Source organism: Vibrio sp. 1288 (assembly GCF_033344475.1).
In genome coordinates this window covers 1-57,671 of record NZ_JAWPOX010000023.1, presented here as the reverse complement: position 1 = coordinate 57,671, position 57,671 = coordinate 1, and the positions used below count along the sequence as shown (strand labels likewise).

At 45.4% G+C, this 57,671-nt stretch carries 41 protein-coding genes (1 of these 41 running past the window's edge); 21 read left to right on the top strand and 20 right to left on the bottom strand.

All coding sequences use genetic code 11. The features are described 5' to 3' along the window. From rsmC to R8O11_RS16815, 12 genes are all read left to right on the top strand, one after another. Window positions 1-716: the 3' portion of a 16S rRNA (guanine(1207)-N(2))-methyltransferase RsmC gene (gene rsmC / locus R8O11_RS16870; RefSeq protein ID WP_132936916.1), read on the top strand. It extends 310 nt beyond the left edge of the window; the window shows 716 of its 1,026 coding nt (coding positions 311-1,026); its start codon lies off the left edge, out of view; its stop codon occupies window positions 714-716. A 226-nt stretch (window positions 717-942) separates the two neighbouring features. Then, on the top strand, window positions 943-4,329 hold the full coding sequence (locus R8O11_RS16865; protein WP_258509700.1) for a response regulator: 3,387 nt from the start codon (window positions 943-945) through the stop codon (window positions 4,327-4,329). Between the two features lie 782 nt (window positions 4,330-5,111). Further along, window positions 5,112-6,794, top strand: coding sequence for an ABC transporter substrate-binding protein (locus tag R8O11_RS16860; RefSeq protein WP_005380037.1), 1,683 nt, complete (start codon window positions 5,112-5,114; stop codon window positions 6,792-6,794). 170 nt (window positions 6,795-6,964) lie between these two features. Next, window positions 6,965-7,951, top strand: coding sequence for an ABC transporter permease (locus R8O11_RS16855; RefSeq protein WP_005380038.1), 987 nt, complete (start codon window positions 6,965-6,967; stop codon window positions 7,949-7,951). Between the two features lie 2 nt (window positions 7,952-7,953). Next, on the top strand, window positions 7,954-8,979 hold the full coding sequence (locus R8O11_RS16850) for an ABC transporter permease (protein ID WP_042521355.1): 1,026 nt from the start codon (window positions 7,954-7,956) through the stop codon (window positions 8,977-8,979). Between the two features lie 2 nt (window positions 8,980-8,981). After that, the gene (locus tag R8O11_RS16845) at window positions 8,982-9,965 is read left to right on the top strand and encodes an ABC transporter ATP-binding protein (protein ID WP_318194287.1); all 984 of its coding nucleotides are present in this window, start codon (window positions 8,982-8,984) and stop codon (window positions 9,963-9,965) included. 47 nt (window positions 9,966-10,012) lie between these two features. Then, window positions 10,013-11,008, top strand: a complete 996-nt coding sequence (locus tag R8O11_RS16840; protein WP_005380041.1) for an ABC transporter ATP-binding protein — start codon at window positions 10,013-10,015, stop codon at window positions 11,006-11,008. Between the two features lie 63 nt (window positions 11,009-11,071). Beyond that, a complete protein-coding gene (locus R8O11_RS16835) occupies window positions 11,072-12,811 on the top strand; it encodes a glycoside hydrolase family 9 protein (RefSeq protein WP_054579086.1) in 1,740 nt (579 codons plus the stop codon). Window positions 12,812-12,813: 2 nt separating this feature from the next. Further along, window positions 12,814-13,704 (top strand): N-acetylglucosamine kinase, encoded by an 891-nt coding sequence (locus R8O11_RS16830; protein WP_318194286.1) that lies wholly within the window; start codon window positions 12,814-12,816, stop codon window positions 13,702-13,704. A gap of 8 nt (window positions 13,705-13,712) precedes the next feature. Beyond that, a complete protein-coding gene (locus tag R8O11_RS16825; RefSeq protein WP_025768196.1) occupies window positions 13,713-15,632 on the top strand; it encodes a beta-N-acetylhexosaminidase in 1,920 nt (639 codons plus the stop codon). 84 nt (window positions 15,633-15,716) lie between these two features. Beyond that, window positions 15,717-18,125, top strand: coding sequence for a GH36-type glycosyl hydrolase domain-containing protein (locus R8O11_RS16820; RefSeq protein WP_025768195.1), 2,409 nt, complete (start codon window positions 15,717-15,719; stop codon window positions 18,123-18,125). A 125-nt stretch (window positions 18,126-18,250) separates the two neighbouring features. After that, window positions 18,251-19,663 carry a phosphoglucomutase/phosphomannomutase family protein gene (locus R8O11_RS16815; protein ID WP_025768194.1) on the top strand — a complete coding sequence of 471 codons (1,413 nt, stop codon included), beginning with the start codon at window positions 18,251-18,253 and terminating at the stop codon, window positions 19,661-19,663. Window positions 19,664-19,820: 157 nt separating this feature from the next. Here R8O11_RS16815 and R8O11_RS16810 read toward each other — a convergent pair whose 3' ends face one another. From R8O11_RS16810 to hrpB, 10 genes are all read right to left on the bottom strand, one after another. Beyond that, window positions 19,821-20,852: an ABC transporter ATP-binding protein gene (locus R8O11_RS16810; RefSeq protein WP_005380055.1), complete on the bottom strand. Its 1,032-nt coding sequence runs from the start codon at window positions 20,850-20,852 to the stop codon at window positions 19,821-19,823. Next, window positions 20,852-22,477, bottom strand: a complete 1,626-nt coding sequence (locus tag R8O11_RS16805; RefSeq protein ID WP_169628514.1) for an ABC transporter permease — start codon at window positions 22,475-22,477, stop codon at window positions 20,852-20,854. The genes R8O11_RS16810 and R8O11_RS16805 overlap by 1 nt, the downstream gene beginning before the upstream one ends. A 99-nt stretch (window positions 22,478-22,576) precedes the next feature. After that, the gene (locus R8O11_RS16800; RefSeq protein ID WP_005386566.1) at window positions 22,577-23,590 is read right to left on the bottom strand and encodes a Fe(3+) ABC transporter substrate-binding protein; all 1,014 of its coding nucleotides are present in this window, start codon (window positions 23,588-23,590) and stop codon (window positions 22,577-22,579) included. A gap of 152 nt (window positions 23,591-23,742) precedes the next feature. Then, window positions 23,743-24,972 (bottom strand): ammonium transporter, encoded by a 1,230-nt coding sequence (locus R8O11_RS16795; protein ID WP_047102648.1) that lies wholly within the window; start codon window positions 24,970-24,972, stop codon window positions 23,743-23,745. 27 nt (window positions 24,973-24,999) lie between these two features. Next, window positions 25,000-25,338, bottom strand: coding sequence for a P-II family nitrogen regulator (locus R8O11_RS16790; protein ID WP_005386570.1), 339 nt, complete (start codon window positions 25,336-25,338; stop codon window positions 25,000-25,002). Window positions 25,339-25,526: 188 nt separating this feature from the next. Next, entirely contained in the window at window positions 25,527-25,895 is a 369-nt protein-coding gene (locus R8O11_RS16785) for a YacL family protein (protein WP_017635908.1), read from the bottom strand. Window positions 25,896-25,994: 99 nt separating this feature from the next. Then, window positions 25,995-28,592 (bottom strand): bifunctional aconitate hydratase 2/2-methylisocitrate dehydratase, encoded by a 2,598-nt coding sequence (gene acnB, locus R8O11_RS16780; RefSeq protein WP_086047030.1) that lies wholly within the window; start codon window positions 28,590-28,592, stop codon window positions 25,995-25,997. A 268-nt stretch (window positions 28,593-28,860) separates the two neighbouring features. After that, window positions 28,861-31,191: a patatin-like phospholipase family protein gene (locus tag R8O11_RS16775; protein WP_005380018.1), complete on the bottom strand. Its 2,331-nt coding sequence runs from the start codon at window positions 31,189-31,191 to the stop codon at window positions 28,861-28,863. A 122-nt stretch (window positions 31,192-31,313) separates the two neighbouring features. Then, a complete protein-coding gene (gene mrcB / locus R8O11_RS16770; RefSeq protein ID WP_053306758.1) occupies window positions 31,314-33,686 on the bottom strand; it encodes a penicillin-binding protein 1B in 2,373 nt (790 codons plus the stop codon). Beyond that, entirely contained in the window at window positions 33,679-36,147 is a 2,469-nt protein-coding gene (gene hrpB, locus R8O11_RS16765; RefSeq protein WP_213885643.1) for an ATP-dependent helicase HrpB, read from the bottom strand. Before hrpB ends, mrcB begins: the two co-directional genes overlap by 8 nt. A 66-nt stretch (window positions 36,148-36,213) precedes the next feature. Here hrpB and sfsA point away from each other — a divergent pair, with 66 nt between their 5' ends. The 7 genes from sfsA to panC all read left to right on the top strand — a co-directional run bounded on the left by sfsA (window position 36,214) and on the right by panC (window position 42,160). Next, the gene (gene sfsA, locus R8O11_RS16760; protein WP_005380023.1) at window positions 36,214-36,930 is read left to right on the top strand and encodes a DNA/RNA nuclease SfsA; all 717 of its coding nucleotides are present in this window, start codon (window positions 36,214-36,216) and stop codon (window positions 36,928-36,930) included. A gap of 136 nt (window positions 36,931-37,066) precedes the next feature. After that, window positions 37,067-37,513: an RNA polymerase-binding protein DksA gene (gene dksA / locus R8O11_RS16755; RefSeq protein ID WP_005386584.1), complete on the top strand. Its 447-nt coding sequence runs from the start codon at window positions 37,067-37,069 to the stop codon at window positions 37,511-37,513. Window positions 37,514-37,608: 95 nt separating this feature from the next. Next, on the top strand, window positions 37,609-38,472 hold the full coding sequence (gene gluQRS, locus R8O11_RS16750; RefSeq protein ID WP_005386586.1) for a tRNA glutamyl-Q(34) synthetase GluQRS: 864 nt from the start codon (window positions 37,609-37,611) through the stop codon (window positions 38,470-38,472). 102 nt (window positions 38,473-38,574) lie between these two features. Continuing rightward, on the top strand, window positions 38,575-39,942 hold the full coding sequence (pcnB, locus tag R8O11_RS16745) for a polynucleotide adenylyltransferase PcnB (protein ID WP_005386589.1): 1,368 nt from the start codon (window positions 38,575-38,577) through the stop codon (window positions 39,940-39,942). Next, complete coding sequence (gene folK, locus R8O11_RS16740) at window positions 39,939-40,424, top strand: 2-amino-4-hydroxy-6-hydroxymethyldihydropteridine diphosphokinase (RefSeq protein WP_213872707.1); 486 nt, start codon at window positions 39,939-39,941, stop codon at window positions 40,422-40,424. Before pcnB ends, folK begins: the two co-directional genes overlap by 4 nt. Before the next feature lie 24 nt (window positions 40,425-40,448). Continuing rightward, window positions 40,449-41,243 carry a 3-methyl-2-oxobutanoate hydroxymethyltransferase gene (gene panB / locus R8O11_RS16735; protein ID WP_005386592.1) on the top strand — a complete coding sequence of 265 codons (795 nt, stop codon included), beginning with the start codon at window positions 40,449-40,451 and terminating at the stop codon, window positions 41,241-41,243. Between the two features lie 11 nt (window positions 41,244-41,254). Next, a complete protein-coding gene (panC, locus tag R8O11_RS16730) occupies window positions 41,255-42,160 on the top strand; it encodes a pantoate--beta-alanine ligase (protein WP_005380005.1) in 906 nt (301 codons plus the stop codon). Window positions 42,161-42,212: 52 nt separating this feature from the next. Here panC and R8O11_RS16725 read toward each other — a convergent pair whose 3' ends face one another. From R8O11_RS16725 to R8O11_RS16710, 4 genes are all read right to left on the bottom strand, one after another. Next, window positions 42,213-43,142, bottom strand: coding sequence for a Kdo(2)-lipid IV(A) acyltransferase (locus R8O11_RS16725; protein ID WP_064368757.1), 930 nt, complete (start codon window positions 43,140-43,142; stop codon window positions 42,213-42,215). Between the two features lie 127 nt (window positions 43,143-43,269). Further along, window positions 43,270-44,040, bottom strand: a complete 771-nt coding sequence (locus tag R8O11_RS16720) for an ABC transporter permease (RefSeq protein ID WP_064368758.1) — start codon at window positions 44,038-44,040, stop codon at window positions 43,270-43,272. Next, window positions 44,041-44,958, bottom strand: coding sequence for an ABC transporter ATP-binding protein (locus tag R8O11_RS16715; protein ID WP_213872708.1), 918 nt, complete (start codon window positions 44,956-44,958; stop codon window positions 44,041-44,043). Between the two features lie 250 nt (window positions 44,959-45,208). Continuing rightward, complete coding sequence (locus tag R8O11_RS16710) at window positions 45,209-46,879, bottom strand: SulP family inorganic anion transporter (RefSeq protein ID WP_318194285.1); 1,671 nt, start codon at window positions 46,877-46,879, stop codon at window positions 45,209-45,211. A gap of 281 nt (window positions 46,880-47,160) precedes the next feature. Between R8O11_RS16710 and can the strand changes: the two genes are divergently transcribed. Continuing rightward, entirely contained in the window at window positions 47,161-47,829 is a 669-nt protein-coding gene (can, locus tag R8O11_RS16705) for a carbonate dehydratase (RefSeq protein WP_005379996.1), read from the top strand. A gap of 78 nt (window positions 47,830-47,907) precedes the next feature. Here the strand turns inward: can and hpt are convergent, their stop codons facing one another. Beyond that, window positions 47,908-48,438, bottom strand: a complete 531-nt coding sequence (hpt, locus tag R8O11_RS16700; RefSeq protein ID WP_005379995.1) for a hypoxanthine phosphoribosyltransferase — start codon at window positions 48,436-48,438, stop codon at window positions 47,908-47,910. 319 nt (window positions 48,439-48,757) lie between these two features. On the opposite strand from hpt, the gene opaR reads away from it, so the two are divergent. Beyond that, window positions 48,758-49,372 (top strand): transcriptional regulator OpaR, encoded by a 615-nt coding sequence (gene opaR / locus R8O11_RS16695; RefSeq protein ID WP_005379994.1) that lies wholly within the window; start codon window positions 48,758-48,760, stop codon window positions 49,370-49,372. A gap of 138 nt (window positions 49,373-49,510) precedes the next feature. Here the strand turns inward: opaR and lpdA are convergent, their stop codons facing one another. The 5 genes from lpdA to ampD form a co-directional block, all read right to left on the bottom strand. Beyond that, window positions 49,511-50,938 (bottom strand): dihydrolipoyl dehydrogenase, encoded by a 1,428-nt coding sequence (gene lpdA / locus R8O11_RS16690; RefSeq protein WP_005379993.1) that lies wholly within the window; start codon window positions 50,936-50,938, stop codon window positions 49,511-49,513. Between the two features lie 267 nt (window positions 50,939-51,205). Further along, entirely contained in the window at window positions 51,206-53,104 is a 1,899-nt protein-coding gene (gene aceF, locus R8O11_RS16685) for a pyruvate dehydrogenase complex dihydrolipoyllysine-residue acetyltransferase (RefSeq protein WP_005386611.1), read from the bottom strand. 19 nt (window positions 53,105-53,123) lie between these two features. Next, on the bottom strand, window positions 53,124-55,787 hold the full coding sequence (gene aceE / locus R8O11_RS16680) for a pyruvate dehydrogenase (acetyl-transferring), homodimeric type (RefSeq protein ID WP_005386612.1): 2,664 nt from the start codon (window positions 55,785-55,787) through the stop codon (window positions 53,124-53,126). A 48-nt stretch (window positions 55,788-55,835) separates the two neighbouring features. After that, window positions 55,836-56,603, bottom strand: coding sequence for a pyruvate dehydrogenase complex transcriptional repressor PdhR (gene pdhR, locus R8O11_RS16675; RefSeq protein WP_005379989.1), 768 nt, complete (start codon window positions 56,601-56,603; stop codon window positions 55,836-55,838). Window positions 56,604-57,008: 405 nt separating this feature from the next. Beyond that, window positions 57,009-57,560, bottom strand: coding sequence for a 1,6-anhydro-N-acetylmuramyl-L-alanine amidase AmpD (ampD, locus tag R8O11_RS16670; protein ID WP_042521337.1), 552 nt, complete (start codon window positions 57,558-57,560; stop codon window positions 57,009-57,011). Between the last annotated feature and the right edge of the window lie 111 nt (window positions 57,561-57,671).

Below are 57,671 nucleotides of genomic sequence, written 5' to 3'. Positions count from 1 at the left end.
TTAACACCGAAATCGTCATCGTTGGTGAAAACCGCTCCGGCATCAAGAGCATCGAGAAGATGTTCCAAGAATACGGCCCTGTGAACAAGTACGACTCTGCTCGTCGCTGCTCATTTTACTGGGGTAATTGCCTCAATGAACCAAAACCTTTCAACCAAGCAGATTGGTTTAAGTCTTACACTGTTACACTCGGTGAGCAGTCGCTAGCGGTTAAGAGCCTACCTGGCGTATTCAGCCATGGCGAGTTCGACTTAGGTAGCCGATTGCTGCTTGAAACCTTACCTAAGCTGTCGGGCAAAGTGCTCGACTTTGGTTGTGGTGCAGGTGTGCTCGGTGCGTTTATGGCGAAAGCGAATCCAGAGATCGCGATTGAGATGTGTGACATTAATGCTTATGCGATCACTTCTAGCCAAGCCACATTAGAAGCGAATGGTTTATCCGGACGCGTATTTGCATCAGATATATACTCGGATACCGCAAAAGACTACCGCTTTATCGTCAGCAACCCGCCATTCCACAGTGGTTTAGACACAAATTACAACGCAGCGGAAACCTTGTTGGGCCAGGCACCACAATATCTAACCAAAGACGGTGAAATGGTGATTGTCGCGAATAGCTTCTTAAAATACCCACCAATTATCGAGCGGGCGTTTAATAATTGCGAGACGCTAAATAAGACCAATAAATTTTCTATCTACTACGCGAAAAAATCATAACTTCCCCCCGCGCAGGCACAAACCTGCGCGATTTTTTCTCATAAATTCAACACTCATAAGAAAAACTGCGTCACCCTGCACGCTTTACAACTAACTTTCTTGTCAAAGAAAAAAAACTCGTTAATTTTGTTAATTCTATCTAGTTGAACATCTTATCCGTTTTTAACGAGAACCTCGGCAGCGAAGTATGTTTTAGAACTGCCCATTATGAGTTGTAATCTTATCCATGTTTAAATTCTACAAAAAACAGAAATTTAAGCGCCTTCAGAGTACACTGATGACCGCATTTCTGGTGCTCAGTATCACACCTCTTACCATTACTGCGATCTTTTTCTTGCAGTCCCACAGTAAAGATCTGCAAGAACAAAGCACCTCGCACTTACTGTCTGTTCGAGATACAAAACAGCAGCAAATCATCGACTACTTTGAGGCACGAGAAACCGAAGTCATGGGCTTTGTGCGCTCAGAGTTGGCTTACGCCAGTGGTGGCCGATTCTACGGTCTCGTCAATGCTTTTAGTCGTTTAGGCAATGATATTGAAGAGTCTCGTAAAAACGCCCAACAGCGCTACATCGAGGGCAGCGGAGACCAAATCAAAACCTCAACGTTACCCGAGTCATCCAACTATGTAGGAAGTGAACGTTACCGGCTTTTGCATAAACGCTATCATTGGGCCTACTTGGAGCTCCTCAAGCGCTCTGATTTTAATGACATTTTGCTGGTCGACATCAATGGTAACGTCACCTACTCGATCAACAAAGACGATAACTACGGAACGAACTTGTTATCAGGCCCCTACAAAGACTCGGCACTTGGCAAAACTTTCAAGCGTCTCGCCGATGATGTGACTGAACGTCGAAAAGTAAACGAAGACTACACTCCTGTGATTGTGTCTGACTTCGAGCTGGAAGGGGGTAAATCAGTCGCTTGGCTAGGTGCACCAATTGTTCAGCAAGGTTATCTACACAGCTATGCCATGTTCCGCTTGCCAAATAATGGCATCACTAAGTTAGCCGCAGACGCTAATCGAGAGTCATCCATTAACACCCTGCTGGTTGGAAATGATCACCAACCTCGCACAATTAACACGAAACAAGACGACATTAAGAACAGTTTAGAAGTGATCGATAAAGCACTCTCTGGTGCGTTTGGTGTCGGCACTTACACGAACGGCTTAGGTGAAGAAATCATCGCGGCTTATGCACCGATTGAAACTCGTGGTGTGATTTGGGCGCTCGTCGTACAGTTACCAGAAAACGAAGCTTTCGCTCGTATCCATCAACTCGAAAAACTATTCGTTATCGCTATGTTGATCGCCATTATCCTTGTGGTGATCGCTTCTCACTATTTATCAAACTTTATCACTTCTCCGTTGCTGAAATTGACTTGGGTTGCCGAAAAGGTCTCTGCAGGGGATCTTGATGACACGTCTTTTAATACGGTTCGTAAAGATGAAATTGGTCGGCTTGCGTTAAGCTTTGAACGAATGCAACGCTCTATTCGAGAGAAGATTCAAACCATTAAGAAGCAAAATGAAGAACTAGAAAGCAACATACAGATCATTCAAAAACAGAATGAAGAACTGCAATTGGCCGATAAATTAAAAGATGAATTCTTAGCCACGACTTCTCATGAACTTCGTACACCGTTACACGGCATGGTCGGGATTGCTGAAACCTTAGCGTCCGGCGCCAATGGTACGATCCCCGCTAGCCAGAAATATCAGCTTGATATCATCATTAAAAGTGGTCAGCGTCTCGCTAATCTAGTCGATGACTTGTTGGATTATCATAAAATGCGTTATGGAAGCATGGATATCCAGAAATCAGCAGTGAGTTTGGGCAGTGCAACACGATTGGTTTTAGAGCTTTCTAGCCATTTACTCGGAAGTAAAACCATCCGCATCATCAACCAAGTCCCAGCGGATTTAAAAGCAGTATCAGCTGACCCGCAACGCCTTGAACAAGTGCTATATAACCTGATTGGCAATGCGATTAAATACACCTCAGAAGGTAAAATTGTTATCTCCGCTAATGTGGTAGATGATCATGTACGCGTACAAGTCGTGGATACTGGACAAGGAATTCCCGCAGAACAACTTGAGCATATTTTTGAACCACTTATCCAAGCAGGGCAAGACGCGAGCCGTTATCGTCAAGGTGCAGGGCTTGGGCTCTCCATTAGCCGGCAATTGATCGAATTAATGGGAGGCTCGTTATACGTCAGTAGCCAACCAATGGTCGGAACTACCTTCAGTTTCACTTTACCGCTCGCCAGTGAAGAAGAAATCCAAGCAACCCAGACTCTAGCTGCGCACGGGCACTTCCAAATTCCTGAAGTTAATGTAGAGAACAGCGAAGACTTATCACTTCCAGAGAACCCAGACGGCCCGTTACTGTATGTTGCTGACGATGAACCAGTAAACTTACGCGTGCTTGAAAGCTTTTTACGTTTAGAGGGCTATCGTGTGCGTACCGTCTCCGATGGGCCAGAAACGTTAGCGCTCGTCGAGCAAGAGAAGCCGGAACTTCTGTTATTGGATATCATGATGCCAGGCATGAGCGGCTACCAAGTTTGTAGTGAACTACGTGAAACCTATGATCATGCCGAGTTGCCAATCATTATGCTCACCGCACTCAGTCAAACAGAAGATCGTGTAAGAGGTTTTGAAGCAGGAGCCAACGACTATTTATCGAAACCATTTAATAAACAAGAGTTGGCGGCACGTATCCAAGCGCATTTAACGGCAAGTAAAGCAGAAATGCGCCATATGGAAAACAAAGTGCTAGAGTCTGAACTTAGACAGCGAGCAGTCGTTGAAGCAAGCTTACTTGAGACTCAAGGTCGTTTGTTGGAACAGCTAGAATCGGCTCCTGAAGCTATCATCTGTCTACGTGAAGACAAGCGTATTCGCTTTGCTAACGAAGCTGCTTGTAAGCTATTCAAGCGCAGCTTAGAACAGCTAAAGCGCTCATCTGCTGATGAGCTGATTGCCCCTAAATATCTAACCGTCAAACAACCTCATTACTGTGGCAAGATTGATATCTATATTGAAGATATTCGTCAGAACATCGAAGCAGACATTCTTAAGCTCCCTGAAGGTTCAGGGTTAGATATCATGTACATCTTTAATGTCGGCGGTGGAGCCAGTGCCGCTCGCATACATAATCTAGAAACCGCCGTAGAAGTGCTTTCAAGTTATGCATTTGATGGTGACAAAGACCAATTGCAAAAGCTAAAAGAGCTTGGCGGAGAATTTACGCGCCTTGCAGACAAAGCACTCGGTAATAAAAAGGACAAGCAAGAACTTATGCGGGAAGTTCTAGTCGACGCAATGACACATGCTTTAGAGTATTGGGAATCTGTAACGGGTGAAAGTAAATTCGCATTTGCAGAGCAAAGTGGCTTGTGGCGCGTTTATCTAGACCGAAGTACTTTACAAACACGCACCTTAGATAAATACATGCGTATAGAAACATTACCCAAAACACCACGTTGGAGAACGGTGCTAAGCTCGATAGAGTTCATTCTCGAACACTGCAAAGAACAGAGCCCCGAGAGAGCATACATAGAAGCACAACGAGATAAACTACAGCGACTATTGACCAGCTAATATTTATCAAAAAAACTAGCCCAGCGTGCATGCTGGGCTTTTTTGTTATTCGAGTATTCCCTTCCTTGAGATAAAAGAGACCGCCTCTTCCTACCCCATTAACATATTTCCAATAACGAACATTCGGTTAGACAACGCTATCTATTGTTGGTCTTCAAAACGTACGACCTTATCCATTTAACTTGTCTTAACTAGGTAAGTTCGAGCAACCGAAAAAACTTCATTCATACAATAAAAAAAGGACAACAAACGGAAGAAAACTGTCGATAAAAAAGGCCATTTTTCAGATAACAAGCGGATTTTGACGAACTATTGATAGAGATTGCGAACTTAATCACAACAGAACGGCAGATTAATTTTTAGCTGATTAATTAACACCATTTCTGCATGTGAGCGAGATCTCCGAACCTAGAAAACAAGCAGGAAACGTATATTTAAAAAGGACCAGCAGGTTAGTAATCACCAACACTTATTATTAACAAGGATATAAACTGCGACGCATATCAACGTTTATTTTTTGGCCCAATGCTGGTTAAAATTAGCCAAAATAACGTTTATAACGGAGAGCTCAGAGATTTTAACGTTTTTAACGGGAATCAAGTTTGATTATTTTATGGATAAGGTGTTTTCTTACTCCTGCCTAAGGCCTACAGGCCACTCTTGGCGAAACTCAATGTTGTAATGAGTAAGGCATGTACAAGAGGTAGGTCTTAGAGAGTGTTTATCAATTGATGACATTCAATTCCATTTAGTGAAATGAAAGCAAATAGTAAGGAACAGCTATGCTTGCCAATATTAAAAAAACAGCACTAGCAACAGCAATTATTGCAACGGCTACTACAGGTTTTGCATCGGTAGCTACTGCGGCTGAACGCAGTGAACTGACTATCCACCCTAAAGAGTTTACAACTTTCGTTCGTAACTTTAACCCTTTCTTGGGTGCAACTAACCTGCACACAACAACCGACTTTATTTACGAGCCGCTCGTTGTTTTTAACGAAATGCACGGTAACACGCCTGTATTTCGTCTAGCAGAAAACTTTACCATGGCTGATGACCTGATGAGCGTAACCTTCGATATCCGTAAGGGCGTAAAATGGTCTGATGGCAAAGCGTTTACCGCTGATGATGTTGTTTATTCTTTCAACCTAGTTAAAGAGAAGCCAGAGCTAGACCAATCTGGTATCAACTCTTGGGTGACTGGCGTAGAAAAAGTTAACGACTACCAAGTTAAATTCCGTCTAAGCGAAGCAAACTCAAACGTTCCTTACGAAATTGCGAAAGTACCAGTCGTACCTAAGCACGTATGGAGCAAAGTAAAAGATCCAGCAACATTCACAAACGAAAATCCAGTAGGCAGTGGTCCATTTACTGAAATCGACACTTTCACACCGCAGCTATATATCCAGTGTGAGAACCCGAATTATTGGGATGCTGACAACCTAGATGTAGATTGTCTGCGTGTGCCACAAATCGCGAACAACGACCAATTCTTGGGCAAAATCGTTAACGGCGAAATGGACTGGACGTCTTCATTCGTACCAGACATCGACCGTACGTACGCTGCAGCAAGTCCGAATCACCACTACTGGTACCCACCAGCGGGTACTCAAGCATTTGTAGTGAACTTCAAAAACCCAGACGCTGCGAAAAACGAAGCACTAACTAACGTTGACTTCCGTCGTGCGTTCTCTATGGCGCTAGACCGTCAAACTATCATTGATATCGCTTTCTACGGCGGCGGTACAGTGAACGACTTCGCATCTGGCCTTGGCTACGCATTCGAAGCTTGGTCTGATGAAGAGACGCACAACAAGTACAAGGGCTACAACACATACAACGCGGAAGGTGCGAAAAAGCTTCTAGCTAAAGCTGGCTTCAAAGATGTAAACAAAGATGGCTTTGTGGATACACCATCTGGCAAGTCTTTCGAGCTCCTAATTCAATCACCAAACGGTTGGACTGACTTCAACAACACAGTACAACTAGCCGTTGAGCAACTAGCAGAAGTGGGCATTAAAGCTCGTGCTCGTACACCAGACTTCTCGGTATACAACCAAGCAATGCTAGAAGGTACTTACGACGTTGCTTACACCAACTACTTCCACGGTGCAGATCCACACTTGTACTGGGATAGTGGCTACAACTCGAAGCTACAAGCTGGTGACGGCATGCCTCGCTTTGCAATGCACTTCTACAAGAACGATAAGCTAGACGGTCTTCTTAACAGCTTCTACAAGACAGCAGATAAGCAAGAACAACTAGAGATCGCTCATGGCATTCAGAAGATCATTGCTCAGGACCAAGTAACTATTCCTGTGCTATCTGGCGCGTACATGTACCAATACAACACAACTCGCTTCACTGGTTGGTGGAACGAAGAAAACCCTAAGGGCCGTCCAAACATTTGGGCAGGTATCCCAGAGCGTCTACTTCACGTACTGGACCTAAAACCAGTTAAATAAGTAGAAGTTCATTTCAAGCGGCATACATCCCGTGTGCCGCCTATAAAAATCCCTTGTTAACGAAACCAATATGTGGCGCTCGTCGTCAGGGGATTTTTCGCTCTAAATTTCGCTAGGAGCGACCTGAAACCAGAAACAGGGAAAAAATCTGGGTGAGTAAGGTGTGAGTTATGGGTTATTTTTTAAGACGTTTGTCGTTCTATCTTGTCGCGCTCTTAGTTGCAGCGACGTTAAACTTTATTATTCCGCGAGCAATGCCTGGTGACCCAGTTACCATGATGTTTGCTAATGCTTCAGTACAGGTGACTCCAGAACGAATCGCAGCAATGAAAGAACTGCTCGGTTTCGTTGATGGGCCAATTTACATTCAGTACTTCTCGTACATTAAAAACATTCTAAGTTGGGAATTGGGCACCTCAATCCAGTTCTACCCACTTTCAGTTAATTCTTTACTAGGTAGTGCATTTGGCTGGTCACTATTTCTAGCTGGTACTGCGGTTGTACTTTCTTTCTCCATCGCTTCTGTCCTTGGTATTTTTGCCGCCTGGAAGCGCGGTAGTAAGTACGATGCATTCGTAACGCCTGGCACATTGATCATTCAAGCTATTCCACAAATGGTTATCGCAATGTTAGCGCTGTTTACCTTTGCGATTGGCCTGAAATGGTTCCCATCTGGCTATGCTTACACGCCAGGTACTATTCCTGATTGGACAAGCTGGGAGTTCATCAAGAACGTGGGTTACCACGCTGTACTACCTCTATTCTGTGCAACCATCGTTCAAATTGGTGGCTTCCTAGTTAACATGCGTAACAACATGATCAACCTTCTCGCCGAAGACTATATCACGATGGCTAAAGGTAAAGGGCTGAGTGAAAACCGCGTCGTCTTTAATTACGCCGCACGTAACGCACTACTTCCAAGTGTTACCGCACTGTCTATGTCTTTGGGTATGGCCATTGGTGGTCAATTGATCATCGAGATGATTTTCAACTACCCAGGTTTAGGCACCGTGCTACTTAACGCAATTCACGCTCGTGACTACCAAGTACTTCAAGGTCAGTTAATTATCATGACGATGTTCATGCTGTGCTTCAACTTAATGGCTGACATGCTGTACATGATTCTAGACCCTCGCCTACGTACGGGAGGCAAATAATCATGAAAGAACTATTCAAACTTATTTTAGGTAACGCATTCGCTCGAATCGGTCTTGGTATTGTTACCGTATTCGTATTCGTTGCGATCGCCGCTCCTTTACTTACAAAGCATGCGCCAGACAAGCGAACCGGTAACCCACACGAATACCCAAGCTTTGTTGTAAAACAGGCACAAAACAATCCTGATGGTTGGGTCGCTAAAAACCTAGCAGACGATCGTCGTACGATGATTATGTCTAAAAAGGCCGACCACGTATTAGGTACTAGCCGAATGGGTCGCGATATCTGGTCGCAAGTGGCTTACGGTGCACGAGTATCACTGGGTGTAGGCTTTGGCGCTGGCATCATAGTGTGCTTCTTAGCAACAGTCATTGGTATATCGGCAGGTTACTTCGGCGGCAAAGTGGATGACGTATTGAGTGCCGCGATGAACATCATGTTAGTAATTCCGCAGTATCCATTGCTATTCGTGTTGGCGGCCTTTATCGGTGAAGCAGGCCCACTCACCATTGCCTTGATTATCGCTGGTACTTCTTGGGCATGGGGTGCACGTGTTGTCCGCTCTCAAACTATGGCACTACGCGAGAAAGAGTTCGTTAAAGCTGCCGAAGTATTGGGAGAGTCTTCATTCCGTATCATCTTCGTTGAGATTTTACCAAACCTTATCCCGATTGTCGGTGCGAGCTTCATTGGCTCAGTAATGCTGGCGATCAACACTGAAGCGGTCATTTCGTTCCTAGGTTTGGGTGATGCCAACACGATCAGTTGGGGCATCATGCTTTACAACGTGCAAACCTCATCAGCCATGCTGATTGGCGCATGGTGGGAAGTACTAGCACCTTGTATTGCCCTAACACTACTGGTTACTGGTCTTGCTCTGTTGAACTTTGCCGTTGACGAAATTGCGAACCCTCAACTTCGTTCTCACAAAGGCATGAAACGCTGGAAAAAACTAGCAGCAAAAGACAAGAAAGAGCGTGAGCCTGAACTGGCACCACAAAATGCACTATGGAGCGGAGATAAATAATCATGACTGCACCACTAATTTCCATCCGTAACCTATGCGTAGACTACATCACAGACGCGGGCGATGTCCGCGCCTGTAACAACGTGAGCTTCGACATTGCACCAGGTGAAGTATTCGGTCTGGCTGGTGAATCTGGCTGTGGCAAATCCACTGTTGCCTTCTCACTAATGCGCCTTCATAAGCCGCCAGCGTTTATCACAGGTGGTGAGGTTATCTTCAACGGTGAAGATATCCTTCAGTACAGCGATGATCGCATGCAAGCGTTTCGCTGGAGTGAAATGTCGATGGTATTCCAGAGTGCGATGAACGCTTTGAACCCTGTTCTAACCATGGAAGAGCAGTTCTGTGACGTCATCATGCGTCATACCAATATGACTCGCGCTCAAGCAAAAACACGCGCTGAAGGTCTGCTGGAAATCGTTGATATCCACCCTAGCCGATTGAGTGATTACCCGCACCAGTTCTCTGGTGGTATGCGTCAACGTCTAGTAATCGCAATCGCTTTGGCTCTGAACCCAAAAATGATCATCATGGACGAACCGACTACCGCATTGGATGTAGTGGTTCAACGTGAAATTCTACAAAAAATTTACGCGCTTAAAGAAGAGTTTGGTTTCTCAATTCTGTTCATCACACATGACTTGTCATTGATGGTCGAGTTCTCGGATCGTATCGGCATCATGTACTCAGGTGAGTTGATTGAAGTCGCGCCTTCTAAGCAAATACTGGAAAGTCCTTACCACCCTTACACCAAAGGTTTGGGTAGCTCTTTCCCTCCACTAACTGGACCAAAGACCAAATTGACTGGTATTCCAGGTAACCCTTTGAACTTGCTAGAAGTACCACAGGGCTGCCGCTTCCAAGCTCGTTGCGACCGCGTACATGAAGCATGTACACGTGTACCAACCCAATTACGTCCAATTGAACCAGGTCGCCTCTCAAATTGCCATTTGTACGGCGACACCATTGCTCAAGCTAAGGTTTAACAACAAAAAAACGCTAGCTAAGAACAAAAATTACACTGGAGAGAATTATGAGCAAACAATTCGGCGAACTGCTGATTGAGGGTAAAAATGTCGTTAAGGACTTCCCTTTAAACAGTAACTCAATCAAACAATCTAAGATGCGCGCAATCAACGACGTCTCTTTCAAAATGTACAAGAGCCGCGGCTTGTCAGTGGTAGGTGAATCTGGTTCAGGTAAGTCTACTACTGCAAAAATGATTGCAAAAATGTACGCACCAACCGATGGCATCATTGAATACAAAGGTCGTGATATCCAAGATATCACCTCTCGTCACGATTTAATGACCTACCGTGAAGGTGTACAAATGGTGTGGCAAGACCCGTTTGGCTCGCTAAACCCAACGCACAATATCTTCCACCATATTGCGCGCCCGCTGCTGATTCATAAGAAAGTAGCACCGGGCAACAAGAAAGAACTGGAAGAGCGTGTGTACGACCTACTTGAACAAGTTGGTCTTATTCCACCAAAAGAAACGGCGCAAAAGTTCCCGCACCAGCTATCTGGCGGTCAGCGTCAACGTGTAAACCTAGCTCGTAACATCGCAGTTGGTGCAGAAGTGGTATTGGCGGATGAGCCAACATCGATGCTCGATGTATCAATCCGTGCCGGTGTTCTGAACTTGATGGAAGAGATGAAGTTCGAGAAACAAATGTCTCTGCTTTACATCACTCACGACATCGCAACAGCGCGTTACATTGCTGAAGATCTCGCGGTCATGTACGTAGGTCACATGGTTGAATGGGGCGATACTGAAGAAATCATTCACGATCCTCAACACCCATATACGCAACTGTTGGTATCTGCGGTTCCAGATCCATCGAAGTCTATTCACGAGAAACTGAAAGGCAACAAAGGGGAAATCCCACTTTGGACACCAGAATCTGTCGGCTGTCCATTTGCTGGACGTTGTGTACACGCTACCGACAAATGTCGCGAACGACTACCGGGCGTCACTCAACTGTCCGACAACCACTTTGTCCGCTGTTACTTATTTGAAGATTAATCATAACGAGGGTCAGGTTCAGCCTGGCCCATTCCTGTTTTTATCGTTTCCCGGAGACATTGAATGCTGCTACTGACTAACCACATTGGTTATGAACGTCTGGGCCCAAAGAAAGCCATTATCCAGACCGAACAACCACACTTGTCTTCTTACACTGCTCAATTGATTTGTGCCACTAGCGAGCAAACCGTGGCAACTTTTGCGGTTGAAGAACAAGGTAAAGTGGCGAACTGGCATCAGGGCTATTTCTACCTCATCGACTTTTCCTCTTTCACAACGTCAGGTGACTATTTCTTGCAAGTAGAAGATACGCGCTCTTCCTCTTTCATCGTTGGCGAACACATTCTGTTGGATCAAACTTTGTCAGATGTGATCCACTACTTCAAATCGCAACGTTGCGGCGGGATCTTCGATCAACAAGATCGACAACTTCCAGTACTAAACTCCAATAAAAAGGTTGATGTACACGGCGGCTGGTACGACGCATCAGGAGACGTTAGCAAGTATTTAAGTCACCTTTCATACGCGAATTATTTGAATCCTCAACAAACCCCAATGGTGGTTTGGAACATCCTAAAAGGGGTTTCATTGCTTGAAGGAAGCGAAGACATTGCAGCTTTCACACGTACACGTCTGATTGAAGAAGCCCTGTTCGGTGCAGACTTTCTTGTGCGTATGCAAAACGAAAAAGGCTTTTTCTACATGACGGTCTTTGACAAGTGGAGCAAAGATACTGCGCAACGCGAGATTTGCGCGTACGAAACTCAACTTGGTCACAAATTTGACGACTATCAAGCAGGCTTTCGACAAGGTGGCGGTGTCGCCATTGCAGCGCTAGCGGCAGCGTCGCGTTTAAGTGTTCACGGTGAATACGATCAACAAAAATACCGCAACGCTGCCGAAAATGGTTACTGGCACTTAAAAGAGCACAATACGCAGTACCTCAATGATGGGGAAGAAAACATTATCGACGAATACTGTGCGCTACTGGCTTGTGTAGAACTGTTTAAAGCAACCAAAGAAACTCGCTACTTGGAAGAGAGCCGTTTGTGGGCGCAACGTTTAGTTGCACGCCAAATGAGCGACGAGCAGATTCAACACTTTTGGTCAGCAAACCAAGACGGCAGCCGTCCATATTTTCACGCAGCCGAAGCTGGTCTACCAGTTATTGCCCTATGCGAATATCTATCAATTGAAGACGACTCAGCACGAGCGGAATCGGTAAAACGTATCGTCAACCTAGCGTGTGAGTTTGAGATCACAATATCGAATAAAGTGATCAACCCATTCGGTTACCCTCGCCAATATGTTAAAGGCGTAAATGAGTCAAAACGCGAGGCATTTTTTGTCGCACACAACAATGAATCCGGCTATTGGTGGCAAGGCGAGAATGCTCGACTGGGCTCACTCGCGACCATGGCGTACCTTGCTCAACCGCATATAGCGTCGCAAGAAGTACAGCAACAACTTTCTGTGTTTGCTCAAGATGCATTGAACTGGGTTGTAGGCTTAAACCCATACGACATGTGCATGCTAGATGGCCATGGTCGTAACAACCCTGATTACCTCCCTCAATATGGTTTCTTCAACGCAAAAGGTGGCGTGTGTAACGGAATCACTGGCGGCTTTGAAGACGAGGAAGACATTGCATTTAATCCACCAGCACAAAAAGAAGACGTGTTACAAAACTGGCGCTGGGGCGAACAATGGATCCCGCATGGCGCTTGGTACTTACTCGCGATAATCAGTCAAGCTCAGCATGTTTCTCAGTTGGCAACCTCTAAAAATATGAAGGAAGAATAATCATGGGAATGTATTTTGTCGGTATCGATGGTGGCGGCACGTCATGTCGAGCCAGGATTAAAGATTCACAAGGTAATTTTCTTGGCGAGGCCAAAAGCGGCAGTGCCAACATCATGCTAGGTGCTGAAATAGCAATGGCTTCGATTCTTGAATCCATCACTTCGGCTACCGAGCAAGGCGGTCTGACACAACAAGATTTCGCGTCGATGCACGTCGGCTTAGCCCTTGCTGGCGCAGAGCACAAAGCATCTTGGCAAGCCTTCATGTCTCTTCCTCATCCATTTGCCAGTATAACTCTAAATACCGATGCTTACGGTGCGTGCGTTGGTGCGCACAATGGCGAAGATGGCGCAATCATGATTGCGGGAACCGGTTCTTGTGGCATCTACCTTAACGGATTGGAGCAACACGTTGTCGGTGGTCGTGAGTTCCCTATTTCGGATCAAGGTGGCGGCGCAGTGATGGGGCTACGCCTAGTTCAGCAAGTTTTGTTAGCTGAAGATGGCATCAGAGAAAAAACGCCCCTAGCACAACATGTTATGACGCATTTCGAAAATGAGGTAGACAACGTGGTGGCGTGGTCAAAACAGGCGCTTCCTCGTGATTATGGGCAGTTTTCTCCGGCTATTTTCCAACATGCGGAACAAGGCGATGCACTGGCCATTGAAATACTGAAGCAAACCGCAGCGGATATAGAAATGTTTCTCGTGGCATTAAACAAGCGCGGCGCAACACGTATTTGTTTAATGGGTAGCATTGCTGAACGCATTTTACGTTGGCTCTCACCACCAGTTCAGCAATGGATTGTTGAGCCACAGTTTGACGCGATTGAAGGCGCAATTATGTTTGCTGGCAAACCAGAACATAACCTTTACTCGCTCAGTGCGGCGTAGGAGTAGATATGGAATATCGTGTTGATCTCGTGGTCCTTTCTGAGCAGAAACAAAACTGCCGCTTTGGCCTCACCTTTCATAACTTGAGCGACCAAGACCTAAACAGCTGGAGCTTAACTTTCGCTTTCGATCGTTACATTCTTCCAGACAGCGTTTCAAATGGTCAACTGACTCAAATTGGTAGTTTTTGCACACTTAAGCCAGAAGGGCTGGTACTGGCTGCCAACCATCACTATTACTGTGAATTCAGTATTGGTTCGAACCCATTCCGTTATTACTCGGATGGCTTTAACGAAGCGATGATCAACTTTGTCGTTGATGGAAACCCACAGCGCGCACAAGTGGATGTCACGCCTATCGTATTAGCTTCACCATACCGTGAACGCAGTGAGATTCCGGCAAGTTTAACCCATGCACAGCCCTTGCTGCCAAAACCAAACCATATTGAGGTCAGCGATCACTATTTTAGCTTTGATCATCATGCTGGCGTCGCGGTTTATTCAAGCCTGGCCAATTCAGCTAAAGAATGGCTACTTGAAGAGCTTAAGCGCATTCACCAATTTGAGTTCGCATCAGACAATGGCAGTCAGATCATCTTCAAAGGCAACCCAACCTTGGATGAAGGCGCTTACAAACTGAAAGTAGCCGAAGAGTCAATCAAAATTGAAGCAGGATCTTCGTCTGGTTTTACCCATGCTTGTGCAACGTTATTACAACTAATCAAAGTTGGCGATCAACCTAACTCAATGGAAGTAGTTTGTTGTTCAATCAAGGACAGGCCACGTTTTCGTTACCGCGGTATGATGCTGGATTGTGCTCGTCATTTTCACTCCGTTGAGCAAGTCAAACGCTTGATCAACCAACTGGCTCATTACAAGTTCAATACGTTCCATTGGCATCTCACCGACGATGAGGGTTGGCGAATTGAAATCAAATCACTGCCTCAACTGACCGATATTGGTGCTTGGCGCGGATTGGATGAGATCAATGAACCACAGTACACGCACTTTGATGAACGTTACGGCGGCTTCTACACACAAGAAGACATCAAAGACGTTATCGAATTTGCATCGCAACGAGGCATCACCATCATTCCTGAAATTGATGTACCTGGTCATTGCCGAGCCGCCATCAAGTCGTTACCACACCTATTGGTAGAAGCGGAAGATACCACCGAATACCGCAGTATTCAGCATTACAACGACAACGTCATTAACCCTGCTCTGCCGGGGAGTTATGAATTTATCGACAAAGTGCTAGAAGAGGTCTCTGCGCTTTTTCCTGCGCCTTACGTTCATATTGGTGCCGACGAAGTACCTAACGGCGTATGGTCAAAAAGCCCAGCATGCCAAGCACTAATGGAACAACTGGGTTACAGCGACTACAAAGATTTGCAAGGACACTTCTTGCGTTATGCCGAAGACAAACTTCGTAAATTGGGCAAACGCATGCTGGGCTGGGAAGAAGCTCAACACGGCGACAAAGTCAGTAAAGATACGGTGATCTACTCATGGCTAAGCGAAGAAGCGGCCTTGAACTGTGCTCGCCAAGGCTTTGATGTGGTGCTGCAACCAGCACAAACCACTTACCTAGATATGACCCAAGACTACGCACCTGAAGAACCGGGCGTGGACTGGGCAAACCCATTGCCACTAGAAAAAGCTTACAACTACGAGCCGCTCGCTGAAGTGCCTGCCGACGACCCAATACGTAAGCGCATTTGGGGCATTCAAACAGCATTATGGTGCGAAATTATCAATAACCAACCTCGCATGGACTACATGATCTTCCCTCGTTTAACTGCAATGGCAGAAGCATGTTGGACAGACAAACAACACCGAGATTGGACCGACTATTTATCACGCTTGAAAGGCCATCTACCTCTGCTTGATTTGCAGGGAGTGAATTACCGTAAACCGTGGAAGTAATACAAAACTGATGTCGAAACATCACGCTTGAAGAGTTTTTAAATTTTGGCTGCTGATGCAGCTTCGTAAAAAGGAAAGACACAAATGAAATACGGCTATTTCGATAACGAGAATCGCGAATACGTCATCACTCGCCCTGACGTACCAGCACCATGGACCAACTACCTAGGTACTGAGAAGTTCTGTACGGTTATCTCGCACAACGCGGGTGGCTACTCGTTCTACAACTCTCCAGAATACAACCGTGTTACTAAATTCCGTCCAAATGCGACATTCGATCGCCCAGGACACTACGTTTACTTGCGTGATGATGAGACAGGTGATTACTGGTCAATCTCTTGGCAACCAGTTGCGAAGAGCCTAGACGAAGCAAACTACGAAGTTCGTCACGGCTTGTCTTACTCTAAATTTAAGTGTGAGTACAACGGTATTGAAGCTGAAAAGACGCTATTCGTACCAAAAGGCGAAGACGCTGAAATCTGGGATGTAGTGATTAAAAACACCTCTGACAAACCACGTACGATCAGTGCATTCTCATTTGTTGAGTTCTCATTCAGCCACATTCAATCTGATAACCAAAACCATCAGATGTCTCTGTACTCGGCAGGTACGGCTTACAACGAAGGCGTGATAGAGTACGACCTGTACTACAACACCAACGATTTCGAAGGCTTCTACTACCTAGCTTCAACATTTGACCCAGATTCATACGACGGCCAACGTGACAGCTTCCTAGGCCTATACCGTGACGAAGCAAACCCGTTAGCGGTAGAACAAGGTAAGTGTTTCAATACAGCACAAACGTGTTACAACCACTGTGGCTCTTTGCATAAGCAATTTACTATTCAGCCGGGTGAAGAAGTTCGCTTTGCTTACATTCTAGGTATCGGTAAAGGCAACGGTGAGCGTCTACGTGCTAAGTACCAAGACCTTGCAGAAGTCGACAACGCATTTGCGGGTATCAAAACACACTGGGATGAGCGCTGTGGCAAGTTCCAAGTGAAATCACCAAACGAAGGTCTAGATACCATGATCAACGCTTGGACGTTATACCAAGCGGAAACGTGTGTGGTGTGGTCTCGCTTTGCTTCATTCATCGAGGTGGGAGGCCGTACTGGTCTTGGTTACCGCGATACAGCGCAAGATGCAATCTCAGTTCCTCACGCTAACCCAGCAATGACGCGCAAACGTATCGTTGACCTACTGCGCGGCCAAGTAAAAGCGGGCTACGGTCTACACCTATTCGATCCAGATTGGTTTGATCCAGAAAAAGCGGATGTTAAACCATCTAAATCTCCAACCGTAGTTCCAACACCTTCTGATGAAGACAAAATTCACGGCATCGAAGACACTTGTTCTGATGATCACCTATGGCTAGTTCCAACCATCTGTAAGTACGTGATGGAAACCGGTGAGCACAGCTTCTTCGACGAAGTGATCCCTTACGCCGACGGTGGCGATGCAACGGTTTATGACCACATGAAAGCCGCGCTAGACTTCTCGGCTGAATACGTAGGTCAAACCGGTATCTGTAAAGGTCTGCGTGCAGACTGGAACGACTGTCTGAACCTAGGTGGCGGCGAATCGTCAATGGTGTCGTTCCTACATTTCTGGGCACTGCAGGAGTTCATCGACCTAGCTAAATACCTAGGGAAAGAAGCCGACGTTGAAAAATACACGGTGATGGCAGCAAACGTTCGTGAAGCGTGTGAAACCCACCTTTGGGACGAAGAAGGCGGCTGGTATATCCGTGGTCTAACGAAAAACGGCGAAAAGATCGGTACAGCGCAACAAAAAGAAGGTCGTGTACACCTAGAGTCAAACACACTTGCGGTACTTTCTGGTGCGGTATCTCAAGAGCGCGGCGAAAAAGCGATGGACGCTGTCGATGAGAACCTGTTCTCTGAATACGGCCTTCACCTAAACTCACCATCTTTTGCAACACCGAATGATGATATCGGCTTCGTAACTCGTGTTTACCAAGGCGTAAAAGAGAACGGTGCGATCTTCTCGCATCCAAATCCATGGGCTTGGGTAGCTGAAGCGAAACTGGGTCGTGGTGATCGTGCAATGAAGTTCTACGATGCACTTAACCCATACAACCAGAACGACATCATCGAAAAACGTATTGCAGAACCTTACTCATACGTACAGTTCATCATGGGTCGTGACCACCAAGACCACGGTCGTGCAAACCACCCATGGTTAACAGGTACATCTGGCTGGGCTTACTTCGCTGTTACCAACTTTATCCTTGGTGTGCGTACAGGCTTCGATGGCCTAACTATCGATCCATGTATCCCAACGAACTGGCCTGGTTTCGAAGTGACTCGTCAATGGCTAGGTGCAACGTACAACATCAAAGTAGTTAACCCAGACTCAGTAAGCAAAGGCGTTAAGTCGATTACTGTGAACGGTGATGCAGTGAATGGTGCCTCTGTCCCAGTTCAAGCGGAAGGTTCAGTAAACGAAGTTATCGTTACTCTAGGTTAATCATCTTTTGGGGGAGTCCTTCTCCCCTTTTGATTTATCCGGTGCATTTATGTTTTACAAGTGCATCGGTTCGCTAGCAAAGATTTAAGACGCGGTGGGATGCCGCTCTTATCGAGGATCGAATCATGATCAAATTTGGTACAGGCGGTTGGCGTGCATTTATCGGTGAGGAGTTCACCAAAGATAATGTACGTTTGGTCGCTCAAGCAGTTGCAAACATCACGAATAACGAATCGGTTGCTGATCGCGGTTTTGTGATTGGCTATGACCGTCGTTTTCTTTCCGATAAAGCAGGTCGTTGGTTCGCTGAAGTTCTAGCAGCAAACGGCATTGTGGTTAGCTTTATCGACAAATTTGTCCCAACACCTATCGTAATGTTTAAAGCGAAAGAAATGGGCTGCGCATACTCGGCATGTATTACCGCATCACACAACCCTGCCGATTACAACGGCATTAAAGTCTTCATTGAAGGCGGTCGTGACGCAGATGAAATCATCACCCAAAAAATCGAATCACAAATAGACGCGCTCACTGCGCACGATGTAAAAAGCGTCGACTTTGAACAAGCGGTTGAAGATAAGCTGATTGAAATCATCAATCCGATGAACGAATTCGTTGACTCAATCATCGACTTTATCGACATCGAAGCGATCAAGAAGGCGAATTTACGTGTTTTGATCGACCCAATGTTTGGTGTCGCGAAAAACGCACTGCAAACCGTATTAATCAACGGCCGCTGTGACGTTGATGTGATTAACGATGGCAAAAACCCAGATTTCGGTGGGTTAATGCCTTCGCCAAGCGCTGCAACACTCTACCGTTTGATGCACCTAGTGAAAGAGCAAGGTTACGATATTGGCATCGGTACTGATGGCGATGCGGACCGTCTTGGTATTATCGACGAAAAAGGTAACTTCATTCATCCAAATGAAGTGCTACTGCTGCTTTACTACTACCTACTTGAATACAAAGGCTGGAAAGGCTCCGTGGTACGTAACATCGCAACCACCCACCTTCTCGATAAAGTCGCCGAAGATCATGGCGAGAAATGCTTTGAGGTTCCTGTAGGCTTTAAGCACATCAGCTCCCAAATGGAAGCGGATGACTCACTGATTGGCGGGGAAAGCTCTGGTGGCCTAACCATTCGCGGCCACATCAAAGGTAAAGACGGCGTATTCGCATCAAGCCTATTGGTAGAAATGATTTCAGTAACCGGCAAGAAGCTGTCTGAGTTGCTGGATGAAATCTACGGCAAGTACGGCTATGCCTACATGGCAGAAGGCGATTGCAAGTTCAAACCAGCGCAAAAAGACGTACTGTTCAACAAGATTTATGTTGAAAAGCAGTTGCCTGAGTTCGAGTTTGAAATCGAAAAAGTCAGCTATGAAGATGGTGCGAAAGTCTACTTCAAGAACGGCGGTTGGATCATCGCTCGCTTCTCTGGCACTGAGCCACTGCTACGAATTTTTGCAGAGATGCAAGATAAGGACACTGCGGAACGTGTTCTTCAACAGTTTAAAGACTTCTTGTCTTTATAACTGAACCTTGTGCCCGCTTCGAGCACTATGATGAGAGTCAACGCTGTCTGAAAAGGCGCTCATCAACAGGAGAAGAGCACTTGCCCGGCTCCACAGCCGGGCTTTTTTATTGTATGTTGGGAAGTCGTAAACGAGATAGAAAAGATACTCAGGAGCGTTAAGCAAATGCCAGGACGCCTTGCGTTTCAATTTTCACCGCGACGGACTCACCTATATTTAATGCTTGCGAAGCTGTAGCTAACAAACGGTCACCATTCGCGTTAATCACATAACGGCAGTGATCACCCATAAAATGCTGTTCCAATACGGTTACCGAACTATCTTCATCGGATTGAATTTGCACATGCTGCGGTCTTAGCAGTAAAGAGCACTCCGCCTGTACTGGAATATCTTGTTGAGCCGTGGCTTCAACCACGCCCAAGTGGGTTTCATATTCTGAATTCGAAACCCGTTTAGCAGCAAGGTAACTGCCACCACCTAAGAAATCAGCGACAAATTTACTTGAAGGCTGGTAGTAAAGCTCAGATGCTGTGCCATATTGCTCGATGACTCCATTGTTCATCACTGCCATTTTATCGGCGAAAGCAAAAGCCTCTTCACGGCTATGCGTAACAAAAATGGCAGTCACACCTTGGGCCTTAAAAATCTTACGGATCTCACTTATCAACTCATGGCGAACTTGCGTATCAATATTAGAAAACGGTTCATCAAGTAACAATAAGTCTGGGCTGTAAGCTAATGAGCGAGCAATCGCAACACGCTGCTGCTGTCCACCAGACAATTGATGAGGATAACGATCGCCATAACCTTGAAGATGCACGAGTTCTAACATCTCTTGAACTTTGGCATTTTTCTCTTTTGTCGAGCACTGCTTTAAGCCAAAGGCAATGTTTTGCTCCACCGTCAAGTGAGGAAAAAGTGCGTAATCTTGGAAAATCATCCCGATATTACGCTGTTCTGGCGGCAACCAGTTTTCCCCATCATCAATTGTGACGCAATTTAGACTCATTTCGCCTGACGTTAACGGCAATAATCCCGCAACGGCCTTTAATAGTGTTGTTTTCCCACAGCCACTGGCTCCTAGCAAACAGACAATCTGCCCTTGTTCTACCTCAAGAGACAATGATTCGAGTACAGTTTGATCGTCATATTGGCACGTTAGGTTTTTAATTGATAATGCACAGCTCATCAGTGATTTTGCTCCAGTGAACGGTTAACAACAACAAGCGGGATCAACCCAACAAGAACCAACAGAACCGCTGGCAAAGCGGCCAATTCTAAATGCTCATCCGAGGCGAAGTTATAAACGTATGTGGCTAGTGTTTCAAAGTTAAACGGACGAAGTAACAAAGCCGCATTAAGCTCTTTCATCGACTCGATAAACACTAATAAAGCCGCAATCAGTGCACCGCGCTTAACCAGCGGAAAGTGCACGCGCCACAGCATGGCATTGGGCTTACAACCCATAGTGCGCGATGCCATATCTAACGACGGAGAAATTTTATTTAAATTACTTTCGATACTACCAATCGCTACCGCGGAAAAGCGCACAACCATGGCAAATACTAGTGCGAACATGGAACCAGAAAAGATAAGTCCCGGCCTTCCCCACTCGATGGCTTTAGCAACGTCGTTGACACGATGATCCATAAACAGCACAGCGACCATCACACCGATGGCTAGTACCGTTCCTGGTACTGCATAGCCCATAGAAGAAAGACGCATAAATGCCAAGCTTTCTCGTTTACCATTGACTCGATGGGTAAAGTTAACGATCAGTGCGACAGCAACACCAATAATCGCAGCAATAACAGACACAACTAAGCTGTTCCATGCGTATTCACGAAACTCTGAGGTCCAACTCTGCGCAAAATAAGTGATCGCATAATCAATCAGCTGTAGTAGCGGCAAAATAAACGCGACCGAAACCAAGCCCCAGCACCAAACTAGTGCGGTCCACTTTTTCCAGCCCGTCAACTCGTAACGAAAATCTTCGTGACTGTTAAATTGGCTTTGAAAAAGCTTTTGTTTACGGCGGCTGTATCGTTCGGCACTAAGAAGCAGTACTACAATGACGAGCATCATGGCAGAAATCTTGGCTGCCGCATTAAGATTAGAGTACCCCAACCAAGTATCGTAGACCGCTGTGGTTAACGTATTCACCGCGAAGTAACTTACCGTACCAAAGTCACCAATGGTCTCCATTGCGACCAATGATAAACCCACTGCGATAGAGGGTCTTACTAACGGCATCGAGATGCGCCAAAAGCTTTCCCATGGAGAGCACTTGAGCAAACGCGCGCTTTGCAATAAAGAGACATTTTGCTCCATAAACGCAGCCCGGCACAATAAATACACGTAAGGATACAACACCAAAGCTAACACAAAGGTCGCGCCAGGCAACGTACGAATGTCAGGGAACCAATACTCGCCAGGTCCCCATCCGGTTACATCACGCAAAAAGATTTGAATTGGACCAGCAAAATCAAACCAATCCGTAAAAATATAACCAATGATATAACCTGGCATCGCAAGAGGTAGCACCAATGCCCACTGCAACCATTTTTCGGTCGGCAGTTTACACATGGCCATTATCCAAGCGCTTGGAATACCAAGAATTAAGGACAGCACCATTACGCCAACAGTTAGCGCAACCGTGTTAAAAATATAAGTCGGCATGACCGTTGCCATTAAATGAGCAAACAAATCATCCGTTTCACCAATCGCGGTGTAGAAGATCGCTAAGATCGGCAAAACCAGTAGCAGAGTTATTACCCCACTACTGGTTTTCCATAAAGAGTGTTTATCTTTCATCGCCTAATTACTGCAAGGCTGTATGAAATACAAATGCTGTTGCAAATACATCTCATATCCTTTAATCAAATGGGGGTACTGTTATACCCCCACAAGGAATTAAAGGTCAAATTTCACTTCGTCTAATAGCTTAATTGCCGCTTCGTGGTTGGCTGCAATATCGTCTAGAGAAAGCTTGTCTGCTTTAAAGTCACCCCAAGATTCCACAAGCTCAGAACGCTTCACGCCTTCTTTAACTGGGTACTCATAGTTAACTTCTGCGTACATTTGCTGCGCTTTGTCACCCGTTAGGAATTCCATTAGCTTCACAGCATTGTCTTTGTTTGGAGAGTACTTCGCCATCGCCATACCAGAGATATTCACGTGAGTGCCTGTAGTCTCTTGGTTAGGGAAGTTGATGTAAACTGCATCAGCCCAAGCCTTTTGCTCTTTGTCGTTAACCATTTTACCTAGGTAGTAGCTGTTACCCAGAGAAACATCACATAGGCCTTCTTTGATCGCTTTAACTTGTGCACGGTCGTTGCCTTGTGGTTTGCGAGCAAGGTTTGCTTTCACGCCTTCCAACCACTCTTTGGTTTCTGCTTCGCCATTGTGAGCAATCATTGCTGAAACTAGAGAAACGTTGTACGGGTGCTTACCGCTACGAGTACAAATTTTACCTTTGAACTCTGGCTTAGCTAAGTCTGCGTAGTTGAAATCTGCGCCTAGTTTACCTACGCGATCACGTGATGAATAAACGCTACGAGAACGTAGAGTTAGAGCAAACCACTCATTCTCTTTATCTTGGTATTGAGCAGGTACGTTTTCTTCAATGATTTTGCTATCGACTTTCTGAACTAAACCTTTGTTTGTCAGTTCAGCTAGACGGCTGATGTCTGTCGTAAGAATAACGTCAGCAGGGCTGTACTCACCTTCTTGAGCTAGCTTTTCTGCTAAGCCTTTTTTAGCAAATTTTACGTTTACTTTGATGCCAGTTTCTTTAGTGAACTCATTGAACATAGGTTCAACTAGGAAAGGTTGACGGTAAGAGTAGACGTTCACTTCTTCAGCAGCCATTGCTGTTGGAGCTAGAGTAGCGCAAGTTAGTGCTGAAAGAGTTAGCAGTTTTTTCATTGTTTAATCCTTTACCATGCTAATGATAACGTTTATCAGTTGCGTTATTATATGTATGTTCAATAAGAAGACAATGACGAATATTAAAAAACCTGCTCATCGGAGCAGGTTTTATTGTGTTAAGTGTGTAACCATTTATTACAAGCTAATGATTATTTCACCGTAACAAACTCTGGGTAAGCACCAACACCACAATCATGCATGTCCATACCTTCCATTTCTTCATCTTCTGTAACGCGAATCCCGACGGTTGCTTTCAAGATTGCCCACACAACTAGGCTGGCACCAAATACCCAAGCAAAGATAACTACGGCACCTAAAAGCTGAGCACCAAACGTTGCATCACCGTTGCTCAGTGGCACTACCATTAGGCCGAAGAAACCACACACACCATGAACTGAGATAGCACCTACTGGATCGTCAATTTTAAGTTTATCTAGAGCAATGATACTGAATACTACTAGTGCACCCGACACCGCACCAATCGCAACCGCGTACAGTGGTGATGGCGATAGAGGGTCTGCAGTGATGGCAACCAAGCCAGCTAGCGCGCCATTGAGAATCATCGTTAAATCGGCTTTACCCCAAGTAGTTTTACAAACGAATAGCGCCGCAATTGCACCGGCAGCCGCTGCTGCGTTAGTGTTTAGAAAGATCTGACCTACCGCTGTAGCATTCTCAAAATCTGAAACCATCAACTGAGAACCACCGTTAAATCCAAACCAGCCAAACCAAAGGATAAAAGTACCCAACGTTGCCAAAGGCATGTTAGAACCTGGAATCGGATAAATTTCACCATTTTTACCGTACTTACCCTTACGCGCGCCAAGCAGTAACACACCAGCTAGAGCAGCAGAAGCACCTGCCATATGTACGATACCAGAACCCGCAAAGTCACTAAATCCAGCTTCTGCTAGGAAGCCTCCACCCCATGTCCAGTAACCTTCCATTGGATAGATAAACGCAGTTAAAATCGCAGAGAAAATCAAGAAAGACCAAAGCTTCATGCGCTCAGCTACCGCACCAGAAACGACGGACATGGCAGTTGCAACGAAGACAACTTGGAAGAAGAAGTCAGACTCTAAAGAGTGGTCGGCCCCTTCACCTTGAGTACCAATTAACGTACCAAATGAAGGTAACCAGCCTCCTTCTCCATTATCGACATACATGATGTTATAACCGACAATCAGAAACATCGTACATGCGATGGCGTACAAACAGATGTTCTTCGTAAGAATTTCTGTTGTGTTTTTAGAGCGCACAAGGCCAGCCTCTAGCATCGCAAAGCCTGCTGCCATCCACATTACCAACGCACCGGAAATGAGGAAGAAAAAGGTGTCAAGTGCGTAACGTAACTCGGTTACTGTTGTTGCTAATTCCATAATAAGTATCTCCAATCCTTTGAATTCTTAAAGTGCTTCTGCGTCCATTTCGCCAGTTCGGATACGCACCGCTTGGTTCAGATCGTAAACAAAAATTTTACCGTCGCCGATTTTTCCGGTTTGCGCAGCTTTTGTAATTGCTTCAACAACGCGATCTACATTGTCTGCGTGAGTCGCGATTTCAATTTTCACCTTTGGTAGAAAATCGACTTGATACTCTGCACCGCGATACAATTCCGTGTGACCTTTTTGACGACCGAACCCTTTAACTTCTGATACTGTCATCCCTTCGATACCGACATCAGCCAATGCTTCTCGTACATCGTCTAATTTAAACGGCTTAATAATGGCATTGATTATTTTCATTGAGTTATCTCCGAAGCTTTCATCCTGAAACACTTCTTATAATCCAATCTACGTGCCAAGTTTTTAAGTTATTGAATAATAAAAACTAACCTCAATTTACATATCTATAAACAAAAAGAGCGCACCATATCGGTGCGCCCTTTTCACAAATTTAAAGCAACGGCAGAGAAGTTACCCAAAACTGTGCATTAAATGTTCAAAAAGTCTTTCCACTGTTCGATAAGTGCCATGAAATCCTCTATCCCACAACTTGCTGTACTTTCTGCATTGTAGAAGTCGAACTCACTTTCCATCTCGACATCATATTCATGGGCTAATGCGTTTTCTTGTACAAGAACTTCGTCGCCCTGAATCATCAAGCTAATTTCCGTGCCTGTTAGGTTATGCTCCTGAGAAGGCGCTGAAAATGACCGCTCAATTAGCTTTTCAACCTGTGCAATCTTCATCGGATCTTTGCCAATTTCTTCTTGCAACCAGCGCCCTACAATCTCATGTCCCATGCTACATTTTACGTAGTACTCGCCCATCAACGTGTTACGAATGAATTCAAATTCCACCGAGATTGCCTATTTCGTATCAATTTGGTGCGAGTATAGCGAATTGCTCCCATAAAAAAAGCACCTCATATGAGGTGCTTTTGAATTGTGCATTTCTGATTATGCCGGTTCTTGGAAGATCACTTCGTCCGCTTTCTTGGTGTATTGATCCATTTTATGGAAGTTCAAGTAGCGGTATGTATCCGTTGCCGTAGCGTCGATTTGCTTCGCGTATTCTAGGTATTCTTCTTTGGTTGGAATCTTACCTAGAATTGCACCTACTGCAGCTAGCTCAGCTGACGATAGGTAAACATTCGCCCCAGTACCCAGACGGTTCGGGAAGTTACGCGTTGAAGTCGACATTACTGTTGATTTATCTGCAACACGTGCTTGGTTACCCATACAAAGTGAACACCCTGGCGTTTCAATACGAACCCCTGCACGTCCGAAGATACCGTAGTAGCCTTCTTCAATCAGTTGGTCTTTATCCATCTTTGTTGGTGGCGCTACCCAAAGGCGCGTTGCTAACTGGCCATTGAACTTATCAAGCAATTTACCTGCTGCGCGGAAGTGACCGATGTTCGTCATACAAGAACCGATGAACACTTCATCAATCGCTGTGCCTTGTACTTCAGACAACAAACGAGCGTCATCTGGGTCATTCGGTGCACATAGTACTGGCTCATTGATTTCAGCCATATCGATTTCAATCACATGTGCGTATTCAGCGTCTTTATCTGCTTGCATCAGCTCAGGGTTTGCTAGCCACTCTTGCATTGCAGTAATACGGCGCTCGATAGTACGGCGATCACCGTAGCCTTCAGAGATCATCCACTTCAGCATCACGATGTTAGAGTTTAAGTACTCTTCGATCGACTCTTGAGACAATTTCACAGTACAACCTGCCGCCGAACGCTCTGCAGATGCATCAGAAAGCTCAAATGCTTGCTCAACCGTTAGCGTTTCTAAGCCTTCAATCTCAAGGATACGGCCAGAAAATTCGTTGATCTTGCCCGCTTTTTCTACCGTTAGTAGACCTTGCTGAATCGCGTAGTAAGGGATGGCATGAACAAGATCACGCAGTGTAATACCCGGTTGCATCTCACCTTTAAAACGAACCAAGATTGACTCTGGCATGTCTAGCGGCATAACGCCTGTCGCAGCTGCAAAGGCAACCAAGCCCGAGCCGGCTGGGAATGAAATACCCAGAGGGAAACGAGTATGTGAGTCACCACCCGTACCGACAGTATCCGGTAGTAGCATACGGTTTAGCCATGAGTGGATAATACCGTCACCAGGACGAAGAGATACACCACCGCGGTTCATAATAAAGTCCGGAAGTGTATGGTGAGTGTTAACGTCTACTGGTTTTGGATAAGCCGATGTGTGACAGAAAGACTGCATGACAAGATCAGCAGAGAAGCCGAGACACGCCAAGTCTTTAAGTTCATCACGAGTCATAGGGCCAGTAGTATCTTGCGAACCTACTGTCGTCATTTTCGGCTCACAGTAGGTTCCAGGACGGATGCCTTCTACGCCACATGCTTTACCAACCATTTTCTGTGCAAGCGTGTAACCCTTGCCAGAATCTGCGATTTCACCTGGTTTGCGGAATACGTCCGAAGGCTCAAGACCTAGCGATTGACGCGCTTTGTCTGTCAAACCACGACCGATGATCAATGGGATACGACCACCAGCACGAACTTCATCAATCAGTACTTCTGTTTTTAGCGAGAACTCAGCTAGAACCTCACCAGTTTCGTGGTTGCAAACTTTACCTTCATATGGGTAAACATCGATAACATCGCCCATGTTGAGCTTAGTTACGTCAACTTCGATTGGTAGTGCGCCAGCATCTTCCATTGTGTTAAAGAAGATAGGGGCAATTTTGCCACCAAGCACATACCCACCAGCTCGTTTGTTTGGAACGTAAGGGATATCATCACCCATAAACCAAAGCACTGAGTTGGTTGCAGATTTACGTGAAGAGCCAGTACCAACAACATCACCAACGTAAACCAATTGATGGCCTTTGTCTTTTAACTCTTCAATTTGCTTGATCGGGCCAATAGTACCCGGTCGATCAGGGTTTATTCCTTCACGCTCGTTTTTAAGCATCGCCAGTGCGTGTACTGGGATATCAGGGCGAGACCAAGCGTCAGGTGCAGGTGAAAGGTCATCCGTGTTCGTTTCACCTGTTACTTTAAATACGGTTAGAGTGACTTTTTCTTCAAGCTTAGGCTTAGAAAGGAACCACTCAGCATCAGCCCATGATTGAAGTACTTTCTGTGCATGCGCATTGCCTGCTTTCGCTTTCTCTTCTACGTCATAGAAAGCATCAAACATCAGCAGCGTATGAGACAGCGCTTTTACTGCGATCTCTGCCAGTGCTTCATCATCCAATAGCTCAACTAGCGGTTCGATGTTGTAACCACCTTGCATAGTGCCTAGCAGTTCAGCCGCTTTTTCACGACTCACTAATGGTGATTTAACTTCACCTTTTGCTACTGCTGTTAGGAAACCCGCTTTTACATAAGCAGCTTCATCAACACCTGGAGGGATACGGTTTTCAAGTAGGTCAAGAATGACTTTTTCTTCACCTTGCGGGGGATTTTTCAGAAGTTCTACAAGTCCAGCAACTTGTTCTGCGTCTAGCGGTTTAGGAACAACTCCTTCAGCAGCACGCTCTTCGACGTGTTTACGGTAGGCTTCAAGCACGACTTTTTCCTCTCATTGCGGTTCCTCCTCTATTATTACTATTGTTAAAGTAAAGGAGTGAACATCCTTGGAAACTTGGCTCTCCATTGCCCTTGTTTTCATTCAATTATGATTGAGAAACAGCGCCGTAGAGGCCAAACTGTGGGCAAAATAATAGCAAATTTAACCTTAAATTAAAATCTTATCATTTTGACCAACATAGCAACTTACGACTAAAGTTCTGCTAATTTTGACCAAATATGCCAAGTTTTTGCTTTCTCATACCCGATTAATTAAACGATGTTCCTACGATCAAATACACAGCATCCAAATCTTGCTCGGTACGACCGTATGCCAACATTATTGGTCCTATTGGTGAGTCAACACCAAAGAAGATGGAGCCAGCATTGTAAAGCGGCGCTTCGTTTAGTTTCAGATCATTATCAGACCAAACACCGCCATATTCGACCGATGCGCCCAGGTAGACTGGAGCTTCAAACAATCCGAAATCATTATCAAACCACTTATATCGGTACACCAAACTGCTGAAAAATAAGTTCTGTCCGATCAGGCTATTTCTTGGGATTCCCGATAGGCTTAAGAAGCCGCCCAACTCTCTGGGATCAAGCGGTAAAGATGAGTTTTTACTCTCTACAAAACTATATTCAGCATGTCCGACTAAAGTATGACGCTGATGACTCACTGCACCTTTAAATCGTGCAGAGATTTCATAAACGGTATCTTCAATAATTTTGTCAGTTTCTAAAAGGCTAACGCCTTGAGGACTTTGATCATGAGACACTAAATATTCGAGATCGACTAAAAGCCCACGAGTCGGAAATGCGAAATCATCAAGTGTATCTAGGCGATAATTGGCAAACAGGCCACGACGTTCAAAATCCAATTTACCAGCAGAAGCCAAAGTAGAAAGCTCAATATCTCCGGTTGAGTAGCGAGCGCCAAATCGAAGTTCTTGCCACAATGTGGGTTGGATACCTATCGCTAACTCTGTTGTAAAATCATCGTAAGTGACCGGAAAAAAGTCATTTACTGACTCTAAATCTGGTGCTTGAGGCTCTGTTAAAGGTAAGTTTCGGCTCTCACTACCATAGGAAATTCGCCCCGATACAAAAAGTTCTTGGCTAGATAAAACAGGGGAATACAACTCAGCTTCAATCAGCTTATCCGTGCCCATTTCTACGTTGAACGCCAACTCCGCGCCATGAGAGTTTAAATTGGTAAAGTTGGTCGATATTCCTATGCCGTACTGGCTATCTGTATCGAAGTCATCTTCAAGAAAAAATCGGAAGTTGAGATAATTAGGCCCCCACGACTTCTCGTTAACATCAAAAACCAACAATGTCTCACCATCAACCTCTTCAAAGTGATAAGTGATGAGCTCGAACCGATCTAATGCGTAGAGGTTTTCAACGGCTTTCTCAATTTCGGCCGTTGAAATACGACGTCCGGTTTCTAATTCAATACGATTCGTCAACAACACATCGCTGTAGTGCGTGTTATTAACAATCACTATGTCATCAACCACACGCTGATCGCCATAAATCAAAGTTTTACGAACTTCTTGTTTGCGATCGATGTATTTTTGATAGTCCGCATTGGACAAGCGCAACCCTTTCAGCTTGTCTTTTAACTGCTTGGTAATATCGTACCCAGCTTGAAAAGCCCAAGGCATTTTGTCGAACTCGACAGTTTCCATGGTGCCCACATTGGGACGAATATAGATATCTTGAGGTTCAAGCTCGTCCACTTGCTGTTGTGTACTACGACGAACGAGATAGTTAGAGAGTTGGTCCGCGACAGTAAACAGCCCCGTAAATTCATCTTCGGTTTTGTAATCGGTGCTAATATCGACGGCAATAACGACATCAGCCCCCATGGCGCGAGCCACATCGACAGGCATGTTATTGACGACACCGCCATCAACAAGCATATGGCCATTGAGCTTATAAGGAGGAAGCGCTCCTGGTACAGACATGCTAGCCATCATGGCGTCCACAAGGTAACCATTGCCCAGTACGACTTCTTCTAGGGCAAGAATATCAGTCGCAACAGAACGATAAGGAATGGCAAGATCATCAAAAGAATCGAATCGCCCTAAGTTCCCTGTAGTCTCACGCAATACTCGCAACATGTTCTGGCCTTGCACCACACCCGTTGGTGCTCGTACCTCACCGAACCTTAAGCCGAGATCGGTATTAATTTGATAGCGGTCTTCATACTCTTTGTCACGAACTCGACGTTGGCTACGGTCAACACGATCTCGATAACCGCTGCCCCAATCGACGGTGTAGATAAAACTCTCGATTTCATCAGCACTCATACCCGTGGCATAAAGCCCACCCACATAGGCGCCCATACTGGTACCGGTCACAATATCCACAGGGATCTGCATTTCTTCCAATGCTTTTAAAACTCCAATGTGTGCCGCCCCTTTCGCTCCGCCACCAGCGAGCACAACCGCCACCTTTGGTCGAGGTTCCAAGTCATCCGTTTTTGTTAGAGAGTTTGCGAGGGAAACAGAAGGAGTGATCATCAAAAAGGTACTAACCCAAAGCGCAAAGTTGCGAACCGATGGGCTTGATAACAGCTTTTTGAACATTCACTTCTTCCTTTATTGAATATCTGATCAAGTAGGGCGTGCTAGCAGTACTGTACTAACACGCCCTAATATGTACTAAGAATTAATCAGATAAACAAGCTAATGTTGTTGATTTGGCGATGCTACCAATCAAATATGCTATTTAACCAGTTTGATTTCTTCTCACACTGTTGCTTTATCTGACCGGTTTTATCCCAAATCGGCAGTTTGTAATCACTACGGCAGTTCATTTCTAAACCTCCATCAGATGTAGGCTTGAACCCTAATGTGGTGATTTCTCTTGGCCATGGGAGCTCTAAACGCTCAGGAATACGCTGCTTCAAGTACTCTGCGTACACTCGTAATGCACCACTCGACCCCGTTAGATTCACGGGTTTATTATCGTCGCGGCCTAGCCAAATTGTCGTCACCTCACGACCATCAACACCGACAAACCAACTATCGCGGTTGTCATTACTGGTACCCGTTTTTCCTGCCAATGCAGCCCAACCAAACTGGCTTTGTAAGAAGCGGCCAGTGCCTTGAGCAACCCCTTGTTTCATCGCGTAGGTCGTTAGCCATGCTGCTTGTTCATCCACGGCTCTTGATGAACGAGGCAAGGATTGATACAGCACATTACCTTCCATATCCATGACTGAGCGCAGAGCGGTCAGTTTTGCACGCTTACCTGAATTCGTCAGAGTCTGATACATCTGTGCGACTTCGAATGGCGTCAAAGAAAACGAACCCAAAAACATCGAAGGCACTGGGCGAATTTCGTCTTTGTTCACGCCCAAACGCTCTAAAGTATTGGAGACTTCAGGAATGCCAAGTGCCATACCTAAGCGCACGGTTGGTACGTTAAGTGATTTCGCTAAAGCAATGTAAAGTGGCACATCACCACGATATTTTCTATCGTAGTTGCGCGGCGTCCACACGTTACCTTTACTGCTCTTCAGACTTAACGGCGTGTCGTGTAGCGTCGTGCCTAGGTTGTATTTATCCGGTTGTTCTAGAGCCGTTAAGTAAATCGCTGGTTTCACTAAAGAACCAATTGGACGACTGGCATTGAGCGCGCGGTTAAAGCCTTCATAACCGACACGTTTACCACCAACCATCGCACGGATTTCACCACTATGGCGATCAACGGCCACAGCAGCGGCTTCTAACTCTTTACCACCCCGTTTAGCTAGTTCTGGGATCTTTTTCGCGATAGCTTGTTCCATTTTGCTTTGCGATACTGGGTCCAGAGACGTAAATACGCGCAGTCCGGTCTCTGCTTTAAATCGCTCCCCAACTTTTTCTTTTAATTCAATGCTCAATTGTTGGAAATAAGCTGGCTGACGGCTCGCAATACGTGGCTTGCTTTGCGTATCGAGTGGACGACTTACAGCTTGTTCATACTGCTCTGAAGTCAACATGTTTTGCTGCATTAACAGGCGCAGAACGAGATCACGACGCTCTTTCGTTCTCTCAGGGTAACGAATTGGGTTGTAGTAAGACGGTCCTTTTACCATCCCAACTAACATCGCCAGTTGATCGATTCGCAACTCCTGAATTGGCTGCCCAAAATAGTAACGCGACGCCAAGCCAAACCCGTGGATCGCTTCACCTCCACTTTGACCTAGGTACACTTCGTTTAGGTAGGCTTCTAAAATACGATCTTTGCTGTAACGGTAATCCAAAATTAGCGCGATATACGCTTCTCGAACTTTACGCCACAGTGTTTTATCACGAGTCAAAAACAGGTTTTTTGCCAATTGCTGAGTCAGCGTACTACCACCTTGAACAGTACGACCCGCCTTAATGTTCGCAACCAATGCACGTGCAATCGCGAGCGGTGACACCCCGTCATGTTGATAAAAATCCCGGTCTTCGGTCGCAAGCAGTGCATCCACCAAAATTTCAGGGAACTGATCACGACGTAAGAAAAGGCGCTGTTCATCACGGTCTTTCTCCAGCATGCCCAACATCTTCGGTTCTAGGCGCAAGTAACCAAGGTCTCCTCGAGATTCTAAAGACTGAATACGTTGCAAACCGGAATCAGAGAAATGCAGCATAATGTGACGATCTGGCTCAGGACCATCGGCAAACTCGAATGGACGACGAATCAATTCAATCCGAGTGGAAGAAGAGGAATATTCGCCTGGGTAACGAGGTTGACTCACTTTACGGTAATTCAACACATCTAGCTCGTTGCGCAGTTCTTGGATGGTGATATTCTCACCAGGGCTTAGATTCAAGATACGGGCATAAACCACCGTTGGCAGCTCAAACAGCTGGCCTTCAAAGCGTTCTTTCACCACACTATCTAAGTAAATCCCAACAAACAGCAAAACAGCGGCAAGTGCAACGCCAGCTTTCCAGCTAAACGACCACAGAACTTTCAACCACGAACGTTTCTCGTTAGTCGGCTTTTTACTCGGCGTACGTCGAGTCTGTTTTGCGGTTCCTTTATTGGTTGTACTTTTCTTCGCTGGCGCTTTTTTCGCGCTAGGCTTCTTGCTGTCAGTCATTATTCAATTGTCTTTTTGTTTTCGTTGTTGCTACATGATTGGCAGGATCATCTGGCCAAACGTGTTTTGGGTAGCGCCCTTTCATCTCTTTTTGAACGTCTTTGTAGCTTCCGTTCCAGAAAGCCGCCAAGTCCGACGTTACTTGCAATGGACGTTGTGCCGGTGAAAGCAGTTCAAGCACCAAACGCTTGCGGCCAAGAGCTACCGTTGGGGAACCACTCTCCCCAAATACTTCTTGCATACGCACCGATAATATCGGCTCGTGGCCATATTGGTAACGGATACGCTTCTTTGAACCTGTGGGTAGTTGGTAATGCTCAGGTAACCATTCATCCAGTTGTTGATTGAGTGGCCAACCTAATAGAGCATTAAGCGCTTCGACCAAGTTTATCTTGCTCAGGTCTTTAACCGAGCTGACAGACGTCATGTATGGTTCTAACCACTCCTCTAATGAATCCAGCAAACTGGCTTCATCAAACACTGGCCATGACTGCTCAGGTAACCATTCCACCGCACAACGAATCCGAGCCAACAAGCTCTCCGCTGCCGGTGTCCAGTTTAGACTCTGTAAGCCCTGGCGGCGGACATACGTGAGTAAAGCTTGTGTCATTTTTTCTTTGCCCGGGCTTGGCAACGGCTCGCGTTCAACGACCAGCAGACCGAGTTTTGTTTGTCGCTCAGCTATTAGACGGCCTCTTTTTTCATCCCAGTCCACTACTTCTTCAGACGAAAATAGCGTATCAAAGGTCGTTCGCAATATATTGACATCCAATTCACATGCCGAATGAATTTGACTTGAATTAGAATGAGAACGCATTAAGTCAACGGCAACCAAATACTCACAGCCACCTAGCATGTCTTCCTGATGACATTCTGCACCATGACCATTAGCCAAAGTAAATCGCCCAAATTGATTTGTGCGCTGCTGCGCAATGCGATCTGGAAATGCCAAACTTAACACCAGCGGTAATGCATCTTCATCCACGCCTTTCAGGTCAAATACCGTATCCAATTTGTACGCCAGAGATTGAGCACGCTTGAACAACATCGACTTTTTTGGATGAGTACCAACAAGCCAACGATGCAAGCTATGAGCGATATTGGTAACATTTCTCTCTGGCTCTTCAATCAGTGCGACCGCCGCCAAAGCAGCATTTAACATCTTATCACTGTAAGATAGCGCTTTAATTAGCATCGCAGCCGCACGAGGCTCAACGCCTAGTTCATGCGCCTGTTTTCCTTCGGACGTTAATTGCCCTTTTTCCGTCAGTAGTCCCAATGACACCAATAGCTGCTTCGCTTGTTCCAATGACGCATTAGCGGGAACATCAAGCCACTTTAGATCGTGGATATCACTCGCTCCCCAAAAGGCAAGCTCCATAACTAAACTAGCTAAATCGGAATGCAAAATTTCGGGTTGGGGAACCAGCGGTTGCTGCTTGAACTGGTTTTCAGAATAAAGACGAACACAAATGCCCTCTTCTATTCGTCCCGCTCGTCCTGCACGCTGAATCGCTGAAGACTGTGCAATGCGTGTTTGCTCTAAGCGTGTTAAACCGTTTTTCAAATCAAAGCGGGCAATACGCTCTAACCCAGAATCAACGACGAGGCGAATGCCTTCAATCGTTAGTGAAGTTTCTGCAATGTTGGTCGCTAGAACGACTTTACGCTTACCTTGTTCTGCTGGCGTAATCGCTTTTTGTTGATCTGCAAAGCTCAGTTGACCATAAAGTGGGCATACGTCGATATCATCCGCTAAATGAGACAACCGCTCTTCAACTTGTTTTATGGCACCAACACCCGGTAGGAAAGCTAACAAAGATCCAGACTCTTTGTTCATAAGACTTTCTATTGTTTTTGCCATACTCGTAGGTAAATGCTCGTTCACACCTAACGGCTGGTAGCGCATTGCCACATCAAAGCTGCGCCCTTCAGATTCAATGTAACTGGCTTCCGGCAACAACGATTGTAATGCTTGTTGGTCAAGCGTTGCCGACATTACCACCAGCTTGAGATCGTCTCGCAATGCCTCTTGAACTTCTAAACTGAATGCCAAAGCGGTATCGGCATGAATGCTGCGTTCATGAAACTCATCAAAGATCAGTAGATCAACCCCATCCAGTTCAGGGTCAGTTTGGATCATCCTGGTCATGATCCCTTCGGTCACGATCTCCAGCTGCGTTGCAGAACTTACCTTTGCCTCGCCACGAACTCGATAACCCACGCGTTGACCAACTTGTTCTCCCAATTGCTCAGCAAGATAACGGGCAATGTTACGCGCCGCGAGTCGTCTTGGCTCAAGCATGATGATTTTTCCAGCAACCGAATGATTTAAGAGTAACTGCAAAGGGAAGTAAGTCGACTTACCGGCACCAGGCGCCGCTTTTAAGATCACTTGATGTTGATTTTTGACCGCCGTCAGCAACTCAGGCATCACGGCTTCAATCGGCAATTGTGACAAAGGAAATACCTTATGGTGTAATGGTGGCAACATTGTACATAAAAAATTTTTTGTCTAAATAAGCAAATGCATTTCACACCCGCTTTAGAGTCCGCCACTCTACTCAAACGTTATAAACGCTTTCTTGCCGATATCGAGCTCGATACTGGTGAAATCCGTACAATCCACTGCGCAAATACAGGTGCAATGACGGGTTGTGCAACGCCCGGAAACAAGGTTTGGTTTTCTACTTCCGACAACCCGAAACGAAAATACCCCAATAGTTGGGAGTTGAGTGAAACCGAACAAGGCCACCGTATTTGTATCAATACCGCGCGCGCCAATCAATTAGCCGTAGAGGCTATTGAAAATAATGTCATTTCAGAGCTTTATGGTTATGACACACTTCAAACTGAGGTGAAATACGGTAATGAAAATAGCCGAATTGATATCTTGCTCAGCGCAGACGACAAGCCAAAGTGCTATATAGAAGTGAAAAGCGTCACTCTTCTTGATGAGACCGACTCTACTGGACAAGGATACTTCCCAGATGCGGTCACGACTCGGGGACAAAAACACCTGAGAGAGCTCACAGAAATGGCACAAAATGGAAGTAGGGCCATACTTTTATTCACTGTTTTACATTCAGGTATTGAAAAAGTATCCGCGGCGCACCATATAGACGCGAAATATTCACTATTACTCAAACAAGCACAAGACGCTGGAGTGGAAGTTCTCTGCTACAAAGCTGAACTGAGCGATACTGGAATGAAGCTGATTTCCGCTATTGATTTTATCAATTAAGAGAAAAAATGATGTCGTCTTCACATTGACGATAACTTTGCGATTCAGTATTTGCTTGCACCGCCTCTTTTTGCTATAGATACCCGCCTTAAATTGACTGCGTAGCAGTTGACTAGGTGTAAGTAGGAGATGCTGTATGCCAGAATCAAAGAAGAAAACGATAGGCATCCTAGCCATTGCCGGCGTGGAGCCATATCAGGAAAAACCTGGTGAAGAGTACATGTCACCAGAGCAGGTTGAACACTTTACGAAAATCTTAACAGCTTGGCGCGACCAGCTAAGAGCTGAAGTGGATCGTACTGTTCACCACATGCAGGACGAAGCAGCAAACTTCCCAGATCCAGTTGACCGCGCCTCTCAAGAGGAAGAGTTCAGCCTAGAACTGCGTAACCGTGACCGCGAACGCCGTTTGATCAAGAAGATTGAAAAGACTTTGGATAAAATCAAAGAAGACGATTTTGGCTTCTGTGAGTCTTGTGGCGTAGAGATTGGCGTTCGCCGTCTTGAAGCACGTCCAACCGCTGACCTTTGTATTGACTGTAAAACACTTGCAGAAATCAAAGAGAAGCAAATGCAAGGTTAATCACCCAGCATTATGATTGTTGAAGGGAGCTCAGGCTCCCTTTTTGTTTTGGCTACCTTCGCACCCTATTTGTTTACTAAATTCGAGATACACGCATGACACGCTATGTAGGTCGATTCGCCCCATCTCCTTCTGGTCCACTGCATTTTGGTTCACTGATTGCCGCTCTTGGCAGTTATTTTCAAGCGAAAGCACAAAACGGAGCTTGGTTAGTACGTATTGAGGACTTAGACCCACCAAGAGAAATGCCAGGTGCAGCGCAACTTATCCTAGAGGCACTCAAGGCCTATCAGCTGCATTGGGATGGAGAAGTGGTATACCAGAGCGAACGTCACGACCTTTACCAAGCTCAAATAAACAAATGGCTCGAAAATGGGGAAGCCTATTATTGCCAATGTACTCGTAAGCAAATTAAAGAGCATGGCGGTTTTTATCCTGGCACTTGCCGCGATAAAAACTTGAAAGACGGCGCGATTCGCCTAAAAATGACCAAGCCTGTCGCTCATTTCCTCGACCAAAAGCGGGGAACCATTACTATTCCAGAGCAACTCGTTAATGAAGATTTCATTATTAAACGTCGAGATGGATTATTTGCTTATAATCTTGCGGTAGTATTGGACGACATCGACCAAGGCGTCACAGAAGTCGTGCGAGGTGCAGACTTAATCGAGCCGACAGGGCGTCAAATTAGCCTGTACCAAATACTTGGTCAGCCTGAAGTTAGCTACTTGCATTTACCATTGGCGATGGACAACAACGGCAATAAATTGTCGAAACAAAATCACGCGACGGCTATTGATATAGATACACCAAAACCTACTCTATTGCGCGCCATGACATTTTTAGGTTTCGAGATACCTGAAACCGTAAGGGCGGCCAACATAGAAGATATTCTTCGTTGGGGCTGCGAAAACTGGCGCTTGGAACAGCTTCCAGCAGAGATCGAGATCACACCGTGATTCTCAAATGGCATTGTGTAGGCTATCATTAGCCGCAAATTAGGCCCTAGAGGCGTATAAAACTAACCAAAGCAAGATTGGATTAAACCCAGTTATTGCCAGATGCACATGAATACAAACGACTATACACCAAGCGAACCTGCCACAATTCCAGAGCTCGCTCTCAATGTAATAACTCGTGAAGAGCACAACATTTCGCGTAAGCAGATCAGTGATAATGCGCTGAAGGTACTGTACCGCCTAAATGGTGCTGGTTTCGATGCTTTTCTTGTGGGTGGCGGGGTTCGAGACTTACTGCTTGGACAAAAACCAAAAGATTTTGACATTGCGACCAACGCAACGCCGGAACAGATCAAACAGCTATTTCGTAACTGCCGTTTGATTGGTCGCCGCTTCCGCTTGGCTCATATTATGTTTGGCCGAGACATCATTGAGGTTGCGACATTCCGTGGTCACCACCAAGAGCAAAAGAATAAGAGCATTTCTCAGCAATCAAAAGAGGGTATGCTGCTGCGTGACAACGTCTACGGCACCATCGATGAAGATGCTGAGCGCCGTGATTTCACGATTAACTCGATGTACTACAACATCGCAGATTACTCGATTCACGACTACGCACGTGGTATTGAAGATTTAGAAGATCGCCTAATTCGACTGATTGGTGATCCAGAAACACGCTACCGTGAAGACCCTGTGCGCATGCTGCGTGCGGTTCGTTTCGCGGTAAAACTAGACTTTGATATTGAAGAAGACACCGCAGCGCCAATCGAACACATGGCACCGTTGCTCGGTGACATTCCGTCAGCGCGTCTTTTTGAAGAGTCACTCAAATTATTGCAATCCGGTCATGGCTTAGAAACCTACCACCTACTGCGTGAGTACAACCTATTCCAGCAACTATTCCCGACGATTGCAGCGCACTTTACAGAAGATTACTCCTCTCACACTGAGCAGATGTTGGATCTTGTCCTAGATTCTACCGACATGCGCATCGAAGATGGGAAACGCATCAATCCAGCATTTATGTTTGCTGCAATGCTGTGGTACCCACTGTGTGCGAAAGCCGATGAACTGATGGAAGAGCGCAACTTAGGCCATTACGACGCCATTATGGAAGCGAGCAACATCATTCTTGACGAGCAAGTTCGCACAATTGCCATTCCAAGACGCCACACGGCAACCATTCGCGAGATTTGGCAGTTACAGCTTCGTCTTCCACGACGTAACGGTAAACGTGCATTCCGTCTTATGGAGCTCAATAAATTTAGAGCTGGCTTTGATTTTCTTGAAATGCGCGGTGAAATTGAAGGTGGTGACACTCAGAAGCTTGCCAAGTGGTGGGAAACTTTTCAAAATGCAGGCCGAGAAATGCGTCAAGCAATGGCTGCCGACTTAGACGGTCAATCACCGAAAACAGGCCAGCGCCGCCGTAAAACTTATCGCAAGAAAAAGAGTAAGCCCAAATCATGATTACAGCGTACATTGCGGTAGGCAGTAACTTGGCTGATCCTGTCAGCCAAGCGAAGCAAGCGATTGAAACATTAAAAACGCTGCCTAAATCAGAGTTTGTTCAAGCTTCTTCGCTATACAGCAGCACGCCAATGGGGCCACAAAACCAACCGGATTACATCAATGCGGTTGTGTCTATTAACACCAGTTTGACGCCTATTGAATTGCTCAATTGCACACAAGCCATAGAGCAAGAACAAGGGCGTGTCCGTAAAGACGAACGCTGGGGACCAAGAACCTTGGACCTCGACATTGTGCTTTATGGCAATGAGGTGATTAATTCCGAGAGGCTGATCGTTCCTCATTATGGAATGAAAGAGCGTGAATTCGTACTCTACCCTCTTGCGGAAATTGCACCAAGTTTACAACTCCCTGATGGGACCGAGGTCTCTAAACTACTGGAACAAGTAGATAGAAACGGCCTCAGTATCTGGCAGTCATAGCCAACTCCTAGTAAGGATAAAACCATGAAAAAAATGACCATCAACGACCTAATCAAGTGGAAGCAAGAAGGTCGTAAATTTGCTACTTCAACCGCTTATGATGCGAGCTTTGCCCAACTGTTTGAAAGCCAAGAAATGCCAGTACTTCTTGTTGGTGATTCTCTAGGTATGGTTTTGCAAGGTCACAACGATACTCTGCCAGTAACGGTCGATGATATCGCTTACCATACTCGTTGCGTACGCGCTGGTAGCCCAAATTGTTTGTTGATGGCAGACATGCCATTCATGAGCTACACCACGCCAGAGCAAGCTTGCGAAAATGCGGCTAAACTGATGCGTGCTGGTGCCAATATGGTAAAAATTGAAGGTGGTGACTGGCTTGTCGACACGGTGAAAATGCTCACTGAACGATCAGTTCCAGTTTGTGCTCATCTTGGTTTAACTCCTCAAGCTGTTAATATTTTTGGTGGTTACAAAATCCAAGGTCGCGATCAAGAAAAAGCAGACCGCATGGTAAAAGACGCATTAGCGCTGCAAGAAGCAGGCGCTCAAATCGTCTTACTAGAATGCGTACCAGCTGAGCTTGCTGAACGTATTACGCAAGTGCTTGACGTTCCTGTTATCGGTATTGGTGCAGGTAACGTAACAGATGGTCAAATTCTCGTAATGCATGATATGTTTGGTATTTCTGCCAACTACATGCCGAAATTCTCCAAAAACTTTCTTGCTGAAACAGGTGATATGCGCAAAGCCGTTACTAAATACATTGAAGATGTAGCCAACGGTGTATTCCCAGACGACGCTCATACCATTGCCTAGAGGATAAATGCATGCAAACTTTTGCGGAAATCTCAGCAGTTCGTGAACACCTTAAAACCTTTAAACGTGAAGGTCGTAAAGTGGCGTTTGTCCCTACCATGGGCAACCTTCACGAAGGCCACTTAACCTTAGTGCGTAAAGCACGCGAATACGCTGATATCGTTGTCGTAAGCATCTTTGTTAACCCGATGCAGTTTGATCGTGCAGACGATTTAAATAATTACCCACGCACGCTAGAGGAAGACTTAAGCAAGTTAACCTCTGAAGGGGTCGATGTGGTATTTACGCCAACACCAGAAGTTATCTACCCAGAAGGTCTGGACAAGCAAACCTTCGTCGATGTCCCTGGCCTATCAACAATTCTCGAAGGCGCGTCTCGACCAGGTCATTTCCGTGGCGTGACGACGATTGTGAATAAGCTGTTTAACATCGTACAACCGGATGTCGCGTGCTTCGGCGAGAAGGACTTCCAACAACTTGCTGTTATCCGCAAGATGGTTGATGACCTAGCAATGGACATTGAAATCATCGGTGTACCAACCGTACGTGAAATGGACGGTTTAGCAATGAGTTCACGCAATGGCTTGCTTACGCTGGACGAGCGTCAACGTGCGCCTGTACTTGCTCGTACAATGCGTTGGATCAGCAGTGCCATTCGCGGTGGCCGCGATGACTACGCATCGATCATCGAAGATGCAAGCGACCAACTTCGAGCTGCAGGTCTGCACCCTGATGAGATCTTCATTCGTGATGCTCGTACATTACAAGTGATCACACCAGAAACGACACAAGCTGTCATTCTGATGTCTGCGTTCCTAGGCAAGGCTCGTCTTATCGATAACCAAACGGTAGATATGGTTGTCGAAGCGAAGGAAGAAGCTGAATCTAACAATACAAACTCAGAGAGCGCAGAGTAAGCTCTGAGTCATAAAAGTAAAAAGGTCGACTCTTAGTCGACCTTTTTATACTCTACGTATAGACGCAATCCAACCCTTCAGGGCGAGTTTTAAACCGCTTGTGCAGCCACATCCACGCTGGAATATCACGTTTTATCATTTTCTCAAGCTCTTGGTTCAAGATGCTTGCCGCTTTAATCGCATTACGTCTCTCGAAACGCTCGCTAATGTCTTTTCCAATGTACAGCGTGTAATGGTGATTTTTACTCACTGTAACGCCAGATATAACCGCGCACTTTGTTGCATCAATGAGAACACTAGACCCGACGGTACTCGCCGCTTGTTCAACAGCAAAAAACGGCGCAAAAACAGAATGGCTAACGCCATAATCATGGTCGGGCAAATACCAAAGTCGATGACCATTCTTCAGAACTTTGAGCATTGATTTCACGTCTTTTCGATCAATCATTTGATGTCCAAAACGAGTTCGACCTCGATGTTGAATAAACTCATAAGCAGGATTCGAATTTGGGCGATAAACGCCATAACCTTGGGCAAACTGGCTAAAAATACGAGCGGTTATCTCCAAGTTTAAATGGTGACTGCACACCACCAACACACCACGTCCATTATTTTCCTCAGCGAGTAAACGATCTTTTCCAACAATAGAGGTTATCCGACGTATCCGCCAATCTGGCCAAAACCAAGCGATACCGGTTTCGATGATCGCCATTCCAGTATATTGAAAGTTTTTTCGTACTACGTCCTTACATTGCCAATCCGTAAAATCAGGGAAACACAGCTGGAGATTACGCAGAGCGATCTTGTGTCGGCGCTTCATTACATGCATCGCAATACAGCCGATGCTTCTACCTAAGATTCGCAATACTACGTATGGCAGTACATTAACAAGAATCGCTAAAGATCCAAATGCCAGCCATACAGACCAATATTTGGGCTTAAGTAACTGATAGGAGAAAGGCGGCGGCGGGACAATATTCATAGGATCACTCATTTATTACAAATGATTGAAACCTACCATGATAAAAACCGAAAAATTGTATGGGTATGTATTGTTATGCACGCGAAAGAGCAGCGTGAATCGCCGCTCTTTGCTTTATGAGAATGGCTTAGCTTCTTAGCCCAATCCCTTTGGTTACTAGATAATGCGCAATGGCATACAGTGCAACAACAAACACTACAAGTACACTAAATGAAGTGACAATGCCCACATCCGAGACACCTAAAAAGCCGTAGCGGAACGCATTCACCATGTAGACGATTGGGTTGATCTTAGAAACGCCTTGCCAAAATTCAGGCAGCAGACTAATCGAATAAAAGACTCCTCCCAAGTAAGTTAAAGGAGTCAATACAAACGTAGGGATGATCGAAATATCATCAAACGTTTTTGCGTAAACCGCATTGATCAAGCCACCGAGAGCAAATACCACCGACGTCATGAAGACAGTCGCGACAATAATGCCCCAGTGCTCCACTTGCAAATCAACGAACAAAAGTGACACACAAGTAACAATTGCACCGACCAACAAACCTCGAGTCACGCCGCCCATCACATAGCCAGCAATAATCACATAGTTTGGTACCGGTGCCACCAGCAGTTCTTCAATATTCTTCTGTAGCTTTGCACTAAAGAATGACGACGCCACGTTCGAGTATGAGTTAGTGATCACCGACATCATGATCAAACCTGGAACAATGTACTCCATGTAACTAAAGCCGCTCATCTCACCAATTCGAGAGCCAATAAGATTGCCGAAAATGATGAAGTACAACGTCATCGTAATGGCTGGCGGCACTAAGGTTTGCACCCAAATACGTGTAAAACGAGTGACTTCTTTGCTCAGCAAGCTGCGAAATGCCGTCCAATATAAACCGTACATTTAATTACTCCCCTCTCTTACAATGCTGACAAACAACTCTTCAAGTCGGTTGGCTTTGTTACGCATTGAGAGAACTTTAATGCCATGCTCTGTTAACTGACTGAATACCGAATTCAATCCTTGGCTCTTATCTAGTTCTATCTCTAAAGAGCCATCAACAATACTTTGTCGATTAACACCTTCAAGCTCAGGCACCTCGACTTCTGACTCAATATCCAAGATAAATGTCTCGACGCTTAGCTTACCTAGTAACGCCTTCATGGTGGTATTTTCAATCAGCTCACCACTATTAATAATGCCGATATTTCGACACAGCATCTCCGCTTCTTCTAGGTAGTGTGTCGTTAAAATAATCGTAATTCCTTGCTCTTGGTTGATCTCTTTCAGAAACCCCCACATTGAGCGGCGTAGTTCAATATCCACTCCAGCCGTTGGTTCATCTAAAATGAGTAATTGCGGCTCGTGCATCAAAGCTCTTGCGATCATTAAACGACGCTTCATCCCACCGGATAGGTTACGAGCACGCTCTTGGCGTTTTTCCCATAAATCCAATTTTTTCAGGTATTTTTCTGCTCTTTCTTTGGCTAATACTTTAGACACACCGTAATAGCCAGCTTGCTGCATCACAATTTGCTCAACGGTTTCAAACTGGTTGAAGTTGAACTCCTGTGGCACCAAGCCTAAATTCTGCTTGGCCAATTCGAGGTCGGTATCAATGTCATAACCGAAAACTTTCGTCGTTCCGGAGGTTTTATTCACTAAGGAGGAAATGATGCCAATCGTGGTCGATTTTCCTGCACCATTGGGACCCAGAAGCGCGTAGAAGTCACCCTTTTTCACTTGGAGACTTATACCTTTTAACGCCTCAAAGCCACCTGCATACGTCTTGCGCAGTTGTTCAATTTCTAATGCGTACATAAGGTCTTGATTGCCGTTTGTTTGTGATTACTAATACCGACTCATATTTATCAGCGGTTTACTACAAAATCGCCTTGGGTATCGTATTGGAGGTCCATCAGTTTATCGTTGAATAACGATGATTACAAATAAACCTTTCGATAATATTGGAAATACAACCCTTACCTCGTAAAGGTTATCTCTGAGTAAGACAAAATAGAGCATAAAAAAACGCAACAGGACACTGTTGCGTTTTTAACTGTCAGAATGATTACGCCGTTATGCGCTGATACTGGTCTGCCTCAACATGTGCCACCGCCGCATTCAATGCTTCGTAACGGAATTGGTACATATTTTCATCAGGCACAAGGTCAATCACATGGAATTTCTCTAGCTGTTCTCGTGTTCGCTCATTCGGGCATAATAAATACACGGCACAATTGGCATCGAGAGCATCCTTAATCGCATTCTCTAACGCCAAACCGACGGTCACATCAATCATTGGTACATCCGTAAGATCGAGAATCATCACGTCATAGTCAGAAATACTAGAGTGCTGACGTGAAATGGCTTTAGAAACACTAAAGATCATCGGACCGGAAAGATAAAAGAACAGCACTTTACCATTAGCACGATCCAACAAACCACGCTCGCTGTCAGTCAGCGGCACATCATCTTCATCCGCGTCGCTGATCGCTTTTACTTGTCGCGCCTGCTCTCGGCTCAAACGCTCGATGATGATAATGTTCGAGATAAAGACGCCTAAACCCACCGCAACGATAAGATCAACGAATACTGTAAGCAACATAACGCCATACATCACCGCCATTCCGGAAAAGCTTACCTTATGTGCCCTCTGAATAAAGCTCCAGTCTAGGATGTTAAAGCCAACATACACCGCAATGCCTGCTAACACAGCCATCGGGATTGGCTCTGTTAATCCGCCAGCAACCAGTACAACCAACGCCAACATTAGTGCACGAATCACACCAGATAATGGCGAACGAGCCCCAACTTGGATATTCGTTACCGTCCCCATGGTAGCCCCCGCCCCTGGCAGCGCACCAAACAAGCCTGAGATCATGTTAGCTAACCCTTGACCTCGCAGCTCTTTATCTGAGTCGTGTTCTTTACGAGTTAATGAGTCACCGATAACCGCCGTTAACAAAGTATCAATACAACCTAATGTGCCGAGCACTAATGCATCAATGACCATCTCGACAAACATATCTGTGCCAATATAAGGGGCGACGAGGGAAGGTAACCCAGCAGGAATTTCACCGATACGACGAATATCTTCTGTATCAAAGAGAATCACAGACAATAAAGTCACCGCGACCAATGCCACGAGCTGTGCAGGAACGTATTTACGATATTGCTTAGGGAAGAAAAAAAGAATCCCCAAAGTCAGTAGTCCCAAAAACAACTCACTGAACTTAAGGTTAGAAATGGTCTCCGGCAAAGCAGATAACGTTCCGAGTACTCCCCCTGAAGGCGCGGCATGCCCCATCAAAGGCGATAACTGCAGAATGATAAGAATCACACCAATGCCAGACATAAACCCGGAAATAACGCTGTAAGGCATCAAGGTAACGTATTTACCCAGTTTTAACGTCCCCAATAGGATTTGGAACGCGCCAGCCATCATGACAACCGTGAAAGTCATAGCCATGCCCGTTTCTGGGTATTTCGCCATCATACTGGTTAATACTGCGGTCATGATTACCGTCATTGGCCCTGTCGGTTCTGATATTAACGTATTAGAACCACCAAATAACGAGGCAAACAAACCGACCATTATTGCTCCCCAAAGGCCGGCCTCAGCACCGGCTCCGGATGCAACACCAAACGCTAACGCCAGAGGGAGAGAGATAATCGCCGTGGTTACCCCGCCAAATACATCCCCTTTGAAATTGATATCTTCAAAACGACTACCGAACACTGCTGATTTTCCCTGCATTCAATTTTAAAAAGTAAAATATCACTACTTTAACGAGCTAGGCGAAAATTTAAACCATAAATAGATTAAGGCTAAATTCACACCACAAATAGTTTCACCAGATTTTACTTTTTTCTTAATGAAAACTAGTCAGATGAGTCCTATCTGACGAATATTTAACGAGATCGAAATTGTAACATTGTGTATAGTTACAACACTGATCGCTTGCATGTGCACACAAACAGCGACAGCGATTTTGTCTTTTAAGGGAAGTAGTTTGCAAAATGCCGGAAATAAAACAGTTATTTGAAAACAATTCGAAATGGTCTCAAGAGATCAAATCTGATCGACCTGAATACTTCGCAAAACTCGCTGAGGGGCAAAAGCCTGATTTTCTTTGGATTGGCTGCTCTGATAGCCGCGTCCCTGCCGAGCGACTAACCGGACTATACTCAGGTGAACTCTTTGTTCATCGGAATGTTGCAAACCAAGTTATCCATACTGATCTCAACTGTCTATCCGTCGTCCAGTACGCCGTAGACGTTCTTAAGGTTAAACACATCATTGTCTGTGGACACTATGGATGTGGTGGCGTAAATGCAGCCATTGATAACCCTAAGCTAGGTCTTATTAATAATTGGCTGTTACATATCAGAGATATCTATTTCAAACACCGCACTTACCTAGATCAAATGCCGCAACAAGATCGAGCGGATAAACTAGGCGAGCTTAATGTTGCAGAGCAAGTGTACAACTTGGGTAACTCAACCATCCTGCAAAACGCTTGGGAGCGTGGACAAGATGTTGAAATTCATGGTGTGGTATACGGAATTGAAGATGGTCGCTTAGAGTACTTAGGCATTCGTTCTAACTCTAAGGAAACCGTAGAAGCGTCTTACCAGAAAGCTCTTTCGACGATTCTAAATACAGATAACAAGCTGCTTTGTCGCTAAGTCATATCTAAAAGTTGAACAAAAAACGCCCATCTTAGATGGGCGTTTTTTTTATATTTTTAATGCTGCTCTCAATGATTATTCTTGAGGTACAACTTTACCGATGTATGGTAAGTGGCGGTATTTCTGCGCGTAATCAATACCCACCCCAACGACAAATTCATCTGGAATTTCGAAACCAATCCAATCCACAGGAACATTCACTTCACGACGAGATGGCTTATCTAGGAGCGTACAAATAGCGATAGACTTCGGCTCACGTAGCGAAAGAATCTCACGGATTTTATTTAGTGTGTTACCAGTGTCAATGATGTCTTCAACAAGCAGAATGTCTTTACCTTTGATGTCATCATCCAAATCTTTCAAGATACGAACGTCACGTGAGCTTTCCATCGTATTGCCGTAGCTTGACGCTGTCATAAAATCAACTTGGTGAGTCAGTTCGATAGCACGTGCCAAGTCTGCCATAAATACAAATGAGCCACGCAATAAGCCTACCAACACAAGATCTTCACTACCTTGATAACGCTCTGTAATTTGTTTGCCTAATTCACGAACTCGCTCCTGAACTTCTTGCTCAGAAATCATGACTTCTATTGTATGTTTCATACTGTGCTCAATCTAAATTTGTGGGTTGAGGTAAGTCGCACGCAAACGATCACCTAATCTTACGGCGTGTAGTGTATCACCACGTTCATTGGGTTGAAAGTCGCATCCTGTTGCCAAAAAATCTTGGAAGAAGGTCTTAGTTTTATAAAGTTCATAGCTAAATTTATCAATAATAATGACATTACTGTATATAAATTGTTCTACAGATGTTGACCTTGTGCATATGCACCATTACACTCATCACTGCTTTAAGCAACTATTAAAATAATCAATTAGGGGGTTACCCCCAATATCAACTCAAATGGCAAGGAAAATGGATATGGACTCAATTGCAAAGAGACCTAGAACTAGGCTTTCTCCAATTAAGCGTAAGCAACAGTTAATGGAAATCGCATTGGAAGTATTTGCGCGCCGCGGCATCGGTCGTGGTGGTCACGCAGATATCGCAGAAATTGCTCAAGTCTCTGTGGCGACTGTTTTTAACTACTTCCCTACACGCGAAGACTTGGTGGATGAAGTTCTCAATCACGTCGTACGTCAGTTCTCAAACTTCCTATCGGATAACATAGACCTAGACTTACATGCACGTGAAAACATCGCCAATATTACTAATGCGATGATTGAGCTTGTCAGCCAAGACTGTCACTGGCTAAAAGTATGGTTCGAGTGGAGTGCTTCAACACGTGATGAAGTATGGCCATTGTTTGTTTCAACTAACCGTACTAACCAGTTGCTGGTACAAAACATGTTCATTAAAGCAATTGAACGCGGTGAGGTGTGTGACCAGCACGATTCAGAACACTTGGCAAACCTGTTCCACGGTATTTGTTACTCACTGTTTGTCCAAGCGAACCGCGCTAAAGGTGAAGCGGAGCTGAAACATCTAGTGAATTCATACTTAGATATGCTTTGCATTTACAACCGTGAACACTAAAGCTTAGCTCGTAATATATGTCAGCCCACCGTTTGGTGGGCTTTTTATTGTCTGCTAAGCACACATTTATATTCCTATATAACAAGCATAAAAAAACCGCTGCAATGCAGCGGCTTCTATCATTCAGTCAGAAAAAGCTTACTTCTTCTTAACTGCTTTTTTGTTTGGCAGGTCAGTGATTGAACCTTCAAATACTTCAGCAGCTAGACCTACAGACTCGTGTAGAGTTGGGTGAGCGTGGATAGTCAGAGCGATATCTTCTGCATCACAGCCCATCTCAATTGCAAGGCCGATTTCACCAAGTAGTTCACCACCGTTAGTACCAACGATAGCACCACCGATTACGCGGTGAGTTTCTTTGTCGAAGATTAGCTTAGTCATACCGTCTGCACAGTCAGATGCGATTGCACGACCTGATGCTGCCCATGGGAATGTTGCTACTTCGTACTTGATGCCTTCTTCTTTCGCTTCTTTTTCAGTCTTACCAACCCAAGCCACTTCTGGCTCAGTGTACGCAATTGAAGGGATAACTTTAGGGTCGAAGTAGTGCTTCTTACCAGAGATAACTTCAGCAGCTACGTGACCTTCATGCACACCTTTGTGAGCAAGCATTGGTTGACCAACGATATCACCGATCGCGAAGATGTGAGGAACGTTAGTACGCATTTGCTTATCAACGTTGATGAAGCCGCGCTCGTCAATTTCTAGACCCGCTTTTTCACCGTCGATTAGCTTACCATTTGGTACACGACCGATAGCAACTAGAACCGCATCGTAACGCTCAGCTTCAGCTGGCGCTTTCTTGCCTTCCATTGAAACGTAGATACCGTCTTCTTTTGCTTCAACTGCTGTTACTTTCGTTTCTAGCATTAGCTTGAACTTGTCTTTGATACGCTTAGTAAATACTTTCACGATATCTTTGTCTGCTGCAGGAATTACCTGGTCAAACATTTCAACAACTTCAACTTTAGAACCTAGAGAGTGGTAAACCGTACCCATTTCTAGACCGATGATACCACCGCCCATGATAAGCAGTTTTTCTGGCACTTCTTTTAGTTCAAGAGCGTCAGTAGAGTCCCAAATACGTGGGTCTTCATGCGGGATAAATGGCAGTTTGATTGGACGAGAACCAGCCGCAACGATTGCGTTGTCAAAGTTAACAACTGTTGGCTCACCTTCGCCTTCTACAAGGATAGAGTTAGGGCCAGTGAACTTACCGTAACCGTTAACTACTGTTACGTTACGCATCTTAGCCATACCGCTTAGGCCGCCAGTTAGTTGGTTAACAACTTTTTCTTTCCAGATGCGGATTTTGCTGATGTCTGTTTGAGGCTCACCGAACACAACGCCGTGGTCAGCCATCGCTTTCGCTTCTTCAATTACTTTAGAAACGTGAAGCAGTGCTTTAGATGGGATACAACCCACGTTCAGACATACACCGCCAAGCGTGCTGTAACGTTCAACTAGTACAGTTTCAAGACCTAAGTCCGCACAACGGAATGCAGCGGAGTAACCAGCAGGACCAGAACCAAGTACAACAACTTGGGCTTTAATTTCTTTGCTCATTTTGACCTCTTGTAGTCATTATCCCTAACAGGCTGAGTGGGTATCGATTTTTTATGTTTAAGAGAGATTTGTTTTAAACAGTTATTTTCAGACCGCTAACAGTTTACAGAGATGTTAATGGTGTGAAAAGTAAATCAATTTAGCCTGTGAGCTAGACAACAATTCGATTGTGAAAACCCTGAACGAAGCAAGGCTGATAACCAAATTGTCGGTAATTATGATTAGCAGAGGCGGCTAAGTTGCCGCCTCTCATTCATCTAATTTCTATTACAGAACTAGACGACGAATGTCAGATAGACATGAGTTTAGGTAAGTGATGAAGCGCGCACCTTCAGCACCATCGATCACACGGTGGTCGTATGATAGAGACAGTGGAAGTTGTAGACGCGGTTCGAACTCTTTACCGTTCCATACCGGTTTCATTTCTGACTTAGACACACCTAGGATACCAACTTCTGGTGCGTTTACGATTGGAGTAAACGCTGTACCGCCGATACCGCCTAGGCTAGAGATAGTGAAACAGCCACCTTGCATGTCAGCCGCAGTTAGCTTACCAGCACGTGCTTTCTTAGAAACCGCCATTAGCTCTTCAGATAGCTCGTAGATGCCTTTCTTGTTCACGTCTTTAAATACAGGAACAACTAGACCGTTTGGTGTATCTACCGCGATACCAACATTCACGTATTTCTTCAGAATTAGGCTCTCACCGTCTTCTGATAGAGAAGAGTTGAACGCTGGGAACGCTTCAAGCGCTTTAGCTACCGCTTTCATGATGAACACAAGTGGTGTGATCTTCATGCCAGTGTCTTTCTTCGCTTCAATCGCGTTTTGCTCTTTACGGAATGCTTCAAGAGCCGTGATGTCTGCGTTATCCCACTGTGTAACGTGCGGGATCATTACCCAGTTACGGTGTAGGTTTGCGCCAGAGATCTTCTTAATGCGAGATAGCGGTTGAACTTCTGTCTCACCAAACTTGCTGAAGTCCACTTTTGGCCATGGTAGTAGACCAAGAGCCGCGCCGTCGCCTTTGCCAGATGCTGCTGCACCTGCGCCAGACTCAAGACGCTTAAGTGCATCTTTCACGTAAGCTTGAACGTCTTCTTTTAGGATACGGCTCTTACGACCAGAACCTTTAACCTTAGAAAGATTAACGCCAAATTCACGCGCTAGACGACGAACAACTGGAGACGCGTGAGCGTACTCATCGTTTTCTTTGAAATCGCCAGTCGCTGCTGGAGCTGCTGCCGCCGGAGCTTCTGCTTTAGGAGCCGGAGCTGCAGGTGCTGCCGCTTGAGCTGGAGCTGGAGCTGCTGCAGGAGCAGGTGCTGCACCCGCCACTTCGAATACCATGATTAGTGAGCCAGTAGACACTTTGTCGCCAGCTGCAATCTTGATTTCTTTAACTGTGCCAGCGAATGGTGCAGGAACTTCCATAGAAGCTTTGTCACCTTCAACAGTGATTAGAGATTGCTCTTCTTCCACTGTGTCGCCAACCGCAACCATGATCTCAGTAACTTCAACTTCGTCGCCGCCGATATCTGGAACGTTCACTTCTTTTGCCGCAGACGCTGCTGGAGCTGCTGCCGCAGGAGCTTCAGCTGCCGCTGGTGCTGCTGGAGCGCCTGAACCTGCTGTTTCGAATACCATGATAAGTGAGCCAGTCGATACTTTATCGCCTGCTGCAACTTTGATCTCTTTTAGAGTACCTGCGAATGGCGCTGGAACTTCCATAGAAGCTTTGTCGCCTTCAACAGTTAGAAGAGATTGCTCTTCTTCGATGCTGTCGCCAACGGCAACCATGATTTCGGTAACTTCTACTTCATCACCACCGATGTCTGGTACGTGAACTTCTTTTAGTTCTGCCGCTGCTGCTGGAGCTGGAGCTGCTGCTGGAGCTGCTTCTGCCGCAGGAGCAGGTGCAGCGTCAGCTGCACCCTCGGCTTCGAAAATCATGATTAGAGAACCAGTAGAAACCTTGTCGCCTTCTGCAACTTTGATTTCTTTAACGATACCCGCTTGAGAAGCAGGAACTTCCATAGAAGCTTTATCGCCTTCAACTGTGATCAGAGACTGCTCTTCTTCAACCTTGTCGCCAACGCTTACAAGAATCTCAGTAACTTCAACCTCATCCGCACCGATGTCTGGTACATTAATTTCGATTGCCATTTCTTATCTACCTTCTTAATTAAGCGTATAGCGGGTTTGTTTTCTCTGTGTCGATGTCGAATTTCTTAATTGCTTCTGCAACTACAGATTTCTCAACTTCGCCACGTTTCGCTAGTTCAGTTAGCGCTGCTACTACTACGTAACCTGCGTTCACTTCGAAGTGACGACGTAGGTTTTCACGGCTGTCTGAACGACCGAAGCCATCAGTACCAAGAACTTTGAAAGACTCAGCAGGAATGTATGCACGAACCTGCTCTGCGTAGTTCTTCATGTAGTCAGTTGCTGCGATAGCAGGTTCAGTACCCATTACTGTTTGGATGTAAGGTACTTTCGCTTCCGCTTCTGGGTGAAGCATGTTGAAACGCTCTGCATCTTGGCCATCGCGAGTTAGTTCGTTGAATGACGTTACAGAGTAAACATCAGAAGCAACACCGTAATCTTCGCTTAGGATTTGAGCTGCTTTACGTACTTCATTCATGATAGTACCAGAGCTCATTAGCTGAACTTTCGCTTTGTCGCCCGTGTAAGTTTCTAGCTTGTAGATACCTTTACGGATGCCTTCTTCAGCGCCTTCTGGCATTGCTGGCATTGCGTAGTTTTCGTTCATTAGCGTTAGGTAGTAGAACACGTTTTCTTGTTCTGGACCGTACATGCGACGGATACCGTCTTGCATGATTACTGCTACTTCGTACGCGAATGTTGGGTCGTAAGAAATACAGTTAGGAACCGTACCCGCCAAAATGTGCGAGTGGCCGTCTTCGTGCTGTAGACCTTCACCGTTCAACGTTGTACGACCCGCAGTTGCACCTAGTAGGAAACCACGTGCTTGTTGGTCACCAGCCATCCACGCCATGTCGCCAACACGTTGGAAGCCGAACATTGAGTAGTAGATGTAGAACGGGATCATTGGTAGGTCGTTTGTCGAGTATGAAGTCGCAGCAGCAACCCATGAAGACATAGCACCTAGCTCGTTGATACCTTCTTGTAGAACCTGACCTGAAGTCGCTTCTTTGTAGTAAGAAACAACGCCACGGTCTTCTGGTGTGTAAGTTTGGCCGTGCGGGTTGTAGATACCGATTTGACGGAACAGACCTTCCATACCGAATGTACGTGCTTCGTCAGCAATGATAGGAACGATGTTCTTACCAATGTTCTTGTTCTTAAGTAGAACGTTTAGCGCACGTACGAATGCCATAGTAGAAGAGATATCACGCTTCTGTTCTTCTAGTAGTGGCTTGAATTCTTCTAGCTCAGGAACGATGAATTCTTGAGTGAATTTTGGTAGACGCTGTGGCGTGTAGCCGTGTAGCGCTTTACGACGAGCGTGTAGGTATTCGTACTCTTTTGAACCTTCTTCAAGTTTCAGGTACGGAAGCTCTTTCACTGCTTCGTCAGTTAGGATGTCTTGAAGACCTAGACGATCACGTAGGTGTAGTACGTGAGTCATGTCCATCTTCTTAACTTGGTGCGCGATGTTCTTACCTTCAGCCGCTTCACCCATGCCGTAACCTTTAACAGTCTTAGCTAGGATTACTGTTGGACGACCTTTAGTTTCTGCCGCGTTTTTGTATGCCGCGTATAGCTTAGAAGACTCGTGACCACCACGCTTAAGTGCGAAGATTTCGTCGTCAGTCATGTCAGCAACAAGTGCAGCTGTCTCTGGGTACTTACCAAAGAAGTGCTCACGTACGTACGCGCCATCTTTTGATTTGAATGTTTGGTAGTCGCCGTCGATCGTTTCATTCATAAGCTGTAGAAGCTTACCAGTCGTATCTTTAGCTAGTAGTGAATCCCAGTTGTTACCCCAGATTACCTTCACTACGTTCCAACCAGCACCTTTGAACAGACCTTCAAGTTCTTGAATGATCTTACCGTTACCCATTACAGGGCCATCTAGACGCTGTAGGTTACAGTTGATTAGGAAACATAGGTTGTCTAGTTTCTCACGCGCAGCGAAAGAGATAGCACCACGTGATTCTGGCTCATCCATCTCACCGTCACCTAGGAACGCGTAAACGCGCTGCTCTGAAGTATCTTTAAGACCACGGCCTTCTAGGTACTTAAGGAAACGAGCTTGGTAGATAGAAGCGATTGGACCTAGGCCCATCGATACTGTCGGGAACTGCCAGAATTCAGGCATCAGTTTAGGGTGCGGGTATGAAGGAATACCTTTGCCGTCTACTTCTTGACGGAAGTTGTCTAGCTGCTCTTCAGTTAGACGACCTTCAACGAATGCACGTGAGTAGATACCTGGTGAAATGTGACCTTGGTAGTAAACTAGGTCGCCACCATCCTTCTCGTTTGGTGCACGGAAGAAGTGGTTGAAACATGTCTCGTAGAACGCAGCAGAAGACTGGAAAGACGCCATGTGGCCGCCTAGCTCTAGGTCTTTCTTAGATGCACGTAGAACGATCATGATAGCGTTCCAACGAATAATTGAGCGAATACGACGCTCAAGTGTTGTGTCACCTGGGTATGCTGGTTCTTGGTCTGCAGGAATCGTGTTGATGTAGTTAGTTGTGATACCTGTTGGCATATCAACACCGTCTAGACGTGCTTTATCTAGAACTTGCTCTAATAGGAATTGAGCACGCTCTAGACCTTCTTCACGTACAACTGACTCAAGCGCTTGTAGCCATTCTTGAGTTTCCAGTGCATCTACGTCATGCTTCATATCAGACATGGCGATCTATCCTTCTGTTGGTTGGATCTACTTATTTAAGTAACGCTCTTACGAGTCATTACCCTGCTGAATTCGACGTAGAGAACGCTCTCGTCGAGACTCTTCTCGAGTCAAATCCAACAATGTTTCTTCGATGTAAGCCAAGTGCGAGTGGGACATTTCTCGCGCCTTTTCAGGCTGACCAGAAACAATCGCATCCACGATATTGGCTCGGTGTTTACTGACTTTCTCGACCGCTTCTGGGCGGCGACGTAGTAATTTAAAATTTTGTAGAATATTTTGCTCAAGCAAAGGTGCTAAGCTTCGAACAATGTGCAACAAAACCACGTTGTGCGCGGCTTCTGTCAAAGCGATCAAAAATTGCATTACTTCCGCAGATTCAGCTTCGATATCGTTGTTTGCTTGCTCTTGGCTAATGCGCTCAAGGCAACCTTGAATACGCGCAAAATCTTCTTCGGTACCACGTAAAGCTGCAAAGTAGGCTGAAATTCCTTCCATCGCATGACGAGACTCAAGCACATCAAGCTGGGTTTCAGAATGACTAGACAACAAATTCAACAAGGGATCTGAAAAGCTCTTCCAGATATTCTCACTTACGAATGTTCCGCCACCTTGGCGACGAGTCAACAAACGCTTCGCTTCCAAGCGTTGAATGGCTTCTCGGACTGAAGGACGAGACACATCGAACTGTTTTGCCAGTTCACGCTCTGGAGGCAGTTGTTGCCCCGGAGACAATGTTCCTTCCACTATCAACCTTTCTAACTCTTGTTCTATAACATCAGAGAGTTTTGGCTGACGAATCCTTTGATAAGCCATAATTTATTGTTCTTCTACTCTTGCAGGTAATTGGTAATACCAATTTTAAGTTGGTGCAGAAATTAACATAATTAAAACGCCACTGTCCAGCCGAAAATTGACCTAAATCATAGAACGAGCTTACTTCCAACACTCTGATAACAATCGACTGTTAAAACAGCAATAGAATTGGTATGACCAATTACATAAAGCATACAAATGGGAAGTCGACGTGCTAGCAGTTTTGGAAAAGAAATACAGAAAATGACAAAATTATCAGTCTATTTATTCACCAAAACGGCATGTGCGAGCGTAAAAATGTAGTTAACTTTTAACAATCATTAATATTTCTGGTATCAAAAAAAGGCATACCTGATCGTATGCCTTATTTATTTCGCTTTTTTGAATTTACACTTTCGCTACAAATCAACGCTGTATAAGCAGTCTATATTTCACCCAATCAAAGCTTAGACCAGGATCGCTTTTTCTCAAGGGCGCAATATATTGATGACCGGTAATTCGTGGCGGGGTGATTTGAGGATAAGACTGCATAATCACCTCAGTAATCTCTGCAAGTGATTGATATTGCGCTTCTGTGTAGGCAGTAAATTCTGTCCCTTCAAGCTCGATACCAATGGAATAGTCATTACAACGCTCCCTGCCCGCGAAACTGGATTGACCGGCATGCCATGCTCTATCAAGAAAAGAAACAAATTGAACAACCTCGCCGTTTCTTTTAATCAAGCAATGTGCAGAAACGCCCATTTTGTGAATAACTTCAAAAAATGGATGTTCATTTGGGTCTAGCTTGCCAGTGAAGAAGTCCTCTATATATGGTCCACCAAACTGCCCAGGAGGCAAACTGATGTTGTGTACCACCAGCAGAGAGATGTCGTTTATATCAGAGCGGGCATCAAAAAATGGTGACGGAACATGCTTTGCCTGTGTCAGCCAGCCATTCTCGATAATTGGGCGCATATCAACCTCTCTACTTTGCAAATTAACTGCTGAAATTATTGACACCGGAGAGTATCATTCGTTGCCATCTCCCTTTCAAGACAAGATTTGCGATGAAGAACACACACAACA

Bases quoted from the DNA above. Each gene is read 5' to 3' on its own strand.
- R8O11_RS16815 (WP_025768194.1), top strand. From the start codon at position 18,251: ATGATCAAATTTGGTACAGGCGGTTGGCGTGCATTTATCGGTGAGGAG.
- ampD (WP_042521337.1), bottom strand. From the start codon at position 57,560: ATGCGCCCAATTATCGAGAATGGCTGGCTGACACAGGCAAAGCATGTT.
- panB (WP_005386592.1), top strand. From the start codon at position 40,449: ATGAAAAAAATGACCATCAACGACCTAATCAAGTGGAAGCAAGAAGGT.
- R8O11_RS16865 (WP_258509700.1), top strand. From the start codon at position 943: ATGTTTAAATTCTACAAAAAACAGAAATTTAAGCGCCTTCAGAGTACA.
- pcnB (WP_005386589.1), top strand. From the start codon at position 38,575: ATGCACATGAATACAAACGACTATACACCAAGCGAACCTGCCACAATT.
- mrcB (WP_053306758.1), bottom strand. From the start codon at position 33,686: ATGACTGACAGCAAGAAGCCTAGCGCGAAAAAAGCGCCAGCGAAGAAA.
- R8O11_RS16800 (WP_005386566.1), bottom strand. From the start codon at position 23,590: ATGAAAAAACTGCTAACTCTTTCAGCACTAACTTGCGCTACTCTAGCT.
- R8O11_RS16850 (WP_042521355.1), top strand. From the start codon at position 7,954: ATGAAAGAACTATTCAAACTTATTTTAGGTAACGCATTCGCTCGAATC.
- R8O11_RS16825 (WP_025768196.1), top strand. From the start codon at position 13,713: ATGGAATATCGTGTTGATCTCGTGGTCCTTTCTGAGCAGAAACAAAAC.
- R8O11_RS16775 (WP_005380018.1), bottom strand. From the start codon at position 31,191: ATGTTCAAAAAGCTGTTATCAAGCCCATCGGTTCGCAACTTTGCGCTT.
- pdhR (WP_005379989.1), bottom strand. From the start codon at position 56,603: ATGGCTTATCAAAGGATTCGTCAGCCAAAACTCTCTGATGTTATAGAA.
- R8O11_RS16725 (WP_064368757.1), bottom strand. From the start codon at position 43,142: ATGAATATTGTCCCGCCGCCGCCTTTCTCCTATCAGTTACTTAAGCCC.
- opaR (WP_005379994.1), top strand. From the start codon at position 48,758: ATGGACTCAATTGCAAAGAGACCTAGAACTAGGCTTTCTCCAATTAAG.
- R8O11_RS16855 (WP_005380038.1), top strand. From the start codon at position 6,965: ATGGGTTATTTTTTAAGACGTTTGTCGTTCTATCTTGTCGCGCTCTTA.
- sfsA (WP_005380023.1), top strand. From the start codon at position 36,214: ATGCATTTCACACCCGCTTTAGAGTCCGCCACTCTACTCAAACGTTAT.
- lpdA (WP_005379993.1), bottom strand. From the start codon at position 50,938: ATGAGCAAAGAAATTAAAGCCCAAGTTGTTGTACTTGGTTCTGGTCCT.
- R8O11_RS16715 (WP_213872708.1), bottom strand. From the start codon at position 44,958: ATGTACGCATTAGAAATTGAACAACTGCGCAAGACGTATGCAGGTGGC.
- R8O11_RS16820 (WP_025768195.1), top strand. From the start codon at position 15,717: ATGAAATACGGCTATTTCGATAACGAGAATCGCGAATACGTCATCACT.
- R8O11_RS16810 (WP_005380055.1), bottom strand. From the start codon at position 20,852: ATGAGCTGTGCATTATCAATTAAAAACCTAACGTGCCAATATGACGAT.
- aceE (WP_005386612.1), bottom strand. From the start codon at position 55,787: ATGTCTGATATGAAGCATGACGTAGATGCACTGGAAACTCAAGAATGG.
- gluQRS (WP_005386586.1), top strand. From the start codon at position 37,609: ATGACACGCTATGTAGGTCGATTCGCCCCATCTCCTTCTGGTCCACTG.
- R8O11_RS16790 (WP_005386570.1), bottom strand. From the start codon at position 25,338: ATGAAAATAATCAATGCCATTATTAAGCCGTTTAAATTAGACGATGTA.
- R8O11_RS16720 (WP_064368758.1), bottom strand. From the start codon at position 44,040: ATGTACGGTTTATATTGGACGGCATTTCGCAGCTTGCTGAGCAAAGAA.
- R8O11_RS16860 (WP_005380037.1), top strand. From the start codon at position 5,112: ATGCTTGCCAATATTAAAAAAACAGCACTAGCAACAGCAATTATTGCA.
- folK (WP_213872707.1), top strand. From the start codon at position 39,939: ATGATTACAGCGTACATTGCGGTAGGCAGTAACTTGGCTGATCCTGTC.
- hpt (WP_005379995.1), bottom strand. From the start codon at position 48,438: ATGAAACATACAATAGAAGTCATGATTTCTGAGCAAGAAGTTCAGGAG.
- R8O11_RS16830 (WP_318194286.1), top strand. From the start codon at position 12,814: ATGGGAATGTATTTTGTCGGTATCGATGGTGGCGGCACGTCATGTCGA.
- panC (WP_005380005.1), top strand. From the start codon at position 41,255: ATGCAAACTTTTGCGGAAATCTCAGCAGTTCGTGAACACCTTAAAACC.
- R8O11_RS16835 (WP_054579086.1), top strand. From the start codon at position 11,072: ATGCTGCTACTGACTAACCACATTGGTTATGAACGTCTGGGCCCAAAG.
- aceF (WP_005386611.1), bottom strand. From the start codon at position 53,104: ATGGCAATCGAAATTAATGTACCAGACATCGGTGCGGATGAGGTTGAA.
- R8O11_RS16795 (WP_047102648.1), bottom strand. From the start codon at position 24,972: ATGGAATTAGCAACAACAGTAACCGAGTTACGTTACGCACTTGACACC.
- dksA (WP_005386584.1), top strand. From the start codon at position 37,067: ATGCCAGAATCAAAGAAGAAAACGATAGGCATCCTAGCCATTGCCGGC.
- R8O11_RS16805 (WP_169628514.1), bottom strand. From the start codon at position 22,477: ATGAAAGATAAACACTCTTTATGGAAAACCAGTAGTGGGGTAATAACT.
- R8O11_RS16840 (WP_005380041.1), top strand. From the start codon at position 10,013: ATGAGCAAACAATTCGGCGAACTGCTGATTGAGGGTAAAAATGTCGTT.
- R8O11_RS16845 (WP_318194287.1), top strand. From the start codon at position 8,982: ATGACTGCACCACTAATTTCCATCCGTAACCTATGCGTAGACTACATC.
- can (WP_005379996.1), top strand. From the start codon at position 47,161: ATGCCGGAAATAAAACAGTTATTTGAAAACAATTCGAAATGGTCTCAA.